General features: G+C 65.7%; 53 protein-coding genes (2 of these 53 only partly in view). 20 read left to right on the top strand and 33 right to left on the bottom strand.

Translation table 11 applies throughout. The features are described from left to right. Window positions 1-785: the 3' portion of a class A beta-lactamase gene (gene bla / locus AB4Z10_RS15335; RefSeq protein WP_082617698.1), read on the top strand. It extends 109 nt beyond the left edge of the window; the window shows 785 of its 894 coding nt (coding positions 110-894); the start codon falls outside the window, past its left edge; it ends in the stop codon at window positions 783-785. 361 nt (window positions 786-1,146) lie between these two features. Further along, the gene (locus AB4Z10_RS15330; protein ID WP_142022882.1) at window positions 1,147-1,806 is read left to right on the top strand and encodes a uridine kinase family protein; all 660 of its coding nucleotides are present in this window, start codon (window positions 1,147-1,149) and stop codon (window positions 1,804-1,806) included. Between the two features lie 483 nt (window positions 1,807-2,289). Here AB4Z10_RS15330 and AB4Z10_RS15325 read toward each other — a convergent pair whose 3' ends face one another. Together AB4Z10_RS15325 and AB4Z10_RS15320 are read right to left on the bottom strand one after the other, a co-directional pair. After that, the gene (locus AB4Z10_RS15325; RefSeq protein WP_441471247.1) at window positions 2,290-3,492 is read right to left on the bottom strand and encodes a CaiB/BaiF CoA transferase family protein; all 1,203 of its coding nucleotides are present in this window, start codon (window positions 3,490-3,492) and stop codon (window positions 2,290-2,292) included. Next, window positions 3,489-5,807, bottom strand: coding sequence for a molybdopterin guanine dinucleotide-containing S/N-oxide reductase (locus AB4Z10_RS15320; protein ID WP_441471246.1), 2,319 nt, complete (start codon window positions 5,805-5,807; stop codon window positions 3,489-3,491). Before AB4Z10_RS15320 ends, AB4Z10_RS15325 begins: the two co-directional genes overlap by 4 nt. A 124-nt stretch (window positions 5,808-5,931) precedes the next feature. Between AB4Z10_RS15320 and AB4Z10_RS15315 the strand changes: the two genes are divergently transcribed. The 7 genes from AB4Z10_RS15315 (at window position 5,932) to AB4Z10_RS15285 (ending at window position 15,117) form a co-directional block, all read left to right on the top strand. Beyond that, a complete protein-coding gene (locus tag AB4Z10_RS15315) occupies window positions 5,932-6,870 on the top strand; it encodes a LysR substrate-binding domain-containing protein (RefSeq protein WP_441471245.1) in 939 nt (312 codons plus the stop codon). A gap of 85 nt (window positions 6,871-6,955) precedes the next feature. After that, complete coding sequence (gene ggt / locus AB4Z10_RS15310; RefSeq protein ID WP_441471244.1) at window positions 6,956-8,650, top strand: gamma-glutamyltransferase; 1,695 nt, start codon at window positions 6,956-6,958, stop codon at window positions 8,648-8,650. Between the two features lie 61 nt (window positions 8,651-8,711). After that, window positions 8,712-10,289: an ABC transporter substrate-binding protein gene (locus AB4Z10_RS15305; RefSeq protein WP_441471243.1), complete on the top strand. Its 1,578-nt coding sequence runs from the start codon at window positions 8,712-8,714 to the stop codon at window positions 10,287-10,289. Next, complete coding sequence (locus tag AB4Z10_RS15300) at window positions 10,289-11,230, top strand: ABC transporter permease (RefSeq protein ID WP_441471242.1); 942 nt, start codon at window positions 10,289-10,291, stop codon at window positions 11,228-11,230. The genes AB4Z10_RS15305 and AB4Z10_RS15300 overlap by 1 nt, the downstream gene beginning before the upstream one ends. Window positions 11,231-11,238: 8 nt before the next feature. Beyond that, window positions 11,239-12,120: an ABC transporter permease gene (locus AB4Z10_RS15295; protein ID WP_441471241.1), complete on the top strand. Its 882-nt coding sequence runs from the start codon at window positions 11,239-11,241 to the stop codon at window positions 12,118-12,120. After that, complete coding sequence (locus tag AB4Z10_RS15290) at window positions 12,117-13,739, top strand: dipeptide ABC transporter ATP-binding protein (protein WP_441471240.1); 1,623 nt, start codon at window positions 12,117-12,119, stop codon at window positions 13,737-13,739. Before AB4Z10_RS15295 ends, AB4Z10_RS15290 begins: the two co-directional genes overlap by 4 nt. Window positions 13,740-13,812: 73 nt before the next feature. Then, a complete protein-coding gene (locus AB4Z10_RS15285) occupies window positions 13,813-15,117 on the top strand; it encodes an NAD(P)/FAD-dependent oxidoreductase (protein ID WP_441471239.1) in 1,305 nt (434 codons plus the stop codon). A 1,268-nt stretch (window positions 15,118-16,385) separates the two neighbouring features. On the opposite strand, the gene AB4Z10_RS15280 is transcribed toward AB4Z10_RS15285, so the two are convergent. From AB4Z10_RS15280 to AB4Z10_RS15205, 16 genes are all read right to left on the bottom strand, one after another. Beyond that, on the bottom strand, window positions 16,386-16,787 hold the full coding sequence (locus tag AB4Z10_RS15280) for a hypothetical protein (RefSeq protein ID WP_441471238.1): 402 nt from the start codon (window positions 16,785-16,787) through the stop codon (window positions 16,386-16,388). Between the two features lie 60 nt (window positions 16,788-16,847). Continuing rightward, the gene (locus tag AB4Z10_RS15275; RefSeq protein WP_441471237.1) at window positions 16,848-17,789 is read right to left on the bottom strand and encodes an HlyD family secretion protein; all 942 of its coding nucleotides are present in this window, start codon (window positions 17,787-17,789) and stop codon (window positions 16,848-16,850) included. Then, window positions 17,786-18,046, bottom strand: coding sequence for a DUF3302 domain-containing protein (locus tag AB4Z10_RS15270; protein ID WP_441471236.1), 261 nt, complete (start codon window positions 18,044-18,046; stop codon window positions 17,786-17,788). The genes AB4Z10_RS15275 and AB4Z10_RS15270 overlap by 4 nt, the downstream gene beginning before the upstream one ends. Before the next feature lie 15 nt (window positions 18,047-18,061). Further along, complete coding sequence (locus tag AB4Z10_RS15265; protein WP_441471235.1) at window positions 18,062-19,342, bottom strand: BatD family protein; 1,281 nt, start codon at window positions 19,340-19,342, stop codon at window positions 18,062-18,064. Next, window positions 19,339-19,980, bottom strand: coding sequence for a tetratricopeptide repeat protein (locus AB4Z10_RS15260; protein ID WP_441471234.1), 642 nt, complete (start codon window positions 19,978-19,980; stop codon window positions 19,339-19,341). The genes AB4Z10_RS15265 and AB4Z10_RS15260 overlap by 4 nt, the downstream gene beginning before the upstream one ends. Then, entirely contained in the window at window positions 19,977-20,894 is a 918-nt protein-coding gene (locus AB4Z10_RS15255; protein WP_441471233.1) for a VWA domain-containing protein, read from the bottom strand. Before AB4Z10_RS15255 ends, AB4Z10_RS15260 begins: the two co-directional genes overlap by 4 nt. Beyond that, complete coding sequence (locus tag AB4Z10_RS15250; RefSeq protein ID WP_441471232.1) at window positions 20,891-21,412, bottom strand: VWA domain-containing protein; 522 nt, start codon at window positions 21,410-21,412, stop codon at window positions 20,891-20,893. The genes AB4Z10_RS15255 and AB4Z10_RS15250 overlap by 4 nt, the downstream gene beginning before the upstream one ends. Window positions 21,413-21,421: 9 nt before the next feature. Beyond that, entirely contained in the window at window positions 21,422-21,907 is a 486-nt protein-coding gene (locus tag AB4Z10_RS15245; RefSeq protein WP_441471231.1) for a vWA domain-containing protein, read from the bottom strand. Window positions 21,908-21,909: 2 nt separating this feature from the next. Continuing rightward, window positions 21,910-22,392 (bottom strand): DUF4381 domain-containing protein, encoded by a 483-nt coding sequence (locus AB4Z10_RS15240; RefSeq protein ID WP_441471230.1) that lies wholly within the window; start codon window positions 22,390-22,392, stop codon window positions 21,910-21,912. Beyond that, window positions 22,389-23,390 carry a DUF58 domain-containing protein gene (locus tag AB4Z10_RS15235; protein WP_441471229.1) on the bottom strand — a complete coding sequence of 334 codons (1,002 nt, stop codon included), beginning with the start codon at window positions 23,388-23,390 and terminating at the stop codon, window positions 22,389-22,391. Before AB4Z10_RS15235 ends, AB4Z10_RS15240 begins: the two co-directional genes overlap by 4 nt. Before the next feature lie 11 nt (window positions 23,391-23,401). Beyond that, window positions 23,402-24,385, bottom strand: a complete 984-nt coding sequence (locus AB4Z10_RS15230) for an AAA family ATPase (RefSeq protein ID WP_441471228.1) — start codon at window positions 24,383-24,385, stop codon at window positions 23,402-23,404. A 202-nt stretch (window positions 24,386-24,587) separates the two neighbouring features. Continuing rightward, on the bottom strand, window positions 24,588-24,854 hold the full coding sequence (locus AB4Z10_RS15225; RefSeq protein ID WP_441471227.1) for a hypothetical protein: 267 nt from the start codon (window positions 24,852-24,854) through the stop codon (window positions 24,588-24,590). A gap of 59 nt (window positions 24,855-24,913) precedes the next feature. Beyond that, window positions 24,914-25,873: a formylglycine-generating enzyme family protein gene (locus AB4Z10_RS15220; protein WP_441471226.1), complete on the bottom strand. Its 960-nt coding sequence runs from the start codon at window positions 25,871-25,873 to the stop codon at window positions 24,914-24,916. Further along, a complete protein-coding gene (locus AB4Z10_RS15215; protein ID WP_441471225.1) occupies window positions 25,866-26,783 on the bottom strand; it encodes a polyphosphate kinase 2 family protein in 918 nt (305 codons plus the stop codon). The genes AB4Z10_RS15220 and AB4Z10_RS15215 overlap by 8 nt, the downstream gene beginning before the upstream one ends. A gap of 171 nt (window positions 26,784-26,954) precedes the next feature. Further along, window positions 26,955-28,550, bottom strand: a complete 1,596-nt coding sequence (locus AB4Z10_RS15210) for an arylsulfatase (protein WP_441471224.1) — start codon at window positions 28,548-28,550, stop codon at window positions 26,955-26,957. 112 nt (window positions 28,551-28,662) lie between these two features. Continuing rightward, window positions 28,663-29,721 carry a hypothetical protein gene (locus tag AB4Z10_RS15205; RefSeq protein WP_441471223.1) on the bottom strand — a complete coding sequence of 353 codons (1,059 nt, stop codon included), beginning with the start codon at window positions 29,719-29,721 and terminating at the stop codon, window positions 28,663-28,665. 322 nt (window positions 29,722-30,043) lie between these two features. Here AB4Z10_RS15205 and AB4Z10_RS15200 point away from each other — a divergent pair, with 322 nt between their 5' ends. The 3 genes from AB4Z10_RS15200 (at window position 30,044) to AB4Z10_RS15190 (ending at window position 33,384) form a co-directional block, all read left to right on the top strand. Further along, window positions 30,044-31,066 (top strand): SphA family protein, encoded by a 1,023-nt coding sequence (locus AB4Z10_RS15200; RefSeq protein ID WP_441471222.1) that lies wholly within the window; start codon window positions 30,044-30,046, stop codon window positions 31,064-31,066. Between the two features lie 141 nt (window positions 31,067-31,207). Continuing rightward, window positions 31,208-31,681 carry a Cys-tRNA(Pro) deacylase gene (ybaK, locus tag AB4Z10_RS15195; protein ID WP_441471221.1) on the top strand — a complete coding sequence of 158 codons (474 nt, stop codon included), beginning with the start codon at window positions 31,208-31,210 and terminating at the stop codon, window positions 31,679-31,681. An 80-nt stretch (window positions 31,682-31,761) separates the two neighbouring features. Then, complete coding sequence (locus AB4Z10_RS15190) at window positions 31,762-33,384, top strand: ABC-F family ATP-binding cassette domain-containing protein (protein WP_441471220.1); 1,623 nt, start codon at window positions 31,762-31,764, stop codon at window positions 33,382-33,384. 128 nt (window positions 33,385-33,512) lie between these two features. On the opposite strand, the gene AB4Z10_RS15185 is transcribed toward AB4Z10_RS15190, so the two are convergent. From AB4Z10_RS15185 to AB4Z10_RS15170, 4 genes are all read right to left on the bottom strand, one after another. Next, window positions 33,513-34,442, bottom strand: coding sequence for a glutaminase (locus AB4Z10_RS15185; protein ID WP_441471219.1), 930 nt, complete (start codon window positions 34,440-34,442; stop codon window positions 33,513-33,515). An 81-nt stretch (window positions 34,443-34,523) separates the two neighbouring features. After that, window positions 34,524-35,714, bottom strand: coding sequence for a GGDEF domain-containing protein (locus AB4Z10_RS15180; protein ID WP_441471218.1), 1,191 nt, complete (start codon window positions 35,712-35,714; stop codon window positions 34,524-34,526). A gap of 144 nt (window positions 35,715-35,858) precedes the next feature. Next, complete coding sequence (locus tag AB4Z10_RS15175) at window positions 35,859-36,584, bottom strand: class I SAM-dependent methyltransferase (RefSeq protein WP_441471217.1); 726 nt, start codon at window positions 36,582-36,584, stop codon at window positions 35,859-35,861. A 186-nt stretch (window positions 36,585-36,770) separates the two neighbouring features. Beyond that, window positions 36,771-37,526: a Crp/Fnr family transcriptional regulator gene (locus AB4Z10_RS15170; protein WP_441471216.1), complete on the bottom strand. Its 756-nt coding sequence runs from the start codon at window positions 37,524-37,526 to the stop codon at window positions 36,771-36,773. 163 nt (window positions 37,527-37,689) lie between these two features. Between AB4Z10_RS15170 and AB4Z10_RS15165 the strand changes: the two genes are divergently transcribed. Both AB4Z10_RS15165 and AB4Z10_RS15160 read left to right on the top strand, forming a co-directional pair. Next, a complete protein-coding gene (locus AB4Z10_RS15165) occupies window positions 37,690-37,971 on the top strand; it encodes a hypothetical protein (protein WP_441471215.1) in 282 nt (93 codons plus the stop codon). 114 nt (window positions 37,972-38,085) lie between these two features. Next, on the top strand, window positions 38,086-38,958 hold the full coding sequence (locus tag AB4Z10_RS15160) for a transglutaminase family protein (protein ID WP_441471214.1): 873 nt from the start codon (window positions 38,086-38,088) through the stop codon (window positions 38,956-38,958). A gap of 8 nt (window positions 38,959-38,966) precedes the next feature. Here the strand turns inward: AB4Z10_RS15160 and AB4Z10_RS15155 are convergent, their stop codons facing one another. The 3 genes from AB4Z10_RS15155 to AB4Z10_RS15145 are packed head-to-tail and all read right to left on the bottom strand — an operon-like array spanning window position 38,967 to window position 41,399. Continuing rightward, window positions 38,967-40,619: a histidine kinase dimerization/phosphoacceptor domain -containing protein gene (locus AB4Z10_RS15155; RefSeq protein ID WP_441471213.1), complete on the bottom strand. Its 1,653-nt coding sequence runs from the start codon at window positions 40,617-40,619 to the stop codon at window positions 38,967-38,969. Beyond that, window positions 40,619-41,209 (bottom strand): sigma-70 family RNA polymerase sigma factor, encoded by a 591-nt coding sequence (locus AB4Z10_RS15150; RefSeq protein ID WP_441471212.1) that lies wholly within the window; start codon window positions 41,207-41,209, stop codon window positions 40,619-40,621. Before AB4Z10_RS15150 ends, AB4Z10_RS15155 begins: the two co-directional genes overlap by 1 nt. After that, on the bottom strand, window positions 41,196-41,399 hold the full coding sequence (locus AB4Z10_RS15145; protein WP_441471211.1) for a NepR family anti-sigma factor: 204 nt from the start codon (window positions 41,397-41,399) through the stop codon (window positions 41,196-41,198). Before AB4Z10_RS15145 ends, AB4Z10_RS15150 begins: the two co-directional genes overlap by 14 nt. A gap of 233 nt (window positions 41,400-41,632) precedes the next feature. Between AB4Z10_RS15145 and AB4Z10_RS15140 the strand changes: the two genes are divergently transcribed. The 3 genes from AB4Z10_RS15140 (at window position 41,633) to AB4Z10_RS15130 (ending at window position 43,544) form a co-directional block, all read left to right on the top strand. Then, on the top strand, window positions 41,633-42,427 hold the full coding sequence (locus AB4Z10_RS15140) for a response regulator (protein ID WP_441471210.1): 795 nt from the start codon (window positions 41,633-41,635) through the stop codon (window positions 42,425-42,427). A 134-nt stretch (window positions 42,428-42,561) separates the two neighbouring features. Then, window positions 42,562-42,726 (top strand): hypothetical protein, encoded by a 165-nt coding sequence (locus tag AB4Z10_RS15135; protein ID WP_441471351.1) that lies wholly within the window; start codon window positions 42,562-42,564, stop codon window positions 42,724-42,726. A gap of 125 nt (window positions 42,727-42,851) precedes the next feature. Then, window positions 42,852-43,544, top strand: a complete 693-nt coding sequence (locus AB4Z10_RS15130) for an extensin-like domain-containing protein (protein ID WP_441471348.1) — start codon at window positions 42,852-42,854, stop codon at window positions 43,542-43,544. A 13-nt stretch (window positions 43,545-43,557) separates the two neighbouring features. On the opposite strand, the gene AB4Z10_RS15125 is transcribed toward AB4Z10_RS15130, so the two are convergent. Beyond that, complete coding sequence (locus AB4Z10_RS15125; RefSeq protein ID WP_441471209.1) at window positions 43,558-43,797, bottom strand: hypothetical protein; 240 nt, start codon at window positions 43,795-43,797, stop codon at window positions 43,558-43,560. A 110-nt stretch (window positions 43,798-43,907) separates the two neighbouring features. Here AB4Z10_RS15125 and AB4Z10_RS15120 point away from each other — a divergent pair, with 110 nt between their 5' ends. Together AB4Z10_RS15120 and AB4Z10_RS15115 are read left to right on the top strand one after the other, a co-directional pair. Continuing rightward, a complete protein-coding gene (locus tag AB4Z10_RS15120) occupies window positions 43,908-44,399 on the top strand; it encodes a DUF992 domain-containing protein (protein WP_441471208.1) in 492 nt (163 codons plus the stop codon). A gap of 203 nt (window positions 44,400-44,602) precedes the next feature. After that, window positions 44,603-44,980, top strand: a complete 378-nt coding sequence (locus tag AB4Z10_RS15115; RefSeq protein WP_441471207.1) for a response regulator — start codon at window positions 44,603-44,605, stop codon at window positions 44,978-44,980. A 90-nt stretch (window positions 44,981-45,070) separates the two neighbouring features. Here AB4Z10_RS15115 and AB4Z10_RS15110 read toward each other — a convergent pair whose 3' ends face one another. From AB4Z10_RS15110 to AB4Z10_RS15085, 6 genes are all read right to left on the bottom strand, one after another. After that, complete coding sequence (locus AB4Z10_RS15110; protein ID WP_441471206.1) at window positions 45,071-46,459, bottom strand: sensor histidine kinase; 1,389 nt, start codon at window positions 46,457-46,459, stop codon at window positions 45,071-45,073. Window positions 46,460-46,549: 90 nt separating this feature from the next. Next, window positions 46,550-46,975 carry a hypothetical protein gene (locus AB4Z10_RS15105; protein ID WP_441471205.1) on the bottom strand — a complete coding sequence of 142 codons (426 nt, stop codon included), beginning with the start codon at window positions 46,973-46,975 and terminating at the stop codon, window positions 46,550-46,552. 2 nt (window positions 46,976-46,977) lie between these two features. After that, on the bottom strand, window positions 46,978-47,337 hold the full coding sequence (locus tag AB4Z10_RS15100) for a glycine zipper domain-containing protein (RefSeq protein ID WP_441471204.1): 360 nt from the start codon (window positions 47,335-47,337) through the stop codon (window positions 46,978-46,980). A gap of 125 nt (window positions 47,338-47,462) precedes the next feature. Then, complete coding sequence (locus tag AB4Z10_RS15095) at window positions 47,463-48,596, bottom strand: AI-2E family transporter (RefSeq protein ID WP_441471203.1); 1,134 nt, start codon at window positions 48,594-48,596, stop codon at window positions 47,463-47,465. 74 nt (window positions 48,597-48,670) lie between these two features. Beyond that, window positions 48,671-51,712, bottom strand: a complete 3,042-nt coding sequence (gene polA / locus AB4Z10_RS15090) for a DNA polymerase I (RefSeq protein ID WP_441471202.1) — start codon at window positions 51,710-51,712, stop codon at window positions 48,671-48,673. A gap of 188 nt (window positions 51,713-51,900) precedes the next feature. After that, window positions 51,901-52,839 carry an aldo/keto reductase gene (locus tag AB4Z10_RS15085; protein ID WP_441471201.1) on the bottom strand — a complete coding sequence of 313 codons (939 nt, stop codon included), beginning with the start codon at window positions 52,837-52,839 and terminating at the stop codon, window positions 51,901-51,903. A 200-nt stretch (window positions 52,840-53,039) separates the two neighbouring features. Between AB4Z10_RS15085 and AB4Z10_RS15080 the strand changes: the two genes are divergently transcribed. Further along, window positions 53,040-53,879 carry a universal stress protein gene (locus AB4Z10_RS15080; protein WP_441471200.1) on the top strand — a complete coding sequence of 280 codons (840 nt, stop codon included), beginning with the start codon at window positions 53,040-53,042 and terminating at the stop codon, window positions 53,877-53,879. Between the two features lie 54 nt (window positions 53,880-53,933). Here the strand turns inward: AB4Z10_RS15080 and typA are convergent, their stop codons facing one another. Then, window positions 53,934-55,633, bottom strand: partial view of a translational GTPase TypA gene (gene typA, locus AB4Z10_RS15075; protein WP_441471199.1) — the 3' portion only. 124 nt of this gene lie beyond the right edge of the window; only the last 1,700 of its 1,824 coding nucleotides appear in the window; the start codon falls outside the window, past its right edge; it ends in the stop codon at window positions 53,934-53,936.

The raw sequence follows: 55,633 nt of genomic DNA, 5'->3' as shown, positions 1-55,633 counted from the left end.
TCGATCTCAAGTCTCTTGAAGCCCGCCATGGAGGCCGTCTCGGGCTTTTCGCGACGCGGGACGGCCAGCGGGTCGGCTGGCGCTCAACCGAACGCTTCGCTTTCTGTTCGACATTCAAACTGTTTCTCGCAGCTTATGTGATGCAGACCGTGCAGCAGGGGCGCGATCGGCTAGACCGAGACGTCCCGATCACGGCTGCCGACATGGTGCCGCATGGGCCGGTCACGCAGCCGGCCATCGGCAGAACGCTCACGCTGGAAGAGCTGTGCAAAGCGACAGTCGAGGTTAGTGACAACCCCGCGGCAAATATTCTGATCCGCGAAATGGGCGGACTGGCTGCCTTCCAGCAGTGGTATGGCAGCATTGACGACCACGTCACGCGCGTGGATCGACTGGAAATTGAGCTGAATAGCGCCTTGCCCGGCGATATGCGCGATACCACGACGGCCGAGCAATATGTGGCCAACCTCGACCGCGTCTTGCGCGGCAACTTGCTTTCAGCGGCGCACCTGCAGTTGCTTACGCGTTGGATCACCGAGACACCCACCGGGGCCGGCCGGATCAAGGCCGGCGTCCCCGCCGGCTACACCGTCGGCCACAAGACCGGCACGGGCGCGCGGGGGACGCACAACAATATCGGCATCATTTGGCCGCCAAGCGGACCATCGATCCTGATCTGCGTGTTCTTCACGGGCGCACAAGACGCAACACCGGGCGCCATTGATGCCGTCGTAGCGGATGCGACGCGTCAAGCCATGAAGGCATTCGGGCTTCCATCTCGCTAGGGGAGCCGGTCGTCAGCATTCGCCGATATTTTCCGTGGCAAACTGCAACCACTGAGGTCGGGGTAACGGTTGTCGGTGGAAGTCGAATGCCCATTGATAGCGCACGATGGATGCGAGTCGAACGTGATCCACGATGATGCCCGCGCATGGATCACGCTGCGACAACCGCTATAATTGGAGGTACCACCGATGCATAATGGCTTTCACGCCTCAAATCGCGACCGGAAGCCCGTGCGATACGCGCTTTCAGAGAATGGTTCCTCGCGGAGATTGATCCCGCCGCAGAATAGCTGGGTCGATTATAACTAAACGAGGAAAGAGCCACCTGCTTGCAGAGTGTTGCACGGGAACGCTGACCGGCATGGCGGGACAGCAGCTTCTTCATCCGAGGCGTATCGCGCCGGACTTACCAGGAAGCCAGACGCTGATGCATTTCTCCGATACCAGCACATTCGCTCGTCAGATCCACTTGCACGCGGCCAAGGCGGATGGGCCCTATGTGATTGCGCTCGACGGACGCAGCGGCGTGGGCAAGTCGACTCTGGCAGCGCTGCTAGCAGATAAGGTGGGAGCGGCGCTCATTGAGGGTGACGACTTCTTTGCCGGCGGCACTGGGTTGCGATCAGATGCCCCCGCCATCCGCGCTGCCGACTGTATCGACTGGCCCCGCCAGCGCGCTGTGCTGGGCGCCTTGCGGCAGGGTCGCGCTGCCAGTTGGCGCGCGTTCGATTGGGAAGCTTTTGACGGCAGGTTGCAGTCAAGCGTGTCTGAGCTTTCACCGCGATCCGTCGTTATCCTCGAGGGCGTCTATTCGGCTCGGCCGGAACTCGCGGACCTCATCGACATGAAAGTTCTCGTGACAGCTTCAGACGCTTTCCGCAAAGCAAGACTGCTTGTGAGAGAGGGCATTATAGGTCCCTGGGAGCGCCAATGGCATGAAGCCGAAGAGCACTACTTCCGTGAGGTTATGCCCCTGGTCCGGTTCGATGCGGTCTTCGACGCGGCCAATTCGGATGATTGACCGTGATTGGACCTGATGAAGCTGCTGAAAAATTGTGGCAGAGATCCCTGCGCTGACACGCGAACCGGCTCGACGAGCTTTTGTCTCGACCGGCACCGCGGAATGTCGGCTTTCTGGCAGAGTTGCAAGTTCCGCTTATGGCGCTACCCGGAAGTTGCGAGGCGGCTTTCGCTTATCCCAATCTGACCATGCGGCGCTGGATTGACGGTGATTTGTGCCCCCCGCATGGCGGGCGCACACCAACAGGCATCTGTATGCGCACAACTGCGCGCTGCGATGACCGGCGTGCTTTGCTTGTCGCCTGTCTTCCCACCCCGCTGTTGAAAGACATGCTGACGCCGGTCCCGGCGCAGGCCGCAGACGTGACATCAACACGCCGACGACCGGAGCCGACAATCCCGCCAGCGACGGCGCCTTAGGCGACGTGGGTTCAGGCCTCTCGCGCTTCCAACGAGGCACAATCATTAGCCGAAGACGATAGCTTCAATATGACCCGCAATAAACGACGCTGGCGTCAACCAAACGCTGAATGTCCTCTTCCGAGAACCCGGCTTCCTCCAGAACCTCCCGGCTGTGTTCGCCCCTCATAGGCGCCGACCTTGTCGGCTTGGGCTGGCTGGCGCTCCATTGCGATGCCACGCGCAACGTCCGAACCGGCCCTTCCGACGGATGCTCGATGCGGGGGAAGAAGCCCACCTCTGCAAGATGAGGGTCGTCGACGAGCGAATTCAGCGTGTGCATCCGAGCATGCGGGATGTCCGCTTGGCCAAGGAGGCGCTCCCATTCCGTCGTTGTACGGGTTTGGAAGATCGCCGCCACGGTCTTCATGATGTCGGCCATGTGGTACGTGCGGCTTGCATGGTTCGCGAAGCGAGGGTCGCTGCGCCAGTCGTCCAGTCCGGTTATGTCGATGAAGCGCTGCCAGTGGCGGTCGGTATAGATGACTGCACACAGATATCCGTCCGCCGTCCGGAACGGCCGACGATCCGGCGCGAGCAGGCGCGCATAGCCGCCGTCGTCGAGCGGGGGTTCGTAGCCGAGGCCGCCGAAATGATCGCCGAGGACGAAACTCGCCATCGTTTCGAACATCGGGACGTCGATGCGCTGGCCCTCGCCGGTCCGGTCGCGATGACGCAAGGCACCGAGGATTGCCGCCAGCGCGTGCAGCCCGACCACGCGATCGGCGATATTGATGGGCACGTAGCGCGGTGTACCGTCGCCTGCATCGGCGATCAGTGCCGGAACGGCGCACAGGCCCTGGATGAGATCGTCATAGGCGGGCTTTGCGGCGTAAGGTCCGTCCTGGCCGAAGCCGAAGGTCCCGACATAGATGATGTCCTGGCGCACGGCCGCGACGGCGTCGTAGCTCAGCCCGAGCCGCTCCATCGCCTGCGGCCGCAGATTGTAGACCAGGATATCGGCAGTCCGCGCGAGATCGAGCGCGATGTCCCGCCCGGCGGCCTTCTTGAGATCGACCACGATACTGCGCTTGGACCGGTTGGCGTGCATGAACATGCCCCCCATCGCGCCGCTGACGCTGGGGCCGACCTGGCGGATGAGATCACCCTCCGGTGCTTCGAGCTTGATGACATCGGCCCCCATGTCGCCGAGGATCGATGTGGCGTAGGGACCCATGAGCACGGAGGTCATGTCCAGCACCCGGACGCCGGTCAGCGGGCCACTCATGATAATTCGCTCGCGTCGCGGGGCGGATCGTAGGCGCGGATCGGCGGCACGATCCCCTGATAGCGCTCGCACTGGATGGTCGTGACCTGTCCGCAACTGCCCTGGGCGAGCCGGGAGGTGCCGATGTCGCGGGTCACGGCGTTCGGATTGCCGTGACCGCAGAGGGGCTGGTCGCTGCCGTCCTCGACCGGATCATACCAGGCCCCCGTCGAGAGGTTGGCGACGCCCGGCATCACGCCGGCGCTGAGCTCGGCCGCCGCCATGCAGGCCCCGCGCGCATTGAAGATTCGCACGAGATCGCCATCGGCGATGCCACGCGCCGCCGCATCCTGCGGGTTCAGGCGGACGACCTCGCGGCCGTGCCGCTTGGCCGATTGGCTGTAGGCCCCGAAATCGAGCTGGCTGTGCAGCCGCGTCGACGGCTGGTTGGCGATCAGCGTCAGCGGCGCCGACGCATTCGGTTGCTCGGTGGCGGGGAGCCAGGTCGGATGGCCCGGGCAATCGTCATAGCCGAAGCCAGCGATGGTCTCGCAGAAGATCTCGATCCGCCCGCTCGGCGTCGGCAGGGCGTTGCGGTCGGGATCGTCGCGGAAAGCGCGCAGCAGCCCGCCATCGTCCGGTGCGGAGGGTAATGGGATTTCGCCCCGTTGCCTGAACTCGGCGAAGGACGGCGCCGGCAGCCCTTGCTCCGCCAGCGCCTTCCGGGTCGGCTCGTAGAGATGTGCCAGCCATTCATCGGCCGAGCGACCTTCGGTGAAGGCTTCTTCGCAACCCATGCGTTGCGAAAGACCGCGGAATATCTCGAAATCGTCGCGAGCCTCGCCGACAGGCTCGGCGACGCGACGCATCGCAATCAGGCGGGGATCGGTCGCCGCCGCGCCGATATCGTCGCGCTCCAGAGACATCGTCGCGGGCAGGACGATGTCGGAGAATCGCGCCATCGGCGTCCAGGCGCTGTCATGGCAGATGATGGTGTCGACCTGCGAAAAAGCCCGGCGCAGTCGGTTCAGGTCCTGATGATGATGGAAGGGGTTGCCACCCGCCCAGTAGACAAGCCGGATGTCGGGATAAGCGAGATTCTGCCCGTTATACGCGAACGGCGCTCCCGGGTTGAGCAGCATATCGGCGATGCGGGCCACCGGAATGAAATCCTTCACCCCATTGCTGCCTTGCGGCATGGTCGGGATCGGCACCGCGTTGACCCGCCTGCCCGTATGGCCCATCGCACCAAGCGCGTAATTGTAGCCGCCACCGGGCAGGCCAATCTGGCCCACCATCGCGGCGAGCACGGCGGCCATCCAGACAGGCTGCTCGCCGTACTGCGCCCGCTGCAGCGCGTGCGCGACCGTGATGAGGCTGCGCCCGCCGACGAGCCTGCGTGCGATTTCACGGATCGTATCGACATCGACGCCGGTGATCCCGGCCGCCCATTCGGCGTCCTTCGCGATCCCGTCAGCCCTGCCATCCAGATAGGCGGCGAAACGCTCGAAGCCGACGCAATAGCGGTCGAGGAACGTACCGTCGTGCCGCCCCTCCGCCACCAGCGTCTGTGCGACACCCATCATCAACGCGACATCGGTGCCGGGCCGGATCGGCAACCAGCGCGGGCTTGCCTCGCCCGGCATGTCGCCGCGCAGCGGGCTCACCGACCAGAAGGCGCAACCGCGCGCGGCCGCCCGCGACATCGCATCGGGCTCGACATGGCGGGTAATTCCGCCGCTCGCGATCATCGAGTTCTTCAGCGGCATCCCGCCGAAGGCGAGTACGAAGTCGGTGTGTTCCGCGATTTGTTCCCAGGTGACATTGCGCCGGGACAGGTTCTCGAATGGCCCCAGCACATGCGGCAGGATCACCGAGGACGCGCCGGCGCTATAGCTGTTCACCGAACGGACATAGCCGCCGCAGGCGACATTGAAGAAGCGGTGAATCTGGCTCTGTGCATGGTGGAAGCGCCCGGCACTCGCCCAGCCATAGGAGCCGCCAAAGATCGCCTGCGGACCGAAATCCGTTCCGACGCGGCGAATCTCACCGGCCAGGCGATCCAGCACCTCGTCCCAGCCGACTGCGACTAGATCGTCGCGGAAGTCGCGCTGGCGCGGGCCGGGCCCTGCTTCGAGCCAACCGCGCCGCACCATCGGGCGACGAATTCTCGCCCTGTGATTCAGCGCATCGGTGAAGTTGCCGAGGATCGGCGACGGTGCAGGGTCCTCGGGATGAGGGGTCACCACGAGCCTGTCGCAGTCGCGGCGCGCGAAGAAGCTGCCCCAATGGGCGCTGTGAGGAAGACCGCGCGACGGCGGAGCGGAAAGGTCCATGCACAACTCGCTGGGCACGCGGGCGTGAAACGATCGGGCGATATTGCTGAGGTCGGTTATATCGGTCCAATATGCTGATCGATGGATTTCAAGAATTCAGACTTATCAGTATGAGGCAGGATCGATGGCGCCAGGCCGACGCCCCAGCAGCGCGATGCTCGAATTGCGGCACCTGCGCTATTTCCTCGCGACGGCCGAGGAGTTGAACTACGGCCGTGCCGCCGAGCGCTTGCGCATCGCACAGCCCGGGCTCAGCCAGCAGATCAAGAATCTCGAAGAAATCGTCGGGACGCCGCTCTTCGACCGGACGCGCCGTTCGGTGAAGCTGACACTTGCCGGGGAGCTCTTCGCCGAGGAGGCACGCAAGGCCCTGCAGCAGACCGAGACGGCGCTGCTGGTGACGCGCCGCGCGGGTAGGGGGGAACTGGGTCGCATCGCCATCGGCTATGTCGGCTCGGCCGCCTATACGGGTGCGCTGACCACGATGATCGGGGAGTTCCGCAAGGCCTATCCCGAGGTCGAACTCGCCATTTCCGAGATGGAGATGTCGCAGCAGCTCGACCAACTCGACCAGGGCAAGCTCGATATCGGCTTCATTCGGCCGCCCGTTCCGCTACCGCTCGGCATCGTCTCGACCCCGGTCCTGTTCGAGGAGATCATGCTGGCGCTGCCGCGAGATCATGCCCTGGCGGAGGAGGAGCGGGTGCCGCTGTCGGCCCTCAACGGCGACGTATTCATCACGCCGCGCCATCCGGCCGGTGTCAGCTTCCATGCGCATACCAACGCGGCCTGCAGGGTCGCCGGCTTCTTCCCGCGGCTCGGTCCGCAGGGGCGGGACTTCGTCACCATCGCCAGCATGGTCGCCGTCGGCCTCGGCGTCGCCCTGGTGCCGCAGTCGCTCCAGAGCATTCGGGTGCCCGGCCTGCGCTACCGCGCGATCGCGGGCGAGCCGGTGCTGGCCGAGCTTGCCGTCGCCTATCGCCGCAACGAGCCTTCCCCGGTGGCCCGGGCCTTCGCGGCCCATGCCCGCAAGGCGGCACCCGTGACGATCGATAATCTCTAATTATCAAAAATGCGCCGGCTGCATATTGGACTGATTTGAACAACCGGTCCGATAATCCCCGATCATCAGCATCGGGTTCGTGACAATGGATTGGCGCGATCGGGCAGGCAGCCCCTTAATCTGCGAGAAGACAGCGGTCGCCGCGCATCGCGGCATGGCGGTGACCAACCACCCACTCGCTTCGGCCGCGGCCGTCGAGATGCTGGCGGCCGGCGGTAACGCGATCGACGCCGCGGTCTCCGCTCTCTTCACGCTGACGGTGGTCGAGCCGATGATGGTCGGCATCTTCGGCGGCGGCGTGGCCCTGATCCGACTGGCGGACGGACGCGAGATCGTCCTCGATGGTCTCTCGACCGCGCCGGCGGCCGCACGTCCCGACAGCTTCACGCCGATCTCCGACGAGTGGCCGGACTACATGGAGACCAGGGGCCGTGCCAATCGCGTCGGGCCGAAGGCGATTGCCGTGCCCGGCACGCTCAAGGCCTGGTGCGAGGCAGCCGCGCGCTTCGGCCGCCTGTCGTTGAGCGACCTGATCGAGCCCGCGATCCGGCACGCCGAACGCGGGTTCAGGCTCTCGCCCTATCTGGCGACCTGCATCGCGGAGATCGCGCCGGACCTCGCGCTGGATCCGGAGATCGCGGCCGTGTTCCTGCCCGGCGGTCATCCCCTGCAGGCCGGCGATCTGCTTGTGCAGAAGGATTATGCCGCAACGCTGCGCCAGATTGCAGCAGCGGGGCCCGGTGCGATCTACGGCGGCACGCTCGGCCAACGCATCGCGGCTCATCTGGAGCAGGCTGGCTCCTTCATGCGCTTCGAGGATCTCATCGCCTATCGCACGATCGAGCGCGAGCCGGTGCGGGGGCTTTATCGCGGCGTCGAGATCATCGGTCCGCCGCCGCCTTGCTCCGGTGGGGTCCAGACCCTGCAGATCCTCAACCTCCTTGAGGCCTACGATCTCGGCAAGCTCGGTTTCGGGACGAGCGAGACACTGCATCTGGTCCTCGAGGCACTGAAGATCGCGGCGGCCGACCGGCGGGCCGTCACGGCGGACCCCGATTTCGTCGATGTTCCCACCGCACGGCTGATCTCGAAAGCCTATGCGGAGCTGCGGCGCTCGGAGCTCGATCCGGCCAGGGCGCAGGCCTTCGAGGCCCGCATCCTCTCGAACGAGTCGGCGAATACGACCCATGTCACGATCGCCGATGCGGAGGGCAACATCGTTACCTCGACGCAGACGATCAACAGCCTGTTCGGCGCGCGCATCATGATCCCGGGGACTGGGATCATCCCGAACAACTACATGTATCTCTTCGATCCGCACCCGGGTAAGGCGCTGTCGCTTCAGCCCGGCAAGCGCATCACCAGCGGCATCACCGCGCTCATCGGCAAGCGCGATGGCAGGCCGATCTTCGCCCTCGGCCTGCCCGGCGCACATCGCATCCCCGCTTCCGCGATGCAGGCCGTCCTCAACCTCGTCGACCACGGCATGAGCCCGCAGGAAGCGGCGGAGGCGCCGCGCGTCTTCACCTGGGGGCAGGAAGCGGAGATCGAACGCGGCGTGCCCGAAGCAGTGCGGACGACGCTCGGCGGGCTGGGCCACCGCGTCTCGGCTGTCGATCACGTCGCCGGGGGTATGGGCATCATCGGCTTTGCCGCCGACGGTACGATGGAGGGCGCCGCGTGCTGGCGTGCCGACGGCGTGCCGATGGGCGTCGGTGGCGGCCGGGCCCGCGAGGGGACCTCGTTCTGGCCGGATCCACGCAGGGGCCGCAGCTACTGAACCGCATACGCATTCGCCGCGAAGCGGGCACAAAGCCCGCCTGACAAAGGGAACGGACCCAATGCTGACCAATCGACGCGAGGCCCTGGCGCTGTCCGCCGGCGCGCTCTTCGCCACCATGAACCCCGCGAGAGCCCAGACGAAGAAGACCTTGCGGCTTGCGCCGCACGCCGCCTTGCGGGTGCTCGATCCCGTCGTCACCAACGCCTACATCACCCGCAACCATGCCTTCATGGTCTACGACACGCTTTTTGCGGTGGACTCCCACTATCGGCCGCAGCCCCAGATGGTGAAGGAATGGTCGGTCGGCGACGACAAGCTGAGTTGGACCTTCGTGCTGCGCGACGGCCTAGCCTTCCATGACGGGCAGCCGGTCACCGCGGAGGATTGCATCGCCTCGATCGCCCGCTGGGCGAAGAAGGATGTCGTGGGTCTGCGCTTGGCGGCGGTCACCACGGGCATGCGCGCGGTCGACGCCAAGACCTTCAGCATCGAGCTGAAGGAGCCGTTCGGGCCGATGCTGGAGGGCTTTGCCCGCCCCAGCTCGATCCCGCTCTTCATCATGCCCAAGCGGATCGCCGATCTGCCGGCCGACAAGGTTCTGGAAGAGGTCGTCGGATCGGGCCCGTTCCGCTTCGTTCAGTCCGAATTCCGCCCGGGCGTGAGCTGGGTTTATGAGCGCAACGACAAGTACGTCCCGCGTGCGGAGCCGCCGGACGGCCTCGCCGGTGGCAAGATCGTCAAAGTCGACCGGGTCGAAGTCGTCTGGTTTCCCAGCAAGCAGACGGCGATCAACGCGCTCGCCAAGGGGGAGATCGACCTGCTTGAGAATATGAACGCCGACCAGCGCTCCCTGCTCGCGGACAACAAGGGTGTGACGATCCGGCGCCGGCCCGGTCCGAACGCCTCGACGATCCGCTTCAACTGGGCGCAGCCTCCCTTCGACAACGTCAAGGTGCGCCAGGCCGTGCAGGCCGTTGTCACCCAGCAGGACTATATGGACGCCTCGATCGGCGATCCGGAATCCTATCAGGTCTGCCCGGCCTTCTTCGGCTGCGGCACTCCGCTGGAGACGGCCGTCGGCTTTCCCGATACCGGCAAGCCCAACCTGGCCAAGGCGAAGGCCCTGCTGCAGGAAGCCGGCTACAAGGGCGAGAAGATCGTCATCATCACGCCCGGAGACATTGCCTCCTTCGCACCGCTCGCGCCGCTCACCCAGCAGCTCCTGCGCCAGATCGGCATCCCCTCAGAGATCCAGACGATGGAATGGAGCGCCTTCCTCGCCCGGCGCGCCAAGACCGATCCGGTCGCTGAAGGCGGCTGGAACCTGGCGCATGCCGTCTTCGACCGGATCGACCTGATCTCGCCGCTCGGCAACCTCAACTTCGATGCGCGGGGAAAGGGCGCCTATACCGGATTCGTCGACGACCCCGAGACCGAGGCGTTGAAAGGCCGCTACCAGCGCGAAACCGACCCGGCCAAGCAGAAGGCGATCGTAGAAGCAATGCAGAAGCGCGCCTACGAGCTGGTCTTCTACATCCCACTCGGCACCTATTTCGACTACGAGGCCTTCCGCTCGAACGTCTCGGGTTATGTGCCGTCCCCGGTCATGGTGGCCTGGGGCGTGGACAAGGCCTGATGCTCAGGCTCGTCGCACTCAGGATTGCGATGGCGGTGCCGGTGATGCTCGTCGTCGCCACGATCGTCTTCCTGCTGCTTCGCCTAAGCCCGGGCGATCCGGCGCTGATCATCGCCGGCGAAACGGCCGGTCCGGAGGCGCTCGCGCGCATCCGGGCCGATATGGGCCTCGATCGACCACTCTTCGTGCAATACCTCGCCTGGCTCGCCGAGATCGCGCGCGGTCATCTCGGTACCTCCGTGCTGTCGAAAATCCCGGTGCTGAGCCTGATCTTCGACCGGCTCGAACCGACCCTCGTGCTGGCGTTGAGCGCGATCCTCATCACGGTACTTGTGGCGGTGCCGCTCGGCGCCGTGGCCGCCTGGCGGCACAATAGCTGGGTCGACCGGGCGGTGATGATGCTGTCGGTCTTGGGCTTCTCGGTCCCGGCCTTCGTGATCGGCTATATCCTGATCCTGCTGTTTTCGGTGAAGGCCGACATCTTTCCGGTACAGGGCTACGTCAGCCCGTTCGACGATCCCGTCGCGGCCTTGCGCCATCTCGCCCTGCCATCGATCACGCTCGCTTTGGTCTTCATGGCTCTGATCTCGCGCGTCACCCGCTCCAGCCTGCTGGAAGTGCTCGGCGAGGATTTCGTGCGCACGGCCCGCGCCAAGGGCAATGTCGAGCGCCGCGTGCTCTGGCGCCACGCGCTGCCCAACGCCGCCGTACCGATCATCACGGTGATCGGGCTCGGTATCGCCTTGCTGATCAGTGGCGTGGTCGTCACCGAAAGCGTCTTCAACCTTCCCGGTGTCGGCCGGTTGACGATCGACGCCATCCTGGCCCGCGATTATCCCGTGGTGCAGGGGCTCATGCTGTTCTTCGCGCTCATCTATATCGGCGTGAACCTCCTGATCGACATCGCCTATGTGATCGTCGATCCACGCATCCGCTATTGAGGCCCGCCATGTCGGCAACGGAACGGGCTACCTCTTCCGCGCGGCGCACACACTTCGTCGAGGCTCTGCTCGCGAACCGTGTCGCCCTGTTCAGCGGCATCCTGCTGCTGGCGATCGTGCTCTCGGCCGTGTTGGCCACGGTGATCACCGGCGACGACGCCTTCCTGATCCGCCCGCGCCAGCGCCTGCGGCCGCCGGGCGCCGAGTTCTGGTTCGGCACGGATGCGCTCGGCCGCGACGTTTTCGCGCTCGTCCTGCATGGCGGCCGGATCTCGCTGCTGGTCGGCCTGTTGGCAGCGCTTGCCGGTGCAACCGTCGGCACCGCGATCGGCTTGCTAACGGGCTACTTCCGTTGGCTCGATCCCATCGTCATGCGCGTCATGGACGGTGTCATGGCGATCCCCGGCATCCTCTTCGCCGTTGCGCTGGTCTCGCTGGTGGGCCCCAGTCTCGTGACGATCGTCGCCGCCATCACCTTCGCCGAGATTCCGCGCGTGACGCGGCTGGTGCGCAGCGTCGTGCTCAGCGTGCGCGAAGAATCCTATGTCCGCGCAGCCGAGGGGCTTGGCATCCCACCGCTGCTCGTGCTCGTCCGCCACATCCTGCCGAGCTGCATCGCGCCGCTGATCGTGCAGACGACATACATGTTCGCCGCCGCAATCCTGTCGGAAGCCGTGCTCGGCTTCCTCGGAGTCGGCTTCCCGCCGGATTTGCCGAGTTGGGGCAATGTGCTGGCCGAAGGCCGCGCCGTCTTCCAGCGCGCACCCTGGACGATCCTCGCACCCGGCCTGTTCCTCGCCGTGACGGTCATGGCGGTGAACCTGCTAGGCGACGGTTTGCGCGATCGCCTCGATCCGCGCCTCTCCCGCGCAGCGAAGGTGTCGTCATGACCGCGTTCGAGCCGATCCTGCGCATCGAGAATCTCAGTGTCGCTCTCCCCGCAGGCCTCGATCGCAGTCATGCGGTCCAGGCGCTCTCGCTCGACGTTCATCGCCGGCAGATCGTCTGCGTGGTCGGTGAATCCGGGTCGGGCAAATCGGTTACGGCTTCGGCGGTCATGCGATTGCTACCCGAGAAGGTGCTGCGCATCACCGGTGGCACGATCCGGCTGGAGGGCGAGGACATCGCGGCCGCATCGCCGTCGCGGCTTTGCGAACTGCGCGGTAATCGCATGGCGATGATCTTCCAGGAGCCTTTGACGGCGCTGAACCCGGTCATGAGGGTCGGCGACCAGATCGCCGAGGTCTTGCGGATCCATCGCCCCAAAATGGCATGGGACCAGGTAAATCCCCGTGTCATCGAGCGCATGGCCGATGTCCATCTGCCCGATCCTGAACGGCTGGCGAAAGCCTATCCCCATCAGCTTTCAGGCGGCCAGCGTCAGCGCGTCATGATCGCCATGGCTCTCGCACTGGAGCCGGCGCTGATCATCGCGGACGAGCCGACGACTGCGCTCGACGTCACGACACAGGCGCAGATCCTGCGGCTGTTTCGGGAACTGCTGACCAAGCATGACAGCGGCGTGCTGATGATCACCCATGATTTCGGGGTGGTCGCCGATGTCGCCGATCACGTCGTGGTTATGCGTCAGGGCGAGGTGGTCGAGTGCGGTGCCCCGGACAAGGTCCTGAGAGCGCCGGAGCATCCCTACACCCGCGCCCTGATCGACGCGGTGCCGCGCTTCCGTCACCGAGCGGAGCCCGAGGCGGACAAACAACCGGTCCTCTCCGTCGAGGATCTGAGCCTCACCTATCGCAACACGAGCTTCCTCGGAGCGAAGCGGGAGACGAAGGCCCTCGACGCCGTGTCCTTCCGCCTCGCGACGGGCGAGACGCTGGGCGTCGTCGGCGAATCCGGGTCCGGGAAAACCAGCCTCGCCAAGACGTTGTTGCGCTTCGAGAAGCCGGATTCAGGCCGCATCCTGTTCAGGGGGCGCGACGTCGCCGGCTTGAGCGGCGCCGGGCTCAGGGAGATGCGGCGCCACATCCAGATGGTGTTTCAGGATCCGTACAAGTCGCTGAATCCGCGGCGGCGCATCGGACAGTCCCTGATCGAGGGGCCGATCCAGCATGGCGTGCCGCGTATCCGGGCCTTGGACCGCGCCGGGGAGTTGATGGAACTCGTCGGCCTCCGGCGCGATGCGCTCGACCGATTCCCGCACGAATTCTCGGGTGGCCAGCGCCAGCGCATCTGCATCGCCCGCGCCCTGGCAATGGAGCCCTCGGTCATCGTCGCCGACGAGGCCGTCTCGGCCCTGGACGTATCCGTGCAGGCGCAGGTCTTGCGCCTGTTCGAGGACCTGCAGAAGCGCCTCGGATTCGCGATGATCTTCGTCACGCATGATCTGCGGGTCGCGTCCAATATCTGCGACCGGATTGCAGTGATGCAACGCGGACGGATCGTCGAGATTGGCGCGTCGCGGCGCGTCTTCGAGCAGCCGGAAGCGGCCTACACCCGCGAATTGCTGGCGGCCGTGCCTGGCTTCGCGCGTGAGGCCGCCGGCGGATAGACATGCGCGACAAGCGAGAGAGGTTCGCCTCTCGCCCGCCGCCGCGCTTCACGGCTGTTTCACGGGTGCTGACATGACGATCCGAGAGAAGGCTCCTGCCTACGCCGCGCCGTCGGGCTGGAACGCGCTGCTTCCGAAGCGCATCGCAAGGGAGCGCGTTTCGGGCGAGCGTCGCTTCAGAAGCGTGGTCGTCGGCGCGGGCTATACCGGGCTGGCTGTCGCACGAAGGCTGGCCGAGCTCGCGCCGGGTGAAGAGATCCTGCTCCTCGATGCGACCACCATCGCCGACGGCGCCTCGGGCAGGAACTCCGGCTATCTGCTGATCAACCCGGGCGAGCCGAGCGCCGGTGCGGCCGGCTTTGCCGGCGAGTGGGCCGTTCGGCAGATGGCGCTGGTCCAGGCGGGCGTCGATTGGCTGCGCGAGCTTGTCGTTACCAATGCCATCGCGTGCAATTGGCAAGAAGCCGTGCCGGCCATCACAGCGGCGGCGACGCCGCGCGGCCAAACTTCGATCGGCAGGACGCGGGAGCGCTATGAGGCTTGGGGCGTCGCAACCAGAGATTACTCGGCGGCCGACCTGCGGCACATCGCCGGCACCACCTACTACCGCTACGGAATCCAGTCGCTCACGCGCGCCTTGGTCCAACCCGCGGCTCTTCATCGCGGGCTGGCAGACCACCTGCCCACGGGAGTGACACTTCTTGAAAACACCACCGTCCGGGGACTGAGCAAGACGACGCCTTTCAAGATCGAGACGAGCCGAGGTGATTTCGTCGCCGACAGGGTGTTCGTGACCAACAACTTGCACGCCCGCGCCTTCGGGATCGGCTGCGACAGGATGGTCGGCATCTACACCTATGGTGCATTCACGCCGGAGCTCGATCGGCACCAGTTGGCGCTTCTCGGCGAGATGCCGGAATGGGGCATCCTGCCCGCTCACCGCATGGGCACCACCATGCGCAAGACCATGGGCCGCCTGTTGATCAGAAGCGGCGACTCCTATGAGCGGGAGCGCGATCCTTCAGCAGTCCAGGCGATGCTTACCGCGCTGTATCGCAACCGCTTCCCGGCGATGAGAACGCATGAGTTCGAGCATGTCTGGGGTGGGCTGACCGCCGTTACCCATAACGGAGCCTTCCTCTTTGGCGAGATCAGGCCGGGACTCTTCGTATCGGCCGGGTGCGGTGGCGCTGGCGTCACGCGTGGCACGATTCAAGGCAAGCTCCTGGCTGAACTGGCCTGCGGTGTACCATCGCAACTTCTGAGCGATCGGCTCGCCCAGAATGGCCCGGATTGGCTTCCCCCGGAGCCTATTCGGGGCGCGGGGGCGAAACTCCAGATCGCTTGGGAGCAATGGATCGCTGGCGCGGAACGCTGAAAGCGAAAACCTATTCAAACTCGCACAACGACCGGCCGTCAAAGACGCGTCTGTAGGCACGTCATCGCGCACGGTTTTCAAACGCTTCGCATCGACCTCCGATTCCGTCGGGGTTTTCGTCTTTTTCGCAGCGGATTTATGTACCACCGTTGTGTCCACGAGCCAGTAGGATTGGAGAAGGGCTCTAATCAAATAACTCATTTGTCCTTATGCGCTCGATGTGCCGAAAGGATCGTGACCGCTGTCCTCAGGACCGGAGACCTCCGTGTCCTTTCCACCACACCAGTAACACTTCGAGAGCAGCGGACCGATGATTGCAGAGCCTGATACTGGCGCGGCGTTGAACTCTCGGCCTCCCGGTAACCCGGCGCGTCGTCGAACAGGTCCATTTGAGCCGAGCTCGTTTTAATGTCGCAGCTGTCTGCTCCTACGGCGCCGGCCGCCGCCGAGGAGGTCCTCTCGATAACACGCGACATTCGACTAGTCGGCTGAGGGCGGAGACCCCCGCACCCATCGTGCTCGTTGCTAAGCAGTATGCTGGGCGCGCCCCGCTGTCGGCTAGAGTCTATGATTCTTGAACTGCAGGGCTTTGGGGTTTGCATTCCCCGCAGGTATTCGACCGCGAGTCGCCATTTTCCGCTACTCCGGAGCAGAAGGGCCGGCTTTTACCGTGATTGGTAGGCTGAGTGTTGTGCTACCCACAGGCCGGCTGGAAGCGCGAGCCCGATCTTAAGCCCGATTTTTAGCCGGCCGCGGCAGCGGATCGGACTGCGTAGGTTCGACGAGCCAACGGACGTATGAATTGGAGAGCGCCTGCGAGCGAGGGGAGCATGGCGCGGCTTAGGCGGCGTCTGCGAGACCAACTTACGCGTTAGATCAGCGATTTGAGTCGATCTTCTACAGAAGATAGAACATTCGAGTCAGGCATTTTTGAGAACGGGCTTATCAGAACCGACTTTCTCCGACATTGCGCGAGCCAGGATGCGTTCAATCCGCCGATCCCGAGGTCGCGAAGCTGTGCAAGGAGGCCTCTGCAGCGAGAAATTTTAGGGCATAAAGCGATGAGTCAGGCTTTTGCGAAGAGCCGACCTTCGAGTCAAGCAACTGCGTTTTGCGAGTCAGAGATAGCCCAGCACCGGAAGCACAGCCACATTGATATTCTTAGGAAATCTCTTCAGAGAGAGTCAGAGATTTATGTTTCCCCACACCGAAGCCGGCTCATCTGTTCAAAAAAGCCCGCGCAGATCGCGATCCGCGCGGGCTTTGCTTTACTTGAAGCCGATCAGAACGCCGTCCGCGCCGAGCGAAAGCTGCAGCCCCTTGCGGCGCGTGGCCAGCTTGAGGGTCACGCCTTTGTCGTTGCGCAGCCAGAGCGTGCCGCGCCCTTGGTCGCCAAGCGCCCAGCCTTCGCGCAGCTGAAGATAGGCGCCGGGGAAATCGTCGAGCCGGGTCAGCCCGTAGACGGTGCCGTTCGCCGTCAGCTTCGACGCGCCGATGCCCCCGATGCCGAGCCCGCCAGCCGTAATCGCATGATTTCGGCCGCGGAAGCTGAGCGTGCCGCCGCCCACCTGGCCTGACCCGATGAAGGCGACCTGGATTTGCTCGATGCGAACCTTGCCCGTCGCCGGGCCGAGATTGCGCTGCTGCGCGCTGGCCGGCACCGCCAGCATCAAGACCGCTACGAGCAGGGAAAGAGCCTTTGCAATGTGCTTCATCATGGTCTCCTCGCTTCAGAAGGGATTGACGTAGTTGGTGATCGCGATCTGCCGCAGCAGGACCTTGCGGATCACATGGGCCGCCTCCACGCGATCGGTAAAGATCGCCGCCGTACCGATACTGCCCGCGGGCAGGGAACGGGCGAAAGCCTCGTCGTCGAGCCTCACGCGCACCACGAAGGGAGCCGCCTTGATCGCGGTCGGCGTGACGGCCGCGCCCGAAGTCTGGACCTGCCCGGTCGAAACCGCCTGCAGGATGCTTTCGACCTTGCCCGTCTGCACCGTTCCCGGCGTCATCTTGAAGGTGAACTCGACCGGCTGCCCCGCAGCGAGATAGCGCGCATCGATCTGGTTGATCTCGATGCCGACGATCGTGTCCGCCGTATCGATGAAGGCCATGACCGGCGAGAGCGGCAGGCTGGACACGCGGGCGCCCTTGCGCAGCGCGACATTCGTGACATAGCCGTCGGCCGGTGCGCGGACCGTCGTCTTCTCCAGATTCCATTGCGCTCCGACGAGCTGGGCCCGCAATTGATCAACCGAGGCCTGCCGCTCCTCGACGTCGAAAGCGCGGCCGGTGCCCTGGGTCTGCAGCTGGGTCATCTGGGAGAGACGGGTCTCCTGAAGCTTGAGCTGCGCCTGGATCGCATCGAGCTGGGCCTGAAACGGCGTCGGATCGATCCGGAAGAGCACATCCCCGGCCTTCAATGGCTGGTTGGCCTGGACGGGAACCTCGATCACTTCGCCGGCGACGTCGGGAACGATCGCGACCGAATTGCGCACTACCAGCACGCTGCCCTGAGGGGCGCCCCAGTTCATCGGGATGAACAGGCCAATGAGCAGCAGCAGGAGGACGAGGATCGGCGAAACCTTCCAGAACAGGTTGAACGGCACGACCCTGAGCTTCACCAGGATGAAGAGCAGGGCGAGATAGGTGTTGAGAAGGACGACAATCATCGCGCCGCCTCCGCCTCGGAGGACGGATGGCCTCGCTTCGCCGGCACGTCGACATAAGCCCAGATCAGCACGACCGGCCAGAGGACGAAGCCGAGGAAGAGGGTGATCCAGCCGCCGATCGAGACCGCCTCGGCCCAGGGGTGGTTGCGCCGGCGGGCAACCATGCCCGGCCACATCGCCATGAAGACGATGACGAAGACCGTGCTGRCGACCAGCACCACCAGAACGAGCCAGGCAAAGAGATCAAGGCCGGACATTGTTGCTTCCTTCGTTCATGCGCACCCTCGAGTCGTTGGATTGAGCGGCGGCAGCGCGTTCCCCGAGCCTCGCCGTGAGGCGTCGCTCTCCTTGCGAAAGGCGATTGCAGCTCCCGCCAGCCGTGCACCCGCCTCGCGATCCCAGGTCTGACCGGCGCCGAAGAGGCTTCGCTCAAGCAGCACGATGGCCGAGCCCAGTTCGCCGGTCGAACGCGCCTGCACTTGCTGGTCGCCCGGCAGGCGCTGGAGCCATTGGATGAGCGCCCGGTAGGTTGCCGAAGCGTCTCCCGCTTTGGCCGTCCGCGCTAGCTCCTGTCGCGCCGCGGCTTCCGACGAGCGATGGCGCTGCTCGGCCCGCTGCCAGAGACCAGTCAATCTGGCGCGAAGCAGGATCAGGCCAAGAGCCAGCGCGGCGAGAACGAAGCCGGCTGCGAGCCAGAGGGGGCTCAACGTCCAACCCATCCGAGCTTCCGAACGCCCGGCGGCTGCCGCCGCGACGGTGACCGTGACGCCGGGCAGCGTTTCCGTGCGCGCCTGCTTGCCCGAGAGGCTCCACCAGGGCTGTACCAGTGCCGGCAGATCATAGGCCCCGGCCTTCTCGAAGACATAGGTGACCTTGTCGGTGCGGTGGCCTTCGACGGCACCGCGGTTGCTGCGATCCTCGACGACCGGCGGATCGGCATAGACGCGCACGCCCTCCGGCGCCGCGAATTTGAACTCGGCCATGCCGAGCGCCGGCACGCCATCCGCCTGCCGCCGGATCAGCCGGACGAGCGCGTCGCCAGGCTTGAGCTGCGCGGTCCCGGGATCAGGCGACCAGCTCTGCTCGACCCTGACGCCATCGGCAGCGAGCACCGGGCCGGATGGATCGATGCCGGGCGGCACCGTTACCGCGATCCGCATCGGCTCGCCCTTCGCCGAACCCGTCGCCTCGCCGCCCCGGTCAAGGAACGTCACGCTCGGTGCCGGAACGGCAATCTCGCCACCGCGGCGCGGGAAGAGGACGAATTCGAAGCTCTGGCCGACATAGTCCTGATCGCCGATCCGCTCCCGCATCGTCGTCGCCTGCGTCTCGAAGCGCAGAATCTGCGCACCGGGCGCCTCGAGGATGCCGACCCGCGGCGGATGAACCATCTCGCCCGGAAACAGAACCTCGACGTCGAGCCGCACCGGCTGGCCGATGACGATGCCCTGTGTAGGGTCGATCTTCGTGCGGATCACGGGCTTGCCCGCTGGCTCCTGTGCCCAGGCGAGGCCCGCAACAAGCGTGCAGATAAGGACCGCGGCGAGCCTCATGGCGCCGCTCCGCTCGGCGCTGCCTGGAGTTGATAGGCGAACTTGGCGCGCAGGAAATCGGCCGGCTGCGTCTGGACACGCTTCAGCCAGAGCGCGCGGACCTGCTCATCCGACATCGGCTTCTCGCCCTCCACCGTCGAATCCTCGCCGCCCTTCTTCGTCTTGTCGAAGACGATCTCGTCGGGCTTGTCGTCGGTGTTGCCGGTCTCGCCGCCTTCCGTCTTCTTCCGCTCGCCGCGAATCCGGGCGATCTCGCGATTCTTGAGTGCCTCCGGCCAAGCTGGGCGCAGCGCGAGCGCACGGTCATAGCGCTTCAGCGCGTCGTCATACTGGCCCAGCATCACCAGAGCGTCGCCTTGATTGAAAGCACCTTCGGCCGTGTCACGGGCAGCGAAGGCCTGGGCCGCCTCCTTGAACTCCCCGGCCCGGAACAGCGCAACGCCGCGCCAGAGCGGATCACGAAAAGCCGTTGCGGCATCCGCCGGACGATTCTGGCTCATCAACAGGCGACCACGCTGATCCGGCGTCAGCCAGAGATCGCGCCAGCCGATCCGATATCCCGCAGCCAGCAGCGCCAGGATCGCGGCAAGCGCGATGGCCGCATAGGGAGAGGACAACAGCGAGCGGGTACGTTTCATGTCAGCACCCAACCGCGGCGGAACCAGAACAGGGCCAACAGGGCGAGCAGCGGAACCAGCCAATAGCCGGCTTCGCGCCAATGCTCGCCTTCCCCCGCCACGCTGGCCGCGGCATCGCTGCTGTCGAGCCGGCGCAGGACGGCGGTGACATCGACCTGATCCGGCGTCGTCGGGATCGTCGTGGCACCCATGGCACGCGCCGCGTCGGCCACGCCGCTCGTATCGGTGTCCGGCGGCACCAGCGCGAGCAGCGTCACGGCCGGTCCCTTGTTCCCCGCCAGATCGGCCGCCGCCTCCGGCGCTATCGTATCCGCCATGACCAGGATCGAGCCGCCATCGGCGCTGCTGGCGAGCGCGCGTCTGGCCAGCGTCAGCGCCCCGGCGAGATCGTCTCCCTCCTTCGGCATGATCCGCGGCGAGAGTGCCTTGGCGAGATCGAGCACCACGCCACTGTCCGGCGTCGCCGGCAGCACGAGGTGCGCCGAACCGGCATAGGCGACGAGTGCGGTCGACGCCCCCTCTCGCGCCGCGAGAATATCGGCGAGCTTCTGCCGGGCGCGGTCGAGCCGCGTCGGCGCGAGATCCTGCGTCAGCATGGACGGAGTGACCTTGAGTACGACTGCGACGGCAGGCTTGGCCTGCGCGAAGGGCGAGGGCTCGCGCTGCCAGGCAGGGCCGGCTACGGCGAGCGTCGCGATGATCCAGGCCAGGAAGAGCCAATCCGACGGAGCGATGCGCTTGTGCCTGTCTGCCCCGACGAGGAGATAAGGCAGCAGTGCCGGATCGATGACGCCGCGCCATTGCTGCAACGCGTCCGAGCTGCGGCGCTCGATCAGCCAGAGCGCAGCCGCCGGGAGCAACGCCAGCAGCCAGAGCGGCCGCAGGAAATGGAAGGCGGCGAGCGCGTCCATCATCGCAACGCTCCCGCTATCGTTGCGGGTTCGGAAGGCTCCCGGCGCCGGTGGCGGCGCAGCAGGAACAGCGCCTGCGCAAGCAGGCTCAGCACCAGCATGGCCGCCACCGGAACCCAGTAGACGTCGAGGCGCGGGCGGAAGCTCACCGTATCGATATGGCGAGTCTCGATCTCGTCGAGCCGGCGGTAGATGTCGGAAAGCTGCGTCCGGTCGAGCGCACGGAAAAAGCCGCCGCCGGTCGCATCAGCGACCTCCTTCAGCGCGGCTTCGTCGAGCTTGTCCTCCCCCGCTGCCTGCGGATCGCCGACGGCGACCGTGTGGATGACGATGCCCTTGTCCCTGGCGACACGCGCGGCCTCGGCGGGCGGGACCTTGCTCATGGTGTCGTTGCCGTCGGTCAGCGCGATGATCGTCTTGGCCTTCACGGTGCTCTTTGCGAACAGGCCGATACCGAGGCCGATGGCATCGCCGAACGCCGTGCGTGGGCCGGCCATGCCGACATCGGTGTCGCGCAGCATGGCGCGGCACTATTCCAGATCCGTGGTGAAGGGCACGAGCGCGAAGGGCGCATCGCCGAAGACGACCACGCCGACACGATCGCCCTTGCGGCGCGAAAGAAAATCGTCGAGCACCTGTTTCACCGCGGTGAGCCGATCGACGGTCTTGCCGGTAGCGTCGACGAAATCCCTGGTATCCATCGAACCGGAGAGATCGACCAGGACGAGCAGGTCGCGGGTCGGCACCTCGCGGTGCAGAGGCGGCTCGATCCATTGCGGCCGTGCGAGCGCGGCAAGCGTCAAAAGCCAGGCCAATGTCAGCAACAGCAGGCGCCCGAGATGGCGCCGCGCGACCACGCCCCCGGAATAGGGCCTTTCCCCGCTCAACCTGGCCAAGCGCTCGAAGAAGGGCACCCGCAGACCAGCGCGTCGCTCGGCATGGGCGGGCAGTGCGAACCAGACGAGCAGCGGCAGCGGCGCGAGCAATCCGACCCAGGGATAGGCGAAGGAGAGCATCGTCACCTCCGTCCTGAGACACGGCCGTGCTGGCCTTGCAACCAGGCCCTGGCTTCGGCGAGCAGCGCCGCGCGATCCTGCGCAGGCGCGCCTTCATTCGCTGCGAACACAGCGTCCGGACGGGCGACAAACCGGTCAAGCGGCATGCCTGCCGGCGCCGTCTCCCGAAGGAAGGTCGCCCAGGACGAGCCGGTCAGGGAGGCCACGCGCTCCCGGCCATAGGCGACCATCGCCGCGCGCTTGAGCACGGCCGAAACAGCGCCGGCCGCATCGCCGCCTTGCGCCGCCGCATCGATTTCGGCGGCGGCGCGACGCAGATAGGCGTCGGCGCGATAGCGCCGCAGGGCACGCCAGCCAGCCACGGCCAGCGCCGCGACCACCGCGCCTCCCACGATCCAGACGCCCGCGGCCGGCGGCCAGAAGGAGATCGCCGGCGGCAATGCCAGATCGGCCAGATTGGCGAGGTCGCCGGGATCGGCGCTCATGGCGCCCTCCCGCCGGCATTGGCGGACTTCTGCGCCTGCCGCCGGCCGATCAGCTCGCGCATCTGCTCGGCCACGTCGCGATCAGGCGAGATCGGCAGCACCGGGATGGCGCGGCTGCGGGAGAGTTCGGCAAGACGCGCCCGCCACTCGACCCGCTCATCGCGGAATCGCCGACGCAGGGCCCCTCCCGAGGCGTCGACCTCGATCTGCGCCTGTCCCGAGCTGAAGGTCGCGCGCCCGACATCCGGAAGATCCTGCTCCAGCGGGTCCTGGATGAAGACGGCCAGGACATCGTTATGGGCACACAGGCGGGTCACCAGCCGCCGGGTTTCGTCATTCTCGCCGTCGAGATCGGAGATGATGCAGATCAGCCCGTCATGCGCCGCCATGCGCGCCGCCGCAGCGAGGGCCTCGTTGAGCCGGCCATGTCCTTGAGCGGAGAAAGACGCGTGTTCGAGCGCAGCGTTCTGCCGGGCAACCTCGCTGAGGACACGTACGGCACCCAGGTCGCGGGCCCGGGGCTTCACGGTCACGACCTCGTCGTCACCGAAGACGACCGCCCCGACGCGATCGCCGAGCGAGGTGACACGCCAGGCCGCAAGCGCCGCGGCCTCGGCGGCGGCGACCGACTTCATCGCACGCCTGCTGCCGAAGAACATCGTGCTGCGCTGATCGACAAGCAGGATGACCGGGCGGTCGCGCTCCTCGGAATAGACGCGCACATGCGGGCTGCCGAGCCGCGCGGTGGCGAGCCAGTCGATGGTGCGGGTGTCGTCGCCCTCGCAATAGTGCCGCAGTTCCTCGAAATTCAGGCCCCGCCCGCGCAGGCGCGAGGCATGGCGCCCAGCGAGCAGGCTATGCACGGGCTGGCGCGGCAGGAAGCTGAAACCACGCGCGCGGTGCTTGAGGCGCAGCAGGTCGTCGAGCGTGGCGAAGGCGCGGGCTCCCGCGGCCGGAGCCGGCCCTCCCGTCCTCGCCCTCTCCCGCATCAACGCCATGACGCGCCTCGCTACGCCGCAACAGCGACCTGTTTGATCACCTCGTCCAACACCGCATCGGGACTGACGCCTTCGGCGCCCGCCTCGTAGCCGAGCGAAATCCGGTGCCGCAGGCAGTCATGCGCCACGGCCTGCACATCCTCCGGCGTGACGTAGTCGCGCCCCCGCAGCCAGGCAAAGGTCCGCGAGCACTTGTCGAGCGCGAGCGTGCCGCGCGGACTGGCGCCGACCGCGATCCAGTTCTTGAGGTGGTCGCCATATTCGGCGGGCCGCCGCGTCGCTGCGATGAGCGCGACCATATAGGCCTCCACGACATCCTTCGTCGTCACCCGGTCGATCTCGGCGCGGGCATCGAAGATCGCCTGCTGCGGGATCGACGCGGGTGTCACCGGCGGCTTCGCGTTCGCGGCGGCGTTCTCGGAACGCACGAGCCGCATCACCTTCACCTCGTCCGCATCGGAGGGGTAGTCGATGCGGACATGCATCAGGAATCGGTCCATCTGCGCCTCGGGCAGCGGATAGGTGCCCTCCTGCTCGATCGGATTCTGCGTGGCGAGAACCATGAAGAGCGGCGGCAGATCGTAACGCTTGCCGGCCACTGTGACGTGGCGCTCCTCCATCGCCTCGAGCAAGGCCGACTGCACCTTGGGCGGGGCTCGGTTGATCTCGTCGGCGAGGACGAGATTGCCGAAGACCGGGCCCTTGCGGAATTGGAACTGTCCATCGGCGCGCAGGATCTCGCCGCCGGTTACGTCAGAGGGGAGCAGATCCGGTGTGAACTGGATGCGGCTGAAGTCGGATTCGAGATTCGCCGAGAGACTCTTGATCGCCCGCGTCTTGGCGAGGCCCGGCAGTCCTTCGAGCAGGACATTGCCATTGGCCAGCAGCGCGACGACGATGCGCTCGACCACCCGCTCCTGCCCGATGATGTCCGCATTCATACGGCTCTGCAGGTCATTCACGGCATCGCGCGCGGTCCGCCCGGCTCCATCCATGCCCGATCCCTCAGCTGCACCCTGGATCGGACTGTGGCGAAAGCCGAGCCCAAGTCAGCTGCGTAACCGTTACGGCGGCAGGATGGCGATCACGCCCGCGATATGACGCGGAGAGGCCCTGCGCGGCCTCATCCGGCGCCGTCAAGCGTGTAACCGTAAATGCCGGCTCGGGACGCAAGGTCCGAGCCGGCATTTGTCGGTCTCACGGAATCTTGGGAACGAGATCGTTGCCGAAGCTGTCCGTCTGGCGCGCGAAGCTGTTGCTGCCGGCCTGGATATAGGCAGGTCCGCCAGAGCGCGCCGGGACCGGACCAGGATCAAGATAGCTGCGCTGCGGAGGCACCGACGTCACACTGATCTGCGGCTCCGGCGACGAAGCAGCCTCCTGGGTCGTGCAGGCACCCAGCATGGCGGCGGGGATCATGAGCGTAAGCAAGGCGGCGAAGCGGATTCTGCTGGTGTCGATCATTCGGATCCTCGGCCTCAGCCGTCCTTATGTTGCGTAGTTGCAGTGCATCTCTAGAGGGATCAGCGCTCGCGGACAACGCAACGAAAGCCGACATGGCTGGTGGACGTATCGATCGGCTCGGCGTGACGTGCCGCCGGCCGATAGCGCCGGCAATAATTCGGCGCGCAGAGATGCGAGCCGCCCTTCAGGACCTTGCGCGGGATGCGGACGGCGGGCTGGCGCGGATCGTAGCTTTCGGCTTCCGGGCCGCCGCGCGGGTTCTGCGGCACGCAGCAGGCCTTCGGCGCGTCTCCCTGGTGACGCACAGACCAGAAATCGGCTGTCCACTCCCAGACATTGCCGATCATGTCGTAGAGACCATAGCCGTTCGGCGGGAAGGCTCCGACAGGCGAGGTACGAGCCCAGCCGTCCTCCTTAGTGTTCTCGAACGGGAAGTTCCCCTGCCAGACATTGGCCATGTGCCGGCCATCCGGCATGAGCTCGTCGCCCCAGGCGAATTCAGAGTCCTCGCGGCCGCCCCAGGCGGCGAATTCCCATTCCGCCTCGGTCGGCAGCGCCTTGCCGGCCCAGGCCGCATAGGCCTCGGCATCGCGATAGGCGACATGGACGACGGGGTGATCGTCCAGCCCCTTGAGCGACGAGCCGGCGCCATAGGGCTTGCGCCAGGTCGCGCCGAACTTGAAGGTCCACCATTGCGACCAGTCACGCAGATCGACGGGATGCGAAGGCGGGTCGAACATCAGCGACCCCGCCCGCAGCATGTGCGGGAGCGCGCCGGGGTAATCCTTCGGATCCGGCGCGATCTCGGCAAAGGTGACATGGCCCGTCGCCGCGACGAACGCCCGGAACTGCCGGTTCGTCACCGGGGTCGCATCGATCCAGAAGGGCGCGACGCCGACCCGGAGGCTCGGCGCCTCCTCGGCATAGTGATCGTCCGAGCCCATCCGGAACAGGCCGCCGGGGAGATGCACCATTCCATCCGTCCCGGCGCGGGCTTCGATATCCGCGGCATCAGCCATGGTCCCGGTCTCCCTTGCCGTTCTTGCGCTCGCCATCGTCGACAAGCTGCTTGCGCGCCTTCGCCATCGCCTTGCGCAGATCATCGTCGACGGGTGGAAAGCGCGGATCGAGCCGCTCGAGGGCTTCCACGATCGCTGCCGCCACGACGAGCCGCGTGAACCATTTATTGTCGGCCGGCACGACATGCCAGGGTGCCGACTTTGTCGCGGTGGCGGCGATCGCAGCCTGATAGGCTCGCTGGTAATCGTCCCAATGCTCGCGCTCGACGATATCGTTCAGATCGAACTTCCAGTGCTTGTCGGGCTCGTCGATGCGCGCGAGCAACCGACGTTTCTGCTCCTCCCGGGAGAGGTTCAGGAAGAACTTCAGCACCACGGTGCCGTTACGCCCGAGATGTTTCTCGAAGTCGCGAATGCTCTCGAAGCGCTTCGTCCAGAGCTCTTCGCCGACAGGCTCGGGCGGCAGGTTCTGCTTGCGCAGCAGTTCCTCATGGACGCGCACGACCAGCACCTCCTCGTAATAGGAGCGGTTGAAGATGCCGATTTCGCCACGCTCCGGTAGCTTGCAGTTCGCCCGCCACAGGAAGTCGTGGCGAAGCTCCGCCAGGCTCGGAGCCTTGAAGGAATGCACGATGCAGCCCTGCGGGTTCACACCGGACATGACATGCTTGATCGTGCTGTCCTTGCCTGCAGTGTCGATCGCCTGCAGCACGATCAGGATCGACCAGCGTCGCTCGGCGTAGAGGCGCTCCTGGAGGTCGTGCAGGCGCTTGACGCCGGCCTGAAGCAGCTCCCTCGCCTCTTGTTTCTCGATGTCGAGACCGCAGGTTTCGGCCGGGTCGAACTGCTTGAGCCGGAAGCTGTCGCCATCGGCGACCCGGAAACGCGCGATGATGTCATCCGGCCGCATCGCCAACCCTTTCTCGCGAAGATCGGCCGCGCAGGCAGCACCGCGGCATTCTACTACACTTCTCCTGCTTGGATCGCATGGCGCTCCAAGAAGGCGCAATCGCCATTTGCGACGACGGCGCCTCCTGCTCCGGCTGGGGAGCCCGCTTTCGCGGACTCCCTCGTTCGGCCGCTACTTGGAGGCGCCGGCCCGGTCCAGATTGCGCATGAGAGAATCGATCATCTGGTCGACGCTGAAGCTCGCCGGACGCTGGCTCGGCGGATACTCCTTGAAGGTCTGCAGGAACGGCGCAACCTTCCAGACGCCGTACTGGACCAGATAGGCGTTCTTGGCGAGCCAGTCGTAATACTGATCCGAGACGCTATCCGCCCGCTCCATCGGGTCCATGCGCAAATTGAAGATCTTCGGCACACGCAGGCAGGTGAAGGGATTCGCCCAGACCAGCAGTCCGCCGGGAGCACGCTGTTCGCAGAACACGATCTTCCAGTCGTTGTAACGATAGGAGACGAGCTCGCCGTCGTCGTTGAAGTAGAAGAACTCGTTGCGGGCCGATTTTGGCTGCTGGCCGGTCAGGTATGGCAGCTGGTTGTAGCCATCGAGATGCACCTTGGCCTGCTGGTTGCCCAGCGTCGTGCCCTTGGCGAGCTTGTCCTTGATATCAGCATCGCCGGCCGCGGCGACCAGCGTCGGGAACCAGTCAAGGCCGGAGACCATCTCGTTCGAGACCTCGCCCGCCTTGATCTTGCCGGGCCAGCGGATCATTGCCGGCACGCGGAAGGCTCCTTCCCAGTTCGTGTCCTTCTCCGAACGGAACTGCGTGGTCGCCGCGTCGGGCCACGACCATTGGTTCGGGCCGTTGTCGGTGGTGTAGATCACGATGGTGTTGTTCGCGATGCCGAGATCGTCGAGCGATTTCAGGAGCTTGCCGACATCCTCGTCATGCTCGAGCATGCCATCGGCGTAATCGTTGCCCGGCATGCCGCTGCGGCCCTTCATCGACTCGCGGACATGGGTAAAGGCATGCATCCGCGTGGTGTTCATCCAGGTGAAGAAGGGCTTCTGCGCCTTCACCTGCCGCTGCATGAAGTCGATTGCGGCCGCGGTGGTCTCGTCGTCGATCGTCTCCATCCGTTTGGCGGTCAGCGGCCCGGTGTCTTCGATCTTGCCGTCGGCCGAGGTCTTGAGCACGCCGCGCGGTGAATTGGATTTGACGAAGTTGGTGTCGTTCTTCGGATAATAGGGACGTTCCGGCTCTTCCTCGGCATTGAGATGGTAGAGATTGCCGAAGAATTCGTCGAAACCGTGCCGGGTCGGCAGATATTCGTCGCGATCGCCGAGATGATTCTTGCCGAACTGGCCGGTAGCATAGCCGAGAGGCTTCAGCGCCTGGGCTATGGTGACATCACGGTCCTGCAACCCGACAGCCGCGCCGGGGATGCCGACCTTGCAAAGCCCGGTCCGCAGGCAGACCTGCCCGGTGATGAAAGTGGAGCGGCCGGCCGTGCAGCTGTTCTCGGCGTAGTAGTCGGTGAACATCGTGCCTTCTTTGGCGATGCGATCGATGTTCGGTGTCCGATAGCCAACGAGCCCGTGGGAATAGGCGCTGATATTGCTCTGCCCGACATCGTCGCCGAAGATGACGAGAATGTTGGGCCGGGCCGGCGCCGAGGCCGGGGCAGGCTGCTGGGCCTTTACCGGCCCGGAAAAGCCCAGCACAGCGGCAAGCGCCGCCGCTGCCGCTGCGGCCAGGAATTTTTGGCGTTCCATGAAATGCTCCTGGTTTGGCATCGCAACCGTGGAGACATCGCTGACTCAGCGTTCGTCGCGCACGCGACAGAAAGCATCGCATGAGGCAATTTCGCGCTTAAGCTTGTAACGGTTACGGCCTCGCGCCGGCGCGAGCGCGCCGACGCAGGCCGATGGCGGCAGAGATCGCGCTCGTCGCATCGGCGGCCAGATCGTCGATGCGCTCATAGCCGCCCGTGTTCGCGACCATGTAGTCCCGGAAGCTAGTGGCCAGGATTTCGCCCGTGCTGAGATCACCCAGGCGCCACGCGTAGCGCATCGCGGCATCGACGGGACGGACGGCGATATCGAGCGAGAACGCCTCGTGCGGCTTGCAGTAGATGGCCTTGATCGCATCGGCCGCAGCCCGGCGCTCATATGGCGGCACGATCCGGATGATGAAAGACGCCCTCTGCAGCATCACGGCGAGCCCATCGACGAAGAGCTCGGCGCGCGCCGCCATGTCTTCGTTCCCACGCCCGGTGTGATCTTGCAGGATCACCTGCGCGGCGAATGACGAGGTGCCGGCCATGCTCTCGCCGAGGCCATCAGCCGCTTCCGCACCACAGGCGTGGGAAACCCAGGCGAAAGCCGGGACATAGCTGCCCTTGGGAAGCGAAATCCTGACCGTCGCATCAGACCCCGCCTGCTCATAGTAAGATGCCAGGGCCGCTCTCAAGCGGGTCGCCTCGATCCTGACGATCGGATCCGTCGTCGGATCAAAGGCTTCATCGCGGCCGAAAACATCGACGCCGATCGTATAGGCCTTGATGCGGTCCGCCGAGCCTTTGACGGCCTGTGTCACGACGAATGACAGGAAACGTCGGTTGCGTTCGGAGAGACGCAGCTCGTCGGAGGTCAGCAATCGTTCGAGAGCTCCGATAACCCGATCGGAACCCGGCGGATCCCGCCCATCTTTCAAGCTTTCGCCCATCGCTTCGTCCCCGCCACTGGACTGAAACCACGCCGATATTTGCCGCGTGCAGTATGGCGCGCAGTCAATCCCGTCAGCAAGCCTGAATCCGCATGGCGCGCCAGCGATTATTCGAGACCTTAAGAAATCCGGTTCAAGATATCTTGCTCTGTCGCGGTCATCAAAGAACGATATTCCTGGGCTCGTTCCAAGGCGGCGGGCGATGAGGACTTGTCCCAATAGGAAGCAGCGTCGCAGGCAACCTCATACGCCTCGCATAGTTCTGCGAACCGCGCATCGCTGTCGAACCGTGTCTTCAGCGCCGTGCGGTTCTGTGGCCACCGGAGCATCAGGCGAGCCAAACCGCGTCTTTGCGCCTTTTCCATCGGCCGCGCTTTCATCAGTCGAAAGGGCACCCGGCCATTGTGGCTCCGTTCATCGCTTTCTGACATCGTGTAACCGTAACAATGCCGGCCTTTGCAGCCAGCAACGGAAAGCCGCGCTCCTTGACGACACAAGCAAATCGGTCCAGCGTCGACGTCAAAGGGCAGGGAAATCGATCATGCGGCGCATTGGGACGGCCGTCTTCGCAGCAACGGCCTGCGTCGTCGCCAGTGCAGTTCCCGATACGGCGTTTGCCACCGAAGGCGGCACAAGCCTTTACGTCCCCGGTCTTCGTGGCCCGGGCGCCGGCATCGTCCCGCCGCCCGGATTCTACTTCGAGAACGATGTCTATTCGTATTCGGGGCGCCTCTCGGCGGGCCGGCAGACGCAGATCGGCGGCGCCGTCCTCGCCAATGTCAAGGTTGAGGCGCGGGTCGACTTCGCCACGCCGACCTGGGTGACGCCGCTCGAAATTCTCGGCGGCAATCTGGGCTTCGCCCTGACGCTGCCTTTCGGCCAGCCGCGCGTCAGTGCGGGCGCGCTGATCGCCGCTCCCCGCTCCGGCCGCGCCTTTGGTGCAAAACTGCGGGATTCGGCCTTCCTGTTCGGCGACCCCGTCGTCACCAGCTTCGTCGGCTGGCACGCCGGCAACTTCCATTGGCAGGTCGGCGGCGCGGTCAACATTCCATCGGGCACCTATCGCGCCGACTCGCTGTCCAACCTGTCGTTCAACCGCTGGATCGGCGATCTCTACGCCGCCGCGACCTGGCTCGATCCGAAGATCGGCCTCGACATCTCCGGTGCGGTCGGCTTCGAGATCAACGGCAAGAACGACGCTACCGACTACACGAGCGGCAATGCCGTGCATGTCGACGTCGCCGTCAGCCAATATCTCAGCAAGGAAATCTCGGTCGGAGCGCTGTTCGCTCACTATCAGCAGATCACCGGGGACAGCGGCTCGGGTGCCGTGCTCGGCCCCTACAAGGGCCGGGTCACCGCTGTCGGCGGGACGATCGGCTATTCCTTCGTCGTCGCCGGAACACCGGTCACGACCCGCCTCAAGATCCTGCGCGAGGTGAACGTCGAGAACCGGCCGCAGGGGACGATAGGCCTCCTGAGCGTCGCCTTCCCGCTCGGCCCTGTCGCGCAGGCGGCAGCACCTCCGGAGCCCGTGCCCGGCGCCCGCGTGGTGAAATACTGACCCGTCTCCGCCTGTCGATCTGCCAGAGACCGGCGTCCTGCCACGCTTTTCAGGCGATCGGTAAGGAGTTACTGAGCTTTCACGGCGAGAGGGTTCACGCTCCGCGCCGTTCTCGCCGACAGCCCCAGTATTCTCCGGACCATGGCCCAGACAACCCCAGCCACTCAGGCGTTGAAGCGCCTCGGCATCGGCTTCCAACTGCGCAGTTACACCTATGATCCGAATGCCGAGCGTGTCGGACTGCAGGCGGCCGAGGCGCTGGGCGAACCGGCAAGCCGCGTGCTCAAGACGCTGATCGCGCAGGTCGATGGCAAACCCGTCTGCATCGTGCTCGCCTCCGATCGCGAAGCCAGCATGAAGAAGGTCGCGGCGGCCTTCGGCGGCAAGTCGGCGGCGATGATGCCGGTGCCCGACGCCGAGCGGCTGACCGGCTACAAGGTCGGCGGGGTCAGCCCCTTCGGCCAGAAGCGCAAGCTACCGACGATCATCGACGAAGCGGCGTCGGGCGAGGCGCTTGTTTACGTCAATGGCGGGCAACGCGGCCTGCAGATCGCGCTGGCGCCGGCAGATCTGCTCAGCGCCGCCGGCGCCCGCAGCGCCCCGCTCTCAGCCTGATCGCGGCCTCACGCCGCCTTTCCCGCCGGCTCCCAATGGCTTAGTGGCACGGGGCACCGCTTCCCAAGGTTTCCACACGCATGATTCGTCTCGAAAACATCAGCAAGCAAAACGGAAAGCAGATCGTCTTCATCGAGGCGTCTGCCGGGCTCTTGAAGGGCGAGAAGGTCGGGCTCGTCGGTCCCAACGGCGCCGGCAAGACCACCCTGTTCCGGATGATCACCGGTGAGGAGGCGCCCGACGAAGGCGTGGTCTCGACCGATCGCGGCATCACCATCGGCTATTTCAGCCAGGATGTCGGCGAGATGGCCGGGCGCAGCGCCGTTGCTGAGGTTATGGATGGCGCAGGCCCCGTCAGCACGGTCGCGGCCGAGCTCGCCGAACTCGAAGCCGCCATGGTCGATCCCGAACGCGCCGACGAGATGGAGGATATCATCGCGCGCTACGGCGAGGTGCAGGGCCGCTTCGAGGAGCTCGACGGCTATGCGCTGGACGGCCGGGCGCGCGAGGTGCTCGCGGGCCTCGGCTTCAGCGAGGAGATGATGGAGGGCGATGTCGGCGGCCTCTCCGGCGGCTGGAAGATGCGCGTCGCGCTCGCCCGCATCCTGCTGATGCGCCCCGACGCGATGCTGCTCGACGAGCCCTCGAACCATCTCGACCTCGAAAGCCTGATCTGGCTGGAATCCTTCCTGAAGAACTATGACGGCGCCGTGCTGATGACCTCGCATGACCGCGAGTTCATGAACCGCATCGTCGGCAAGATCATCGAGATCGATGGCGGCGCGCTGACGAGCTATTCCGGCGATTACGAGTTCTACCAGCAGCAGCGCGCGCTGGCCGAGAAGCAGATGCAGGCGCAGTTCGAGCGCCAGCAGGCGATGCTGGCCAAGGAGATCGCCTTCATCGAGCGCTTCAAGGCGCGCGCCTCGCATGCGGCGCAGGTGCAGAGCCGGGTCAAGAAGCTGGACAAGATCGAGCGCGTCGAGCCGCCGCGGCGGCGCCAGAGCGTCGCCTTCGAGTTCCAGCCGGCGCCGCGCTCGGGCGACGACGTGGTCAGCCTCAAGAACGTCAACAAGGCCTATGGCAGCCGCAGCATCTATGACGGGCTGAACTTCCAGATCCAGCGCAAGGAACGCTGGTGCGTGCTTGGCGTCAACGGCGCCGGCAAGTCGACGCTACTGAAGCTCGTCACCGGCACCGCCGAGCCCGATACCGGCACGGTCAATATGGGCGCCAGCGTCAAGCTCGGCTATTTCGCCCAGCACGCCATGGAGGTGCTCGACGGCGAGCGCACCGTCTTCGAGGCGCTGGAAGATCGCTTCCCGCAGGCCGGGCAGGGCTCGCTCAGGTCGCTGGCCGGCTGCTTCGGGTTTTCGGGCGACGATGTCGAGAAGCGCTGCCGCGTGCTCTCGGGCGGCGAGAAGGCGCGGCTGGTCATGGCGATGATGCTCTACGATCCGCCGAATTTCCTGGTGCTGGACGAGCCGACCAACCACTTGGACATCGCGACCAAGGAGATGCTGATCACGGCGCTCTCGCAATATGAGGGCACGATGCTCTTCGTCAGCCACGACCGGCATTTCCTCGCCGCGCTCTCCAACCGCCTGCTGGAGCTGACGCCGGAAGGCGTCCACGCCTATGGCGGCGGCTATACAGAATACGTCGCCCGCACCGGGCAGGAAGCGCCGGGCCTGCGGAGCTAGGCGCGGGAAGCACACCGTCATTCTCGGGCGGAGCGAAGCGCAGACCCGAGAATCTCTTGCAGGAAGAGGCTCCCGAGCCTCCACGTCCCGAGATGCTCGGGTCAAGCCCGAGCATGACGAGCCTTCCCTCAACGCGCGAAAACCGACCAGCCGGTCGCCTCGGCCAGGCGCTCCAGCGCCAGCGTGCCGAGCAGCGAGTTGCCGTTGGCGTTGAGGCCGGGTGACCAGACCGCGATCGCGGCCTTGCCCGGCGCGACGGCGAGGATGCCGCCGCCGACGCCCGACTTGCCGGGCAGGCCGACGCGGAACGCGAAATCACCCGAAGCATCGTAGTGGCCGCAGGTCAGCATCAGCGCGTTGATGCGCCGCGCCCGCTGGGCCGAGACGACGCGCGAGCCGCCGGGCTCGTAGAGCCCGCCATGCATCAGGAAGCGCCCGGCCATGGCGAGCTGACGGCAGCTCATGGCAATAGCGCATTGATGGAAATAGACGCCGAGCGTCAGCTCCGGCGCATGGGTTACGTTGCCGAAGGCCTTCATGTAGTTGGCGAGCGCGATGTTGCGGAAGCCGGTCGCCTGCTCGGCCCGCGCCACCGCGTCGTCGATGACGATGGTATCGTCATCGGCCAGGTAGCGCACGAAGCGCAACAATTCGCCGATCGCGACACGGGGCTCGTGGCCGGCGAGATTGACGTCGGCGACGACGAGTGCGCCGGCGTTGATGAAGGGGTTCCGCGGCACGCCCTGCTCGCGCTCGAGCTGCACGATCGAGTTGAAGGGCGTGCCGGACGGTTCGCGCCCCACCCTGCGCCAGAGCGTGTCGCCGACCTTGCCGAGCGCCTGGGTCAGGGCGAAGACCTTGGAGACGCTCTGGATCGAGAAGGGCTCTTCGCTGTCGCCGGCGACGTGGGTCTGCCCATCCGCGGTCACGACGCAGAGCCCGAACTGACGCGGATCGATGCGGGCGAGCGGCGGGATATAGGTCGCGACCTCGCCGCGCTCGCTGGCGTCGCGCATCTCGTCGGCAATATCGCGGACGAGCCGCCCGATATCCGTCACGCCTGCAATCCCGGCTGTTGCGCGTGTCAGGCAAGCCCGAGCCGGGCCGGCGGGTCAAGCCCCGCCGGACCAGCAACCGGCCTATTGCAGCCGAAGCGTACCGCCGGACGAGGCGCCGCCGACCACCGGGCGCTGGGAGGCGATGATGCACAGCGACTTGCCGCGCGATTTCGCCTGGTACAGCGCAGCATCGGCCGCCGTCATCAGGCTGTTCATGTCGCGGCCATGCTCGGGAGCGAGCGCGATGCCCACCGAAGCACCGATATGGAGCTTGTGCCCGCTGTCGAGTTCGTAAGGCTCGGAGATCTCGCGCACAATCCGCTCGCCGAAGCGCTGGAGCTGAACCTGCTCGGTCTGCTCGGAGAGGACGACGAACTCGTCGCCGCCGATGCGCGCCGCGATGTCGGAAGCGCGGACGAGGCCACGCAGCCGCTCGGCCACGAGCTGGAGCAAGGCGTCTCCAGCCATATGGCCGTAGCTGTCATTGACGGCCTTGAAGCCATCGAGATCGAGATAGACCAGGGCAAGCCCCTTGGGAGGCGTCGCGTCGTCGAATCTCGCCGTAAACGCCTTCGCCAGCCCGGCCCGGTTGGACAGCCCCGTCAGCATGTCGTGTCGCGCATGGAAGGCGTTCTCACGTTCCGCCCGCATGGTCGAGATCAGCATCCCGTTCAGCTTGTAGGCGGCCATCGTCATGCTGAAGAGATAGAACGGGATCTGCATGAAGGTGATCAGCATCATCGGCTCGGACGCGAAGGGCGCCGCAAGCACGCAGGGCCCGAGCGTGAGCGCGATCATCACGCCGGCCATGCGCGGTGCGGCGAAATTCCGGAAGCAGATACCGCCCACCATCGCAGCGGCCGAGAGGCAGGCGAGCGTCGCCGCAACCCAGTCACCGCTCATCAGGCTCAGAAATGTGCCGGCTCCGATACCGGCCGCCCAGGCAACGCCGAGCAGGAGATAGATGTCAGTAGGCGTCGATTGGCCGCGCGCCGCGCGTTTGCGCGCCGCAAGCAGGACGCAGAGCCGCACGAAGCAGCAAACGATCTCGAACGCGCACCAGAGCGTGAAGGGCAAGGTCGGGATGCGCCAGGCGATCAGGAAGGACACCGCCAGCGAATTCATGACGCCGCCGGCGAAGATCGGCAGCGTTCCGAAGAGGCTTGCCACCAGCGCGACCCGAATATCGGGGGGGACATCCGGGCCAGCATCCGCAAGCCAGCGCGTCACGCGCCAGCGCGGCAGGCTGAAACGGAGGACTGGGGCACTCATCGGCTGATCCGGCTCCTCTGGCGAGCAGGCCAGCGGAGCACCCGGTCGCGAAGGTTGCCTAGCAGCGAGGTGTTACGATTAGGTGAGAAAAGCCGCGAGAATCACGCAGTGCATGCAACGCAGGGCTGCGGAAAGCTCAGATCGTCACCGAATCTGGCGGTAGACCCAGACCCGCGCCGGCGGGATGTTCCGCAGCACCCAGTCAGAAACGAAGGCCTTGAGGCCGGAACCTTTCCGCGGGATCGGCGAGATCACCGAATAGGTGAACTGGATGAAGGGCGCGCCCTCGACCAGCAGCGGGAACGCCTCGCGCGCCAACGCCGTGCGGGTGGCCGGCGGCCGGTTGAACAGGGGCAGGCTGGAGACCAGCGCGATCGCCTTCTCGTGCAGATGGCCGGCGAGCGTCTTGGACAACGCATACGCATCGCCCTGCACCACCGTCGCGCGCGGAAAGCGCCGGCGCAGGAGTTCGCAGAACTCCGGGCTGTATTCCACGAGGATCAGGCGGCTCTCGTCGATGCCACGCTCGATCAGCGCTTCGGTGACCGGGCCGGTGCCGGGGCCGATCTCGATGACCGGGCCGGGCTGCTCGGGATCGACAAAGGAGGCCATCCGGCGCGCGAGCGCCGGGCTCGACGGCGTCACCGAGCCGGTGCGCAGCGGGTCGTCGATCCAGGACTTGATGAAGCGGGCCTCGTCGCCGAGCTTCGCCTTGGCTTCGCTGACGCGACTCCTGAACTTCTCGGCGGTGTTGCGAACTTCGCTTTCGACCTTGTAGCGGACGGCAGCCACCTTGAGCTTGGCTTCCGCGACGCTGTCGACAAGGTCGGCCGCCGTCACCCGCACCTCGCCCTCGATCCGTGACGCCACGCGGGATTGCCCGAGGCGAGCGGCAAGCGACGTTGCGCGCGGACGATGACGGATCGTCGAAGACATGGCACCCCTTGATCGCCGCAAAGACGACGCGTCTGACGCAGCTGAACGTTACCTGCGCGGCATATGGGGTCAAGAGCGGCCGCCCGCCAAGTTCTTTTCCGCGGCTCAGGCAAAAAGCCGTCAGATCAATGGTCTCGGAGGTGATGCCTGCTCGTATATCGAGGCCATATGTGCCGTCAGGCGCGGGTTGAGCAGCGTCAGCCGCCCGCCCGAGAGTGAGAACAGCCCAGCCTTGCGCAGACGCGACCAGGTCTTGCTGGTGTGGACCAGCGACAGGCCCAGCGCGTCGGCAAGCTGCTGCTGCGTGAGCGGAAAGGCGAAGCTGCCGCTGCTGACGAGGCCCAGCGTGTCGGCGCGATGGTAGAGCGAGATCACCAGCGCGGCGATGCGCTCGCCAGCGCTGCGCTGACCGACCGAGGTCAGATTGTCGTCGATCAGGGATTCCTCGCGCGAGCCGAGCCAGGCCAGTTCATAGGCCAGCGCCGGCATCTTGACGAACAGATCCCAGATCCGCTTGCGCGGGAAGACGCAGAGCTCGACATCGGTGAGCGCCTCGATGCCATGCTCGGCGGCGCTGAGCAGCGAGGCCTGCAGGCCGACGAGATCACCGGGCAGCAGGAAATTGAGAATCTGGCGGCGCCCGTCCGGCAGGGACTTGTAGCGGAAGGCCCAGCCCGAATAGAGCGTGTAGAGTTCCGCATCCTCCTGGCCGGGGTGGATGATGTCGGCGCCGGCCGGAAAGCTGCGATGGTCGACCTTCATCGCCTGGATGAAGCGGATCTCGTCGTCGGTCTTGTCCTTGAAAGCGGGCTTGAGCCGCAACGGGCAGGCGAGGCAGGGCGTTCCCAATCGTACCTGCTTGCTGATGATGTTCATGAGCCGATCGATCCCCCGAAACCGATGCGAAAGGCCTCGGCATTCGACCAACTCGCAAGAGCGTTGGCGCGTTCCCCGCCGGCACCAAAGGAACCAACAAGCATTCCGTTGCGTTTTCCTGTCGAAACCGACCGTTTCTGGTCGAGAGCGTTGGGAGACGGATATGCTTAAAGCCAGCCTTGCCCCCGCTGTTCGCGCCCTGTTCTTCTTCGGCTTCATGGGGGCAGCCGTCACGGGCCTGACCATCGGAGCGCAGTTGCAAGTCCCGACCGACCAGAGCTCGACGAGCGTCGCGCAAGCCAGGGGCGAGCGTGACCCGGCAGCGGATCTGCGCTTTGCGGCCGTGGATCGTGCGGATCGTGCTCAGAGCACTGCGAAGCGTGCGATCGCCTCGCCCTCGCAGCAGGCTCTGGCTGGTGGGCCTGTCACGCATGTCGTGCGCTAGGACTTCTGACGGAACCTGACGCGATTTCTCGCGTTACACGCGCGGCGCATCCTCGCGTCGCACTTCAAAGCCGCCTCTGGCGGCTTATTTTTTTCAGTCTTGCGGACACAAGCCATGCTGCTGCGCATCCGGCACGCAACCACCTATCGCTACGCCCAGCCCGTCGCCTTCGGGCCGCATCGGCTGATGCTCCGGCCACGCGACAGCTTCGACCTGCGTGTCGTCGACACCGCTCTCTCGATCTCGCCCGCGGCCAGCCTGAACTGGATGCATGACGCCTACGGCAATCCCGTCGCCATCGCGAATTTCGAGGCCGAGGCGGATACGCTCGATATCGTGAGCGTCCTGATGCTCCAGCGCTTCGGCCCCGCCGTCCCGCGCACCGAGATGGGGCCCGGCGCCGCGCTGACGGGCGTGGTCTACAGCGAGAACGAGCGATCGGTGCTCCAGCCGTTTCTCGCGCTCGCCTGCGCCGACCCCGACAAGAAGCTCGATCGCTGGCTCGCGGATTTCAGGGCCCGGATCGGCCAGGGTTCCGGCCACCTCCTGCGCGATCTCGCCCATGCGCTCCATGGCGCGCTGACCTACACCGTCCGGTTCGACGAGGGCACGCAGCACCCCGTCGACACGCTGGAGAGCGGCGGCGGCACCTGCCGCGACTATGCCTGGCTGTTCATTGAGCTCGCGCGGCGCATGGGTTTCGCTGCACGCTTCGTCACAGGCTACATCCATGACAGAAGCCCGGAAGACGCCTTGCTGACCGCCGTCGGATTGACCCATGCCTGGGCGGACGTCTTCATTCCCGGCGATGGCTGGGTCGAGTTCGACCCGACCAATGATCTCGTCGCCGACCGCCAGCTCCTGCGTGTCGCGGTTGCACGCGTGCCGGAGGACGCCTCCCCCATCGCCGGCAGCTTCATCGGCCCGGCCGGCTCCTTCCTGGGACTGAGCGTCGGCGTATCGATAGAACCGGTCCGCGAGCCCTGATCTCGCGTTCAGGATGCGTGCCTGACACGCCAGCGGCCGAGCGAGCGACCCTGCGGTTCGGCCGTTTGTACGGCCTCGATCTGGGCGAGCAGGCCGGCAAAGATGCGGGGCGGCGCGCCGTGGCTGATCTCGCGATCCGCGTCGAGCCCGACCTCGATCGTGGTGTCGTCGATATCGACGACACTGACCGTGATCCGCACGCCCGGCGTGGCGCGCAGCGCGCGCGAGGCGACATCCGCGACCAGAAATCCAAGCGGAATGATGCGATCCACAGAGAGCGTCGCCGCCGTATCGATCCGACTCGCGACCCATTGGTCGCGGCTGCGGATCAGATTCGAGATCATGGTGACGACGTCGTCGAGGAAGAGATCGACGCGGACCGGCTGCATCTCTCCGTCAGCCAGCGTGAAGCGATAAGCGGCCGAAAGGACATGGACGCGACATTCGGCGTCGGCGAGAGCCAACCGGGCCTCGTTGCGGTAATCGCGCTTGCTCAGACCGATATAACTCTGGACGACCTGCAGGCTGTTCTTCACCCGATGATGCAGCTCACGCACGAGGAAGCGGTTGTCGTCCAGCGCGGTCTGCAGGCGGCGCTGGCGCACCTCCTGCTCATCGACCATGGCATTGAAGGCTTCGGCCACGCTGCGGATATCGCTCGGCATGTCATCCGCAATCGCAGCCCTCGTCCGCCCGGACGAGGCCCGCGCACGGGCCGCCGCTTCGATGCCGCGCAGCCAGCGGGCGCAATGCTTGTCGATCGCACGCAGGTAGACGATGCAAAGCAGGGCAAGCGTGATCAACGGCGCCAGGAGGAGAACGAAGAACTGCATGCGCGCGGCTTGGGCTGGCCCATCGTCGAAACTGGCGATGACGTAGAAGTCCGGCTCAGCGACCATCCGGGCGGCGTAGAGACGATCCTGCCCGCCGCGGCTGGGCGCCGTCCAGCGCTCGCGACCGGCCGGAACGCGATCCTGCTGCGGCAGCCACGTCAATACGGGATCGTCACCCCGGCTGGCGACAACGCTGCTGCCCCGGCCGATCAGCGCGATATCCATGTCCGAGCGGCCATCGCCAAGGTCGAAGGCGTTTTCGAGCAGTTCCGGGGTGGTCAGAAGGAGGGCCTGCTGCAGCTGCCCGTTCGCGGCCTGGGCATCGGCCATCACGATAGCGAGGTAGCGCTGGCCCTCGAGCGTGACCTGGTCATAGCGGATCCTCCCGAGATCGGCCCCGTTCCAGTTCGCCACGGAAGGAAGCCCCGCGAGCTGCCGGGCGACATTGTCCAGCGTCTCCTTCGAAAGATGGGCATCGAGAGATCCCGCGCAGATGCGCCCGTTTGCGCTGCGCAGGAAGAAGGCGCGGAAACCGCTCGCCCGCCGCATCGCCTCCAGACCCGCCTCTTCGCAAGCCTCGGGAGCGACCCGCGGATCGTTTGCCACCGTTCCGAAGGCGAGCAGCGCGCGCGACGCCCCGCGGAACCAAACGCGGGTGCGCACGGCGAAATCTTCCACCGCGCGCACCTGCGCTGCCTCGATCGTCGCGGTTGCAGCCTGATAAGTGGCATAGGCAGCGAAGGCCGTGGCGCATCCCACCGGCACCGCGATAGCGATCAGCAGGGCCAGGAGACGCCCTCTAACCGTGCTGAATCGCGCCAAACGCATCAGGAGCCGACGGGTTCGGAACCGACCCTTTGCATCGCGGCCGCGCTGGTGCGGTCCGGCCCGAGATCGTCGACGCTACCGATGGAGAGCAGCTCGGCGAGCTTCGTCCGCGCGCGGTTGACCCGGCTCTTGATCGTGCCGATCGCCACACCGCAGATGCCGGCCGCCTCCTCATAGGACAGACCTGTCGCCCCAACCATGATCAGGACTTCGCGCTGCTCCTCCGGAAGCTTGGCCAGCGCCTTGCGGAAATCGGCGAGGTCGAGGTGGCTCTCCTGATTGCCATAGGTGGCCATGCGCTCGGCATAGATGCCTTCGCTGTCCTGCACCTCGCGCCCGCGCTTGCGGTAGAGCGAGTAGTATGTGTTGCGCAGGATCGTGAACAACCAGGCGCGGAGGCTCGTGCCCGGCTCGAACTTGTCGGAATTGCCCCACGCCTTGAGAAGCGTGTCCTGGACGAGATCGTCCGCCAGCTGCATCGAGCCCGACAACGAAGCCGCGAAGGCGCGCAAATTCGGGATTTCGCGGATCAGGCCTTCCTTGAACTCGTTCGCGGCGCAGGAAGCCTGATTGGAATCACTTGCACTCATCGGACGACGCTCCGGCTGCGCGCTGTTCGGTAGCTTCCAGCTGCGCAAGCAGCACGAGGAATTTGTCCGGGACAGGTGCGTTCACGATGTCGTCGTAGTGGGCCTTCAGCGACCGACCGATGGATTCCTGCACCTTGGGATCCAGAACCAGCTCGAAGTCGTCATTGTCACCTTCGTCGGGTTCGGACATCGCTGTATCCAGATTGCTCATTTCGGCCCTCGCGCCACAACCGGGCCTGCTTTTCCAGCAAGTCCCGTACTTCGTTTCTCGGCCGGCGAAACCAGAGCCCAATGGCGGTGGCGACACCAATGCGCCCTAATAACAGGCTCGTTTCCAGAATGTTCCGCGTTCCGCAAAAAATAAATCGCTTGTCAGAGGCCGATCCTAAGCCATTATTTCGGCACGATAAAAGGGACGCGTTCATGTCTATCGCAAAAGAAATTGCGCCTCATCTTCCTTACCTGCGCCGGTTCGCGCGCGCTCTCAGCGGCACCCAGGCCAGCGGCGACGCCTATGTCGTGGCGATGCTGGAAGCGCTCGTTGCGGATCCTTCCGACTTTCCCCAGGGGATCGACCCGCGCGTCGGCCTCTATCAATCCTTCCTGAAGCTGTGGTCCTCGGCCAGTGTCGATACCGGCGAGCCCGTCGTCGAACTCTCCCGGGCTCCGGCCGAACGCAATCTCGAAGCGCTGACGCCACGGCCGCGGCAAGCCTTCCTGCTGCGAACCGTCGAAGGCTTCTCGATCGAGGAGGTCGCGACGATCATGCGCGTCGGCACGGCCGAGGCGGCCGCGCTGGTCCAGACCGCCGGCCAGGAGATCGCCGAGCAGGTCGCGACCGACGTGCTGATCATCGAGGACGAGCCGATCATCGCGCTCGACATCGAGACGATGGTCGAGGAACTCGGCCACAGCGTCACCGGCGTAGCACGCACGCAGCGCGAGGCGATCGCCCTCGTCGCCAAGAAGCGCCCGGGTCTGGTGCTGGCCGATATCCAGCTGGCCGATGGCAGCTCCGGCCTTGATGCCGTCAACGAGATCCTGATGTCGATCGACGTGCCCGTGATCTTCATCACGGCCTACCCAGAACGGCTGCTCACCGGTGATCGCCCGGAGCCCGCCTTCCTGATCACCAAGCCGTTCCAGCCGGAGGCGGTGAAGGCCGCGATCAGCCAGGCGCTGTTCTTCGATCGGCGAGCAGGTCGCAAGGCTGCCTGAATCCGGCTTTCTTGCGCTGCTCCAAAGCCCGCGGTTTCGCGGGCTTTTTTTGTTGCGATCCTTGGAACAGGCGGCGCCGCCGCGCGTTCGCAAGCCAATGTCGGTTTTGTTTCCGGTGCGGGAGGGCGTGGACGATGGCGGTGATCTGCTCGTCGGCAGCAATCGCAGCGACGTCGATCGCTGCAGCGCTGTTTTCCGGAGCCGTGGCTCCGGGAGCCTGGAGCGGAGAGATTCTGTCTCTGGTACTGGCCGCATCGACGAGCCTGGCTGTTGCCGGCGCCGCCGCTCTCGACAGCTGAATACGGCGCGTCACCTGGGCTCCGTCGCCGCACGAATCGCTTTCCTGGCAGCCGTCTGCCTCGTCCCCGCGTCAGTTCGGGCGGAGACCGCTGCGCCTGGCACCCAGCCGCTGCCCGCGCAGAGATTGCCGCCACCCCGGCCCGCGGAGCTTCCTCCGCGCGCGCCAGCTCCTCCGGAAGAAGCCAATTCCCCGCAGCCCTCGCCCTCGCAATCCCTGCCTCCGACGACAAGCGGGCAAGCTCAGGCTTGCCTGTCCAGATTGGCCTCCATTCCCGGAAATCGGGTGGAGCCTGCCGTTTCGGAGGTTTCCAAGGCCGACCCTGCCTGCCGCGTGGACGATCCGGTTCGGCTCCACAGCCTCGCACTCCCCGGCAGCGCATCGGGACAGACGGTCAGCTTCGAACCGGCGCCGCTGGTCAGCTGTGCGATGGCATCGGCCATCGCCGATTGGCTCGACACGAGCGTTCAGCCTCTGGCGCGGGGGTATTTCGCGAGCAGTCTGACCGGGATGCGGGTCGGCGGAGGGCAGGAATGCCGGCGGCGCAATCGAGCTTCAGCCGGCCCGATCAGCGAGCACGCCACCGGGCAGGCCCTGGACATCTTCGCCTTCAAACTCGCGGAAGGCGGCAAGTCGGAGATGATCCTGGTGGAGAAGCCCTCGGGCCTTGTCCAGAACCGCTTCCTCGATGCGGTGCGCCAATCGGCTTGCGGAGCCTTCATGACGGTGCTGGGGCCCGGCTCTGACGCCGCCCACGCCAACCACCTTCACGTCGACATCCAGGCGCGGCGCTCGCACACATCGCGCTTCTGCCAATGAAGGAAATGGAAATCTAGTCGGCGGCGTCGAACCGCAGCAGGAAGGATTGGCGTTCCGGCGATTCATCAAATCCGCCGCCATCGACGAGCCTGGGAGCCGCGCGCCGCGCGGCCATTACCGCAAGCGCCTCATCGCAATCGAGCCCCGTAGCCAGCAAATCCTCCAGCTCCCAGAACGGCGGAAGCACCGCTTCCGGGGCCGGGTCGTGGATTGTTGGGATTTCTCCCCGCAGGCGACTCACGGACATCGACATTCCCATGCCAAGATAACGAGTCAACGCAACAAGCTTGCTTTGGTTCCCTTACGGCGGAACTGTGGGTTTCTTGGGGCGTTTCGACCGGTCCACCGCCAGGAGCATATGCGATGAATACTGGGTATTCCCGATCCAGCCTCGCCCTCACCGCCTTCGCCGGCCTGGCAAGCCTGACCAGCCCCGCATTGGCCCAGCCGAGTGGGCCACCGACCGGGCGGCTATCCTGCACGCTCAGCAGCCCACCCGCCGCAGTCGTGACCTCGCAGAAGCCGATGGAGTGCCGTTTCCGCCCCCGCCGCGGGCCGCTGCAGCAATATACCGGTGTCGTGCGCGGCTTCAGCCTCGACCTCGGGTCGATCCGCAGCGCGGCGATGGCGTGGCGTGTCTTCGGCCCCTATGCACGCGCGTCGCTCGGAGCGCTCACGGGCCAGTACAACGCGTCAGGGACAGGCGCCGGAACAGGCGGGCATATGCTGACCGGCGGGGAGAAAAACGAAGTGACGCTGCAGCCGCTCCCCTTCCAGGGCCATCGCGGCATCAACGTCGCGACCGGCGTGACCGCCCTGGAACTGACGCTCGTCCCTCCCAGCAAGCGCCGCTGACAGGCGCGCTCCATCGATCAGCTAGGGATGCGTTCACCAACCTGATCGAACCGTCGAAGAAATTACCGTTTGCTAACCTTGACCCGGCAAAATTGACTCAAAGTCGACGCTTCTTCCCGCATATATGGCTAGAAGCAGGAACATCGCCAATCCCATGACGTTGTCGATACATCGTAGGATTGCAGTGAGTGAGAAGCCGGTCGATGGCTGATATTCGCGTTCTGATCGTCGAAGATGACCCGTTCATCGCCATGGACATCGAAAGTGCCGTGGCGGAGCAGCTCGGCGACGCGGCTGAGCTGATCGTGGTCGAATCCGTTGCGGAGGCGCGCCGCGCCGCGGCACGCAAGCTGTCCTGCGCGCTGCTCGACATCGACGTCGTCGGTGGGAAGACCTTCGACGTCGCGAGCGCACTTCAGAAGACCGGAACGCCCTTCGCTTTCGTCTCGGGATCGGCTCCGAGCGATGTTCCCGCGCCCCTGCGCAGCGCCCGTTTCCTGCGCAAGCCGTTCTCGATCCGAGAAGTGGCCTCTTTCGTCATGAATGCGATCGGCGCTCGGGACGGCGCCGTGCAGGGCTAGAACCGGCATCTGCCTCGCTCGAAGATGCTCTCGCAGCAGGCGCTGACCAGGCTCTATCGGAGAAGCTAGCCGCAGCTCGAGCTCCAGACCTCAGGCAGAGGCCGGTGAATTCTCCCGCTTCGGAAACGTCAGCATCACACGCGTCCCGGGACGTTCGGTCCCCGGGCGCAACGGCTCGGTCGTCATGGTGGCCCGCATGCTGCGCAGCAGGCTCGCGATCACCGTCTGTCCCAAGCCCTTGTTCTCGACTGCGGCGGGCAAGCCGACGCCATCATCCTCAATCGCCATGGTGAGGGCCGGCGCGTCCTCGGCGTCCGCGCGCGCGAACCGGATGGTGACACGCCCGGGCATGCCGTCCGGGAAAGCATGCTTTATCGCATTGGTGACGAGCTCGTTGACGATGACGACAAAGGAGACGGCGTCCCGCCCCGGCAGGCGGATCGAATCCATATCGAGATCAATTGTGATCGGGCGACCTTCCGCCGCCTTGCCGATCTCGGCGAGCAGATCCTCCATATAGGGGCGCGCGTCGATCTCGTCCGTCTCGATGTCGAGGCGCAGCCGCCTTTGGCCGGCAGCAATCGCCTGGATGCGCGACTGTGCCTGGGCCAGTGCGGCCTTCACGGCCGGCTCCCGCGTCTGGCGGCTCTGGACGTTGAGCAACGCCGAGACCATGGCGAGGTTGTTGCCGACACGATGATTGACGTCGCGCAGCAGCGCCTCGATCCGCAGGTGTTCGTTCTCGAGCTGCCTGGTCCGTTCGCTGACGATCCTTTCGAGTTCGGCATTGCTGACCGCCAGCGCCACGCTGCGGCGCTGGCGCCGGCGCAATTGCTGCCAGGCCGCGAAGGCCAGCCCCGCCAGCGCGATGACGATACCCGTGCTGGCCCAGAGCCGGCGACGCTCCTCGCGGCGATAGAGAGTCAGCAGGCGGGCGTTCTCCGTCTGCTGGATCTCCCGCACGGTGTCGCGCAGGCGATCCATCGCATCGATACCGCTGGAGTCACGCACGAGGGCCAGAGCCTGATCGCGGCGCCCCGTCCCCTCGAGCGCGATCGTACGGTCGAGCTCCTCGAATTTGAGGCGCATGTCGTCGCGCAGCTTGGCCACCTGCGCCTTCTGGATGGGATCAGCATCGACAAGAGCGGCGAGGATATCGAGCTCGGGCCCGGCCGCCGCCCGGCCCTCCGTGAACGGTTCGAGATAGCTCGCCCGCCCTGTGAGGAGATAGCCCCGCTGCCCGGTCTCGGCATCGCGGAGCCGGCCGAGGAAGCGTTCCGCCCGCTCGCGGATCTCGATGGCATGCGCAGCCGAATCGGCCGCCTGGCGCGCCTGCTGGTTGATCCACGCAGCCACGACGATCGCCACGGCAACCACCCCGATCGCAATGATCGTGGTCGTCGCCGAGCGAAGCCGCGTGCCGAAGGCCGGAAAGGCCGGAAGCGAAAGTCGACTGCGGGGTCTCACTTGGGCAGGCATGCCAGCCTTGTTAAAGGACGCATGCCGACATCCCTATGTAAAATGACACAGGCCGTCCACCATGATAGCCGCCGAGCAGAGCCGCGAGGATCACGCCTCGCCCTTGTCCTTGTCGCCGCCGGCAACGATCTGGCGGCCGAGAATGGCGCCGAGCACGACGACACCTCCAGCGACCACAATGCGCCAGTTCAGTCGCGGGCCGATCAGCTTCGCGGCCAATGGCGCTGCGGCGAGCGCCGCCGCTGCGGTCGGGCGTGGCGGCCGGCGCCTGCTCTTGACGAAAAGTCCGATGCAGACGGCCAGCAGAGCCGCCGCGAACAGGCCTCCCGCGATCCACAGGCTCGCAGCTATCGCGCCGTAGCGAAGCGCCAGCAGCGTGTGCAGGGCATTCAGCGCGTAGCCGGCCGCGCAGAGCGACAGCAAGGCGGCGAGACCGAACAGGCCGTAGACGGTGACGTTGCGCTTCACCGCTCCGGAAATCTCCGAAGCGATGAAGGATCCGAGCCCCCCCAGCATGGTCAGCGCGCCGACAGATAGCCGACGAACAGCCCCACCGCGGCCGCCAGCCCGAGGGCGCGCAGCGGCCGCTCGCGGATTTCATCCTCGATCAGCCTTTGCAACTCCGTGGCCTGTTCCTTGGCGACATCGACCATCTTGTCGGTATCGACGCCGACAGCGCGCAAGCGATCCGTCACAGTCGCCGCGATCTCCTCCGCGCTACGGGTCAGAGTGTCTTCCAGGGCGCTCGCCTGGCGCTTGGCGCGTGCGCCGGCCTGGTGAACCTCGGCCGAAACGTCCTCGGCGCCGGCTTCGACCTCGGCTTTCGCCCGTCTGGCTGCGGCGGCTGCCTGACGTTTCGCGGATGTCGTGGTTACCATGTCGATCGGTTCCTGTGGTGTGAGCGGAATGGTGCCGGGGCGGCGGCAGCGCTGCAAGTGGCTCTGCGCAGATGCCCCGCAGCTGTCGCAACGTCCCGGCTGCGGATTCTGTTCCGCGGCGCGACTCAGGCGGGCTTGGCTTCGCGCGTTTCCGCGGCTTCAGCCTCCGCCTTCTCGCGCCGATAGCGCGCGAATTCCTCCTGCGCCACCATGGCGACGATGACGATCGGCGTCGAGAGCACGGCGCCGATCGGTCCCCAGAGCCAGAGCCAGAAGATGAAGCCGATGAAGACGAGGAAAGGCGAGATCGTCAGCCGGTTGCCGACGAAGACCGGAGTGACCGCATTGCCCTCGACGAGATGCAGCACGTAATAGGCCGCAGCCGGCCAGAGCGCGGCGAGGATCGACGGCGCATCCAGCAGCGCGCCCGCCAGCAGCAGCACGGCGACGATGACCGGCCCGATGAAGGCGAGATAGTTGAGCAGGAAACCGAGCGCACCCCAGAAAACCGGAAAGGGCAACCCTGCGAGCCAGGCAATGGTCATGGTCAGCAGCCCCATGCCGAGATTGATCACCGTCACCAGAGCGAAGTAGCGCGCCACCCGCGCCTCGATCTCCTCGAAGAAGGAGCCGGCGGAACGGCGCGCGCCGCGGCCGAGGCAGAGCCGGAGTATACGGGCCTTGAGATGGCGCCGTGTCGCCAGCCAGAAATAGACGGTGGCGACGAAGATCAGCATGCCGCCCGCCGCCGTCGAGGACGTCAAGGCGATATCGAAGAGCGGGTTTCCCTGGGATACGCTGAGCTCGGCGCCCTTTCCGGTCATCGAGGCGATGCCGCGCTTGAAATCGTCCATGAAGGCGAAGACGCCGGCGAGCTTGGTCTGGAGCGCCGTCATCATCGCCGGCGCCTGATCGCTCCAGCCAGCGACCGGAACCGCCAGGATCGCGACCGCTCCGAGCAACAGACCGATGAAAAGCAGGACGACGAGCGCCGAAGCCGCATGCTGCGGCACGCCGTAGCGGACGAGCCAGTCGACGAGCGGGCCGAGCACGAGCCCGAAGATGACGCCCGCCATGACCGGCATGGCGATGACCTTGGTCAGCGCCAACGATGCCGTGGCCAGGATGACGAAAATGCCGACGATCGCATAGCGGAGGATGAGATCATGCTCGTAGGGCGTGACCTCCTGTATCTCCTCCACCGGTTCCGGCTCCGCCATGTAACGCGGAAACGGCCGCCAGGTCGATGAGCTGAGCATGTTCTTGCTTCCAACCGCGCCCCCTGGCGCGACGGAGCGTCAACGCGGGAAGGATCGGCGGGGTTCCGGCAGGCTCAATGCGCCTCGTCCCAGTTGCCGGCGGCGCGGGCCTCGACCGCGAGCGGCACCCTGAGCTGCACGGCCGGATGCGGGGCATCGACCATCACCTTCTCGATGATCGGCAGGGTCTTGGCGACCTCCTCCTCCGGCACCTCGAAGACGAGTTCGTCATGCACCTGCAGCAGCATGCGGGCATTGAGCCGGTTCGCGGTCAGAGCGGCATCCATCCGGGTCATCGCCCGGCGGATGATGTCGGAGGCCGAGCCCTGGATCGGAGCGTTGATCGCCTGGCGCTCGACGAAGGCGCGCTCCGACGGGTTCTTCGAGGAAACCGCCGGGAAATGACAGACGCGGCCGAAGATCGTGGTGACCTGACCATGGGCGCGCACATGGGTCTTGGTCTGGTCCATGTAGTCGCGGATGCCGGGGAAGCGCTCGAAATATTTGCGGATATAGGCGCTCGCCTCCTCGCGGCCGATGCCGAGCTGGTTGGCGAGGCCAAAGGCCGAGATGCCATATATGATGCCGAAATTGATCGCCTTGGCGCGACGGCGCACCTCGCTGGGCATGCCCTCGACGGGAACGCCGAACATCTCGGAAGCCGTCATCGCGTGGATGTCGATGCCATCGGCGAAAGCCTGCCGGAGCTGGGGTATCTCCGCGATATGGGCGAGCAGGCGCAGTTCGATCTGGCTGTAGTCGGCCGAGACCAGCTTGAAGCCCCTCTCCGGGACAAAGGCCGTCCTGATCTTGCGGCCGGCCTCGGTGCGGATCGGGATGTTCTGGAGATTGGGTTCGGACGAGGAGAGCCGGCCCGTCGTGGTCGCCGCCAGCGCATAGGAGGTGTGGACCCGGTTGGTCTGCGGGTTCACATAGCCCGGCAGCGAATCCGTATAGGTCGATTTCAACTTGGCGAGCTGGCGCCACTCCAGGATCTTGGAGGGCAGCGGATGGCCCTGCTCGGCGAGATCCTCCAGCACGCCCGCGCCCGTCGCCCATTGGCCGGTCGCGGTCTTCTTGGCGCCTGCAAGCCCCATCTTGCCGAACAGGATGTCGCCGAGCTGCTTCGGGCTGCCGATGGTGAACTTCTCGCCGGCGACCTCGTAGATCTCGTCCTCCAGCCGCGCCAGCCCCTGCGCGAAGTCGCCGGAGAGGCGTGAGAGGATCTGCCGGTCGATGGCGATGCCGCGCGACTCCATGGCGGCGAGTACGGCGACCATCGGCCGCTCCAGCACCTCGTAGACGGCGGTCTTCTTTTCCGCAGCCAGGCGCGGCTTCAGCGCAAGCCAGAGGCGGAGCGTAACGTCGGCATCCTCGGCGGCATAGTCGGTCGCCTTGTCGAGCGGCACCTTGTCGAAGGTGATCTGCGACTTTCCGCTTCCAGCGACCTGCGCATAGGGGATCGTCTCGTGGCCGAGATGCAGCTCCGAAAGCTTGTCCATGCCGTGGCTGTTGGTACCGGCATCGAGCGCATAGGAGATCAGCATCGTATCCTCGATCGGGGACACGGTGAGGCCATGGCGTTCCAGAACCAGCAGATCGTATTTGATGTTCTGGCCGATCTTGAGCACGCTCTTATCGGCAAGCAGGGGCTTCAGCGCCGCGACGGCCTGCGCAAGCGGAACCTGCTCGGGCAGCAGCCCCTCGTCGAAGAGCCCGCCATCACCGGCACGGTGCTGGAGCGGGATATAGCAGGCGCGGCCGGGCGCGACGGCGAGCGAGATGCCGACGAGATCGGCCTGCATCGCATCGAGCGAGTTCGTCTCGGTGTCGAGAGCGACATGGCCGGCCTCATAGGCCCAGCCGATCCAGCGTTCGAGATCGGCCAGCGTGCGCACGCATTCGTATTTGGAGCGGTCGATCTTGGCCGCGATCGCCTCGTTCTTGCGGGACGCGGCAAGATCGGCCGGCTTCATCCAGCCGGCTTCGCCTCCGGTCGCCTCCGGCAGGGTGGCGGTCGGAGAAGGCGCGACGGGCGTGGTGGCCGAAACCGCGTCCTCGATGGCGTCGGCGCCGGCATAGAGCGCCTTGAGCTCGGCCGCGCGCGAGCCGCCCGGGGCCAATGCCGGATCGGCGTCGATGGCGCCGATATCGGCCTCATAGGCCTCAGCGACGCGCTTGGTGATGGTGGTGAACTCCATCGCCTTGAGGAAGGCGACGAGCTTGGCCGGATCGGGCTGCTCTAGCGTCAGATGCTCTAGCGGCGTCTCGACTTTGACGTCGTCGACGAGGCTGACGAGCTTGTGCGAGATGCGGACCTTCTCGATCACCTCGGGATTGGTCAGCGTCTCCCGGCGCTTCGGCTGCTTGATCTCGCCGGCGCGCGCAAGCAGGGTTTCGAGATCGCCATATTCGCCGATGAGCTGTGCCGCGGTCTTGATGCCGATGCCGGGCGCGCCCGGCACATTGTCGGTGGCATCGCCCGCGAGCGCCTGCACATCCGTGACCTTGTCAGGCGTGACGCCGAAATACTCGACGACCTCGGGCTCGCCGATGCGGCGCTCGGCGCGGAAGCCCGCGCCCTTCTTCTGATCGCCCGAGGCGGGGTCGTACATCGCGACGCCCGGCCGCACGAGCTGCATCAGGTCCTTGTCGGCCGAGACGATGAGGACTTCTGCGCCGGCCTCACGGGCCTGCTTGGCATAGGTCGCGATCAGGTCGTCGGCCTCGTAGACGTCCTGCTCGACCGGGATCAGCCCGAAGGCGCGCACCGCCTCGCGCATCAGCGGGAACTGGGGAATGAGATCAGCAGGAGGCTCGGAGCGATTGCCCTTGTAGGCCGGGTAGATCGCCTTGCGGAAGGAGTTCTCCGACTTGTCGAAGACGATGGCGAGATGGGTCGGCCTGACCCCGAGCACGCCCTCGCGCACGAACTGGAACAGCTTCGTCGCAAAGAGCCGGACCGCACCGGAGGGCAGCCCGTCCGAGCGGGCATTGTATTTCCGGTCCTGATTGATCGACTGGAAATAGGCGCGGAAAATGAAGTTCGAGCCATCGACCAGGAAGAGGTGGTCGCCGGGCTTCAGGGCGGGGGCGGTCGTGGCTGCATCGCTCATGGCGCGGACCATAAGCGGGCGGGCGCGGCCGGTCCATGGCGATGGCGCCCCGGTGTGCACGAAGCTGTCAGGAATGGCGGCGCCCAAACCGTCATGCTCGGGCTTGACCCGAGCATCTCTTTGACCAGTGCACGCTTGTCCCGAGATTCTCGGGTCCGCGCGACGCGCGGCCCGAGAATGACCGCAAGTTACTTCACGATCGCGTCGATCTCCGCCAATTCCTCGGCGCTCAGCGCCCAGTCGGCTGCCTTGACGTTCGCCGCGACCTGCTCCGGCTTGGTCGCGCCGGCGATGACGCTGGAGACGACCGGCTGCGCCGCCAGCCATGAGAAGGCGAGCTCGACGAGGGTATGACCCCGCGCCTCGGCGAAGGTCGTCAGCCCCTCGATCCTGCGCCAGTTATCCTCGCTGAAGATTTCATCGGCGCGCTGCGGCAGCTTGGTCAGGCGGGCACCTTCCGGCATCGCCGCGCCACGCTTGTACTTGCCGGTCAGCGCGCCGTTGGCGAGCGGAAAATAGGGCAGCAGGCCCATGCCGTAATGGGCGATGGCCGGGATCAGGTCCTTCTCGGCGCCGCGCTTCAGCAGGCTGTATTCGTCCTGCGCCGAAGCGAAGCCGGGAATGCCGAGGTCGCGCGCCGTCCATTGCGCATCGGCAACCTGCCAGGCGACGACGTTCGAGCAGCCGACATAGCGGACCTTGCCCTGGCGGACGAGATCGTCGAGGGCGCGCAGCGTCTCCTCGATCGGAGTCAGCGGGTCAGGCCGATGAAGCTGGTAGAGGTCGAGCCAGTCGGTCTTCAGGCGCCGCAGCGAATCCTCGACCGCGTTCATGATGTAGCGGCGCGAACCACCCTTCTTCACGCCCTCGGCATCCATCTCCATGCCGAACTTGCTCGCCAGCACGATCTGCTTGCGTCGCGCGCCCAGCACCTCGCCAAGCGCGGTTTCGGAGCCGCCGCGCTCGCCATAGATATCGGCCGTGTCGAAGAGCGTGATGCCGTGCTCGATCGCGGCATCGACGACCTTCCGGGTCGCATCGAGATCAATACGGCCACCGAAATTGTTACAGCCGAGCCCGACGAGCGAGACGCGCAGGCCCGAGCGGCCGAGATTGCGGAATTGCATGGCAGTGATCCTCCTCCGGAAGCCGCACACAGGATCAGAGCCGGGACAGGCCGACAAGCGCAGCCTCCGTCATCCTCGCACTGCACCGGGCGCAGGGCGGAATCATCGGCCGCGGCAACGTATTTGACCCAGCGCAAGGCGCGGACACAATGATCGGGCGAGCCTATGTCCCAGCGACTGCGAACCAGCCGGAGATCCCAATGGCCCCGTCGATCAAGAGTATCTTCACCGCCTATACCGAGGAAGGCCAAGGCGAGCAGGACTACGCGCTCGGCTACGCCCTGTCACTCGCTCAGCAGGCTAGCGCGCATCTGACAATCCAGGCTGCCGCGATGCGTTATGCCATACCGGCCTCCCTCGTCGGAGACTTCGGCGTGGCTTTCGTCACCGCCGAGAACCGCCGCATCGGCGTTCTGGCGGAGCGTTTTGCCGAACTCGCGCGGACCAGCGCCGGCCTTGCCGGGGTGACCAGCACGATCGAGACGCCGCAGCTCGTCTACGCCGAGCTCAGCGACCGGCTCGTCAGCCAGGCCCGCGTCCACGACCTCAGCGTGCTCGATCTGGAGAAGGATGCCGCCGAGCGCGACCGGGGCCTGATCGAAGCCGCGCTGTTCGACAGCGGCCGGCCGGTGATCATCGTGCCGCCGGGTTCCGAGACCTTCGCTGCCCGGCGCATCCTGATCGCCTGGGACGGCAGTGCGGGCGCGGCCCGCGCGGTTGCGGAAACCCGCCCGTTCCTGAAAGGCGCCGAGGTCGAGATTCTCTGCGTCACCGGCGAGAAGGATCTGTCGCGCTTGGTCGCCGGGGCGGAACTGGCGCCGCATCTGGCACGGCACGGCGCTTCCGTGACCGTTCGAAACGTCGCTGTGAGCGGAAACAATGACGTGGCCGAGACGATCCGGCAGGCAGCAACGGATTTCCGCGCCGATCTGATCGTCTGCGGCGCCTACAAGCACTCGCGGCTGCGCGAATGGCTGCTCGGCGGCGTCACGCAGTCGCTGCTGAAATCGACGCCACTGCCGCTGTTGATGAGCCGCTGAGGCAAGGTCGCCGGCAACCGCACTGGGTCAAGCGCAGGCTGCCGGCGATCCTGTTCAGGCCACTTCGGCCTTCTGCTTCTGCGAGCGCTTGCGGTCGTTCGGGTCGAGGATCGCCTTGCGCAGGCGGATCGACTTCGGGGTAACCTCGACGAGCTCGTCGTCGTCGATCCAGGCCAGCGAACGCTCCAGCGTCATCCGGATCGGCGGAGTCAGGCGAACCGCCTCGTCCTTCGACGTCGTGCGGATGTTGGTGAGCTTCTTGCCCTTCAGGACGTTCACCTCGAGATCGTTCTCGCGGGTGTGCTCGCCGACGATCATGCCCTGATAGACCTTCCAGCCGGGCTCGATCATCATCGGGCCGCGGTCCTCGAGGTTCCACAGCGCGTAGGCCACGGCCTCGCCGGTCTCCATCGCGATCAGCACGCCGTTGCGGCGCCCGCCGATCTCGCCCTTGTAGGGCAGGTAGTCATGGAACAGCCGGTTCATGATCGCGGTGCCGCGCGTGTCGGTCAGCAATTCGCCCTGATAGCCGATCAGGCCGCGGGTCGGGGCGTGGAAGACGAGACGCAGGCGATTGCCGCCGGAGGGACGCATCTCCAGCATGTCGGCCTTGCGCTCCGACATCTTCTGCACGACGACGCCGGAATGCTCCTCGTCGACGTCGATCACGACTTCCTCGATCGGCTCCAGGAGCTGGCCGTCCTCGCCGCGCTTCAGCACGACGCGGGGACGGGAGACGCCGAGCTCGAAGCCCTCGCGGCGCATGGTCTCGATCAGGATCGCGAGCTGCAATTCGCCGCGGCCGGAAACGATGTAGCTGTCCTTGTCGGAGGCTTCCTCGATCTTCAGCGCGACATTGCCCTCGGCCTCCTTGAACAGGCGGTCGCGGATGACGCGGGTGGTGACCTTGTCGCCCTCGGTGCCGGCGAGCGGGGAATCGTTGACCATGAAGGTCATCGACACCGTCGGCGGATCGATCGGCTGCGCCTTGATCGGAGTCTCGACGCTAGGGTCGCAGAAGGTGTCGGCGACGGAGCCCTTCACCAGGCCCGCGATCGAGACGATGTCGCCGGCGACGGCCTCCTCGATCGGCTGGCGCTCCAGCCCGCGGAAGGCGAGAATCTTCGAGATGCGGCCGGTCTCGACGGTCGAGCCGTCACCGGAGAGCACCTTCACGGTCTGGTTCGGCTTGGCCGTGCCCGAAGTGACGCGGCCGGTGATGATGCGGCCGAGATAGGGGTTGGCTTCCAGCAGCGTGCCGATCATGCGGAACGGGCCTTCCTCGACCGTCGGCTCCGGCACGTGCTTCAGGATGAGGTCGTACATCGGCGCCAGGCCCTGGTCCTGCGGGCCTTCCGGCGAATGAGCCATCCAGCCCTGCTTGCCCGAGCCGTAGAGGATCGGGAAGTCGAGCTGCTCGTCGGTTGCGTCGAGCGCGGCGAAGAGGTCGAAGACCTCGTTGATGACTTCGGTGGTGCGGGCGTCGGGCTTGTCGACCTTGTTGATCGCGACGATCGGGCGAAGGCCGAGCTTCAGCGCCTTGGAGACCACGAACTTGGTCTGCGGCATCGGGCCTTCGGCCGCATCGACCAGCACGATGGCCGAGTCGACCATATTCAGGATGCGCTCGACCTCGCCGCCGAAATCGGCGTGGCCGGGGGTGTCGACGATGTTGATGCGCGTATCCTTCCAGACGACCGAGGTCGCCTTGGCCAGGATGGTGATGCCGCGCTCCTTCTCGAGGTCGTTGGAGT

The organism is Allobosea sp. RAF48, assembly GCF_052114025.1.
Taxonomy (GTDB): domain Bacteria; phylum Pseudomonadota; class Alphaproteobacteria; order Rhizobiales; family Beijerinckiaceae; genus Allobosea.
This window is presented reverse-complemented; position numbering and strand designations above follow the sequence as displayed.

What these genes read in the sequence shown, in the direction of transcription:
- AB4Z10_RS15330 (WP_142022882.1), top strand. Translation starts at nt 1,147, where the DNA reads ATGGCGGGACAGCAGCTTCTTCATCCGAGGCGTATCGCGCCGGACTTA.
- AB4Z10_RS15325 (WP_441471247.1), bottom strand. Translation starts at nt 3,492, where the DNA reads ATGAGTGGCCCGCTGACCGGCGTCCGGGTGCTGGACATGACCTCCGTG.
- AB4Z10_RS15320 (WP_441471246.1), bottom strand. Translation starts at nt 5,807, where the DNA reads ATGGACCTTTCCGCTCCGCCGTCGCGCGGTCTTCCTCACAGCGCCCAT.
- AB4Z10_RS15315 (WP_441471245.1), top strand. Translation starts at nt 5,932, where the DNA reads ATGGCGCCAGGCCGACGCCCCAGCAGCGCGATGCTCGAATTGCGGCAC.
- ggt (WP_441471244.1), top strand. Translation starts at nt 6,956, where the DNA reads ATGGATTGGCGCGATCGGGCAGGCAGCCCCTTAATCTGCGAGAAGACA.
- AB4Z10_RS15305 (WP_441471243.1), top strand. Translation starts at nt 8,712, where the DNA reads ATGCTGACCAATCGACGCGAGGCCCTGGCGCTGTCCGCCGGCGCGCTC.
- AB4Z10_RS15300 (WP_441471242.1), top strand. Translation starts at nt 10,289, where the DNA reads ATGCTCAGGCTCGTCGCACTCAGGATTGCGATGGCGGTGCCGGTGATG.
- AB4Z10_RS15295 (WP_441471241.1), top strand. Translation starts at nt 11,239, where the DNA reads ATGTCGGCAACGGAACGGGCTACCTCTTCCGCGCGGCGCACACACTTC.
- AB4Z10_RS15290 (WP_441471240.1), top strand. Translation starts at nt 12,117, where the DNA reads ATGACCGCGTTCGAGCCGATCCTGCGCATCGAGAATCTCAGTGTCGCT.
- AB4Z10_RS15285 (WP_441471239.1), top strand. Translation starts at nt 13,813, where the DNA reads ATGACGATCCGAGAGAAGGCTCCTGCCTACGCCGCGCCGTCGGGCTGG.
- AB4Z10_RS15280 (WP_441471238.1), bottom strand. Translation starts at nt 16,787, where the DNA reads ATGCTGGCGGTGCCGGCCAGCGCGCAGCAGCGCAATCTCGGCCCGGCG.
- AB4Z10_RS15275 (WP_441471237.1), bottom strand. Translation starts at nt 17,789, where the DNA reads ATGATTGTCGTCCTTCTCAACACCTATCTCGCCCTGCTCTTCATCCTG.
- AB4Z10_RS15265 (WP_441471235.1), bottom strand. Translation starts at nt 19,342, where the DNA reads ATGAGGCTCGCCGCGGTCCTTATCTGCACGCTTGTTGCGGGCCTCGCC.
- AB4Z10_RS15260 (WP_441471234.1), bottom strand. Translation starts at nt 19,980, where the DNA reads ATGAAACGTACCCGCTCGCTGTTGTCCTCTCCCTATGCGGCCATCGCG.
- AB4Z10_RS15255 (WP_441471233.1), bottom strand. Translation starts at nt 20,894, where the DNA reads ATGATGGACGCGCTCGCCGCCTTCCATTTCCTGCGGCCGCTCTGGCTG.
- AB4Z10_RS15250 (WP_441471232.1), bottom strand. Translation starts at nt 21,412, where the DNA reads ATGCTGCGCGACACCGATGTCGGCATGGCCGGCCCACGCACGGCGTTC.
- AB4Z10_RS15245 (WP_441471231.1), bottom strand. Translation starts at nt 21,907, where the DNA reads ATGCTCTCCTTCGCCTATCCCTGGGTCGGATTGCTCGCGCCGCTGCCG.
- AB4Z10_RS15240 (WP_441471230.1), bottom strand. Translation starts at nt 22,392, where the DNA reads ATGAGCGCCGATCCCGGCGACCTCGCCAATCTGGCCGATCTGGCATTG.
- AB4Z10_RS15235 (WP_441471229.1), bottom strand. Translation starts at nt 23,390, where the DNA reads ATGGCGTTGATGCGGGAGAGGGCGAGGACGGGAGGGCCGGCTCCGGCC.
- AB4Z10_RS15230 (WP_441471228.1), bottom strand. Translation starts at nt 24,385, where the DNA reads ATGGATGGAGCCGGGCGGACCGCGCGCGATGCCGTGAATGACCTGCAG.
- AB4Z10_RS15225 (WP_441471227.1), bottom strand. Translation starts at nt 24,854, where the DNA reads ATGATCGACACCAGCAGAATCCGCTTCGCCGCCTTGCTTACGCTCATG.
- AB4Z10_RS15220 (WP_441471226.1), bottom strand. Translation starts at nt 25,873, where the DNA reads ATGGCTGATGCCGCGGATATCGAAGCCCGCGCCGGGACGGATGGAATG.
- AB4Z10_RS15215 (WP_441471225.1), bottom strand. Translation starts at nt 26,783, where the DNA reads ATGCGGCCGGATGACATCATCGCGCGTTTCCGGGTCGCCGATGGCGAC.
- AB4Z10_RS15210 (WP_441471224.1), bottom strand. Translation starts at nt 28,550, where the DNA reads ATGGAACGCCAAAAATTCCTGGCCGCAGCGGCAGCGGCGGCGCTTGCC.
- AB4Z10_RS15200 (WP_441471222.1), top strand. Translation starts at nt 30,044, where the DNA reads ATGCGGCGCATTGGGACGGCCGTCTTCGCAGCAACGGCCTGCGTCGTC.
- ybaK (WP_441471221.1), top strand. Translation starts at nt 31,208, where the DNA reads ATGGCCCAGACAACCCCAGCCACTCAGGCGTTGAAGCGCCTCGGCATC.
- AB4Z10_RS15190 (WP_441471220.1), top strand. Translation starts at nt 31,762, where the DNA reads ATGATTCGTCTCGAAAACATCAGCAAGCAAAACGGAAAGCAGATCGTC.
- AB4Z10_RS15180 (WP_441471218.1), bottom strand. Translation starts at nt 35,714, where the DNA reads ATGAGTGCCCCAGTCCTCCGTTTCAGCCTGCCGCGCTGGCGCGTGACG.
- AB4Z10_RS15170 (WP_441471216.1), bottom strand. Translation starts at nt 37,526, where the DNA reads ATGAACATCATCAGCAAGCAGGTACGATTGGGAACGCCCTGCCTCGCC.
- AB4Z10_RS15165 (WP_441471215.1), top strand. Translation starts at nt 37,690, where the DNA reads ATGCTTAAAGCCAGCCTTGCCCCCGCTGTTCGCGCCCTGTTCTTCTTC.
- AB4Z10_RS15160 (WP_441471214.1), top strand. Translation starts at nt 38,086, where the DNA reads ATGCTGCTGCGCATCCGGCACGCAACCACCTATCGCTACGCCCAGCCC.
- AB4Z10_RS15155 (WP_441471213.1), bottom strand. Translation starts at nt 40,619, where the DNA reads ATGCGTTTGGCGCGATTCAGCACGGTTAGAGGGCGTCTCCTGGCCCTG.
- AB4Z10_RS15150 (WP_441471212.1), bottom strand. Translation starts at nt 41,209, where the DNA reads ATGAGTGCAAGTGATTCCAATCAGGCTTCCTGCGCCGCGAACGAGTTC.
- AB4Z10_RS15145 (WP_441471211.1), bottom strand. Translation starts at nt 41,399, where the DNA reads ATGTCCGAACCCGACGAAGGTGACAATGACGACTTCGAGCTGGTTCTG.
- AB4Z10_RS15140 (WP_441471210.1), top strand. Translation starts at nt 41,633, where the DNA reads ATGTCTATCGCAAAAGAAATTGCGCCTCATCTTCCTTACCTGCGCCGG.
- AB4Z10_RS15135 (WP_441471351.1), top strand. Translation starts at nt 42,562, where the DNA reads ATGGCGGTGATCTGCTCGTCGGCAGCAATCGCAGCGACGTCGATCGCT.
- AB4Z10_RS15125 (WP_441471209.1), bottom strand. Translation starts at nt 43,797, where the DNA reads ATGTCGATGTCCGTGAGTCGCCTGCGGGGAGAAATCCCAACAATCCAC.
- AB4Z10_RS15120 (WP_441471208.1), top strand. Translation starts at nt 43,908, where the DNA reads ATGAATACTGGGTATTCCCGATCCAGCCTCGCCCTCACCGCCTTCGCC.
- AB4Z10_RS15115 (WP_441471207.1), top strand. Translation starts at nt 44,603, where the DNA reads ATGGCTGATATTCGCGTTCTGATCGTCGAAGATGACCCGTTCATCGCC.
- AB4Z10_RS15110 (WP_441471206.1), bottom strand. Translation starts at nt 46,459, where the DNA reads ATGCCTGCCCAAGTGAGACCCCGCAGTCGACTTTCGCTTCCGGCCTTT.
- AB4Z10_RS15105 (WP_441471205.1), bottom strand. Translation starts at nt 46,975, where the DNA reads ATGCTGGGGGGGCTCGGATCCTTCATCGCTTCGGAGATTTCCGGAGCG.
- AB4Z10_RS15100 (WP_441471204.1), bottom strand. Translation starts at nt 47,337, where the DNA reads ATGGTAACCACGACATCCGCGAAACGTCAGGCAGCCGCCGCAGCCAGA.
- AB4Z10_RS15095 (WP_441471203.1), bottom strand. Translation starts at nt 48,596, where the DNA reads ATGCTCAGCTCATCGACCTGGCGGCCGTTTCCGCGTTACATGGCGGAG.
- polA (WP_441471202.1), bottom strand. Translation starts at nt 51,712, where the DNA reads ATGAGCGATGCAGCCACGACCGCCCCCGCCCTGAAGCCCGGCGACCAC.
- AB4Z10_RS15085 (WP_441471201.1), bottom strand. Translation starts at nt 52,839, where the DNA reads ATGCAATTCCGCAATCTCGGCCGCTCGGGCCTGCGCGTCTCGCTCGTC.
- AB4Z10_RS15080 (WP_441471200.1), top strand. Translation starts at nt 53,040, where the DNA reads ATGGCCCCGTCGATCAAGAGTATCTTCACCGCCTATACCGAGGAAGGC.